Origin of the sequence: Paenibacillus sp. A3 (assembly GCF_001399685.1) — a bacterium.
GTDB lineage: Bacteria > Bacillota > Bacilli > Paenibacillales > NBRC-103111 > Paenibacillus_G.
Window position 1 is genome coordinate 1 of the sequence record NZ_JTHN01000081.1, and the last position, 56,502, is coordinate 56,502.

The window sequence follows — 56,502 nt, forward strand, 5'->3', positions numbered from 1 at the left end:
GAAGCGAGGCGTAGCCGCAATGCTCGAGCCCGGCCAAAGCCAGCGCGAACGGCGGCGAAGCGTCCCGCACGAAAAAGGCTGCGCCGCTCTGAATCGTCTGCTCGACGGCCGCGGCAAGCGAGGCTGGCTGTTCGAGCAGCGGCAGCGTCAGCTCCAGCTTGCACACCGGGAGGTTGCGGATCGGCAGCAGCGTAGGGTCCAAATGGACGGTAGCTCCGCTGATCTCCGTGCTCTGCATGCCCGCTCCGATAACCGTCGCCCGGACGGTCTGATCGGGTACCGCCAGCCGGATCGGATACCGCGCGGCGCACGCTTTGAGCGTATGCGCCAGCAGCGGTCCGATATCGCCGTGCTTGGCGGCTTCGGCCAAGCTCTGCGGCTTCGCTTCCTCCATCAGCCGCCCGATGCCGCCGGATACCGTCCATTCTTCGATCGGCGGCACTTGCGGCAGCGAAGCACCAAGCGTCAGCTTGCGAACCGCATCGCGCTCTTCGGGAGCCATCATGCCCGCCAAATCGTCGAGCATGGCGAGACTCATCGCCCGGCACAGCTCCTCAAGCAGGGCGTAGCTGACGGTATGCCCCGGCTCCAGCCGGTATCCGGCAGCCTCCAGCCACGGGCGGATCGACGGCGAGACGCTCGTCACCGTTCCCCCGGCGTTCAGCTCGATCAGGCGTCCGCCGATATGGTACGTCACCGTGCCGACCGCTTTTCCCCGGTAAAATACGGCCGCATTGGCCGTCCCTCCGCCAATGTCGATATTGGCGACGGCGCCGCGCACCTCCAGCGAGCGGCGGTCCGCTCCGGCGCCTTTGCCGGCAAGCAGCCCTTCGAGATCCGCTCCAGCCGTCGCGACGACGAAGTCCCCGGAACGCTCGGCCAGCAGGTGCACGATCCGGCGCGCGTTCGTTTTCGTCGCGGTCTCGCCGGTGATGATCACCGCGCCAGATTTCAACTCTTCCGGCCGGACGCCGGCCTGCTCGTATTCTTCGGTCAGAATGGTCCAGATCCTATCCGCATCCACTTCGTCTTCGCCGAGCAGTGGCGTGCTGTGGATCGGGCTCGCGTAGATCAATTCCCGCTGCGCGATGTCAAAGCGGGGAAGACTGAGCGCGCCTGACGTCCGCACCAGCTTCAGACGGCTGACGATCATTTTGGTCGTGCTCGTGCCGATATCGATGCCTACGCTGGTAATCCATTGTGGCTCCATGCGTCCGCTCACCGCTCTTTCAAGGACCGAACCAGCGCTTCGGCCCGTCCTTCAATATTCCATCCGCCAGCTTGATCAGCGGCATCCCTTCCGCCATCGAGGCGGCGCGCATTTTCCGGTACGCTTCTTCTTCATCCAGCGCGAAGGTTTTCATGACAATCCCTTTCGCTTTCTCGATCCGTTTCCGCTCTTCGATCGACTGCTTGAGCTGCTCCAGGTCTTTTTTGAGCGAGTCGATTCTTTCCTTCTGACTGAGCGCAATTTCGACCGCCGGAATCAAATCCTCCTCCGACACCGGTTTGACCAAATAGGCGGCAACCCCGGCACTGCGGGCGTCCTGCACCAGTTCTTTCTGGCTATACGCCGTCAGCAGCAGAACCGACGTTTCCGTGTCATGCAGACTGCGAATGATGCGGGACGCTTTGATGCCGTTCATCACCGGCATTTTCACATCCATGATGACCAGGTCGGGCTTGAGCGCGGCGACGAGCTCGATCGCTTCCTCGCCGTTCTTCGCTTCCCCTGCCACCGCATAGCCTTCTTCCTCCAACATTTCACGGATATCCATTCGAATGATCGGGTCGTCATCCACGACGACGATCGAGTTCTTCATCTTGACACCTCCTCATAAGTCCGACAAATATGACGCCCCTTGATCGGCGGCGTTTAGACCGGTTTCGGCTCCGCCGGGAAAAGCGGAAACGTAATCGTGACCTGTGTGCCTTCCCCGGTGGAAGCCATCTGCAGGAGGCCTCCGAGATTTTCGCGCACAAGCGTTTCCGTAATTTTCAACCCGAGATGACCTTTGCGGGCGCTATCGCCTGTGACGGGCAGCCCGATGCCGTTATCCGCTACCACCATGCGGACGATCTGCCCGCTGCAGTACAGCGAGATCCGAATGTCTCCCTGCTCGCGGTCGACGAACGCATGCGTCACGCAATTTTGCACAAGCTCGTTGGAGACGAGTGCCAGCGTGGTGGCGATGTCGGACGGCAGCGTCAAGGTATCTCCCGAAATGGAGACGCGGATCGCTTGGTCCGGCTTAACCGTGGAGGAGACGACGTTCTTCGCGATGCGATCCAGCACATCGTTGAACTGGATCGTTTCCAGCCCGTCGTAGGCCAGCATCTCGTGGATGACCGCGATGCTGTTGATGCGGTTGATGCTGTCGCGGTATATTTTCTCGACCTCCTCCAGCTTCGTGCGGCGCATTTGCAGCCGGAGCAGGCTGGAGACGGTTTGCAGATTGTTTTTGACCCGGTGGTGAATCTCCTTGATGACAGCCGATTTAATGACGAGCTGCTTCTCTTTTTCCTTCAGGTCCGAGATGTCCCGGATCAGCATCAGCCCGAGGGCTCCCTGCTGCTGCCGGTTGATCGAGACGGTTTTCAGCTCCAGCGCGACATGCCCGATCACAAGCTCCTGACGGACGATGCCCGTTGGCGCGAGCAGCGAAGCGCGATCCAGCTTGCCGTAAAACAGCTCGACCAGGCTTGAGCCTTCCGGCGCGCCGCCGTGCCCGATCTCCTGCAGCATTTGCCGGGCCCGCGGGTTCGCATAGGTGATATTCGCCTGTCCGTCGAACAGCACGATGCCCTCGTGCATGAGCGATTGGACGCTGCTTTCCGACAAAGCGACCGCAAGCAGCGTTTCGCTGAGCTGCTCCGTCGTTTCGCGCAGCCGCTCCACGTTTTTTTCCTGCTCGACGATCTCCGAAATGTCCTGCTCCATGATGAGCACGCCGATCACGCGGCCGGTTGTGGCGCGGATCGGGACGACATTTTGCCGCATCGCGATCTGCTCCTGGGATATTCCCCGGGAACCGATGACCGGCTGGCCGGACAGCAGGCAAAACATCACGGCCGGCTCGTTGTGCGCATAAGCGTGCATACCGACCACCGACGAGCGGTAAAGCGACGGAGCCGTCGTCGGCTTGGCCTCGGCAACGACGAGCGCCGTGCCTTGATCCGCAAGCGGACAGTCGATGAACACGTCCGACTGGAACACGTCGGCGAACAATTGCAAATGCCGCGACAAATCTATAATAACTTCCACTTCTTCTGCAGATAACAGGGTGCGCTCCGCGCACAGTTCGGCAATCGATGGCATAAGCAATCCCTCACGACGTCTCGATTTGTACATGCATCGATTTTATTTTCACACAAACCGCGCTGCGAAGAAAGCCCTTACACAAGGTAAATTCTTCCTGTATCCTGCGCTTCCCGGTAGGTTTCCCTTTTGTACCCGTTGCTACACGCTCGAAGCTATCGGTTCACGAAGCCCAGCAGCAGCTCCTTCAGCTCCGCGATGCCATCGCCGCTGGCCGCCGACGTCAAGAGGATTTCCCCTTTAGGCAGCGATGACCGGAGCAGCGAGACTGCCCGGTCCGGATCGGCCTTCGGGTGATCGATTTTCGTAACGGCCCCGATGGCCGGAATCGGAAAGCCCCCGGCAAACCCGGGCGGAAAATAGTTCCGGTCGCGGGTCGCGTCCTGTATGAGCAAAATCGCCGCCGCTTGATGCGATGTCGCCATCAGCGAACGATAGTAGAGCGGATTCTCGCTGTACTCGCCGGGCGTATCGATCAGCCAGTCGCGGAACACGAGGCTTTGCGTTTTGACCGCCGCTTCCTGTTCGCCCATCAGCGCTTTGACCAACGTCGATTTGCCGGCGCCTACGGCGCCGATGATCATGACTTTACGCATGGCCTACGACCTCGTCAAAGGAGCGATTGAAAATTTCAGTTTCTCGTGCAAAAATTCGTTGACCGATTCGATCGCCATTTCGACCGCCGATACGTCGCCCACGATAACCAGAGAACCGGTAAAGCGGTCCAAATAGCCGATATCGACGTTCGCGGCTTTCGTGGCAATATCCGCCGCGATGATCGCCGTTTCCGTCGGCGTCAACGTCAGAATGCCGATCGCGCTCGCCTTCTCGATCCCGAGCTTCGTATACAGTACGGGATCGGGGTTGGCGATCACATGCGCGAGCGTAAGCTGTTTGCCGGGTACATATTCCTGAATGACCCGTTGTTTCTCCTGTTCCATATGCCTCCTCCTAACCGCCGCTGTCGTCGCCGACTTCGAAGCTGTCTACAATGCCGACGATCATGGCGTCGATGGGCACCATTTTACCGCTGAACAGCACGCGGGCCGGACTTCCCCGGGACACGATCACATTCTCGCCGACGCCCGCTCCGATGCGGTCTGCGGCGATGACCGGCTGCCCTGCTTCGCGATCCTTGAAATCGATCGGCTGGACAACCATCAGCTTCAGGTTGTCCATGCCCTCTTCCTTCTGCGTGGCCCACACGCTGCCGATCACTTTCCCCATAAACATAGGACTTCACCCTTTACTCCGCATACTGGACTGCGACGTCTTTCTCCTTCAGCAAATCCGCCGCCAACGGAGAAACGATCGTACCTTTGCCAAGGATCAGCTTTCGCACGCCCGGCGAGGTACCCGTCTGCCGCTTGACCCATTCGGCGGTCAGCAGCTTGCCTTCGAACGCGGCGCTGCCCGCCGCTGCCGTACTGCCGTTCGCGGCGCTGGCTTGAGTGCCTGCCGCTTCCGGCAACGATGTGCCGCGAGTCGGCGTCTCGTTGCCCGGCTGGCGCTGCTCCACGCCGCATTTGCGCACTACTGCTTCCGCCAGCAGCTTCTGCGGCGCGAACTCCGCACCGAGAGCCGCAAGCTCGCGCTTATAACGATCGAACAGCTTGACGTAAGGCTTCGGCAGCGTCAGCGTTTTCAGCGTACGCCGATCCGCCCGTTTCAATCCGGATATATCGTCCCCGATCAGCACGAACTTATTCAAGACGAGCGCGGAAAACAAAATTTCCGCCTTCACCGTCCCTTTCAGCCCCTGCGCAGCCCGCGCGGCATTGTCCACATCGATCTCGGGAATGACGATTCCGTCGTATTCGAGCGGCAGCTCCAGCGGCGCGGGCGCATATTCGTCGGCGGCAATGATTTTGCCCGGACCGGCGCATTCGATTTTATGCAGGCCGAGCCACGAAGATGTTTCTCCGTCGAGAAACAGCATATCGTAGCAGATTCCGCTGTTTTTGAGCAATATAAAATGATCCGTGAACGCCTCGTGCGCGGTGCTGTCGCAAAACAGATACAGCACTTTGGGCTTTTTCGCCTGCTCCGCCTGCATCGCCTGCACGAGCTCACGGACGATCGATTCGATCATCGGTTTGATCTCCATCCTTCGCTACCCCCTTTCCGCACGCGTGAAGACGCCGTTTTTGCCGATCATTTGCACCGTATCTCCGGTATTCAATTGAGCGGCGTTCGCTTCGTCCGTATCGAGATGAACGTCAAGCGCATAGCGCGGGTTCACCCGGACCACAACGTCCGTAAACGCCAGCGGCCGGTCGCCGCGGGTTTGCAAGATGATTCGGTCCCCGTCGGACACCTCAAACCTCTGAGCGTCTTCAGGCGACATATGGACATGGTTTTTGGCGACGATCAAGCCCTGCGCCAGCACGACCGCGCCCTTCGGGCCGGCCACCGTGATGCCGGGCGTGCCTTCCAGATCGCCCGATAGCCGGACAAGGGGCTTCACGCCGAGCGCAAAGCCGTCCGTCCGGGATATCTCCACCTGGGACGCCCCGCGCGAAGGTCCGAGAATACGCACGTTCTGCAGAACGCCCCTCGGACCGATCAGCGTAACCGTTTCCTGTGCGGCAAATTGTCCGGGCTGCGACAGCTCCTTCAGCGGGGTAAGCTGGTAGCCCTCGCCGAACAGCGCCTCGACATGCTCCGGCGACAAATGCACGTGCCGGCCCGAGACGCCGACGGGAAGGAGCGGCGCTTCGGGCGCCGGCTCCGCAGGCAAGGCCGCCGGAGCTTCGGCCTTCAGACGCTGAATGGCGATGCCCCGGCTTTTCAGAAAATCATTGGCCGCCGGCGTCAGCAGGTCCCCGGCCGCGATCGGATACGGATTCGGGAGCCCCTGCGCCAATCGGCTGCGTAGACTCGTTTCCGTAATCAGCGCCATAGGGATTAGCCTTCAAGCTTCGGCAGAATGAATTCAATATCCGTGTGAGGACGAGGAATGACGTGTACGGAGACCAACTCGCCGATTTTTTCCGCAGCTGCCGCGCCGGCATCCGTAGCCGCTTTCACTGCGCCTACATCGCCGCGCACCATGACCGTTACCAAACCGCCGCCGACATGCACTTTTCCGATCAGCTTAACATTTGCCGCTTTGACCATTGCATCTGCTGCTTCAATCGATCCTACGAGTCCTTTCGTTTCTACCATTCCGAGTGCTGCCAATTCTCCTGCCATTGTCTATTCCTCCCTGGAATAAAAGTTTAGTTGATGATTCAAAATTGAACTATCGGATGGAACTTACCGGATTAAACTTACCGAATTAAACTTACTTGGCTTCCAGCTGCAATTCGGATAGGACGCTGCGGACGATCTGCAGAACATCCTCCCGCGAAATCCCCGGATTGCCGGAGACTTCCGGCTGCAGCTTTTCCATCGTCCGCTCGACCGCCTGCGACGCCGCGGGGGCGATATCCATCTCGCGGATGCCGAAGGCGACGCGCTTGATGTTGAGCAGATGCTGCGGACCGATGTTGTCCGACGTAATATTGTTGCCGAACGAGCCGCAGCCCAGCGTAAACGACGGCGTAATGCCGGTCGTGGCGCCGATGCCGCCGAACGTCGTGCCCGAGTTGACGACGATGCGCGAGGCCGGCTTCTCCAGCCCGAACGCTTCGATGACGGATTCGTTCTCGCAGTGGATGCCGAGCGTATGCCCGAGTCCGCCGAGCTCCAGCAGCTCCATACAGCGGCTGCAGCCCTCCAGCCAATCCTTTACGGTGTAAAGCGCCAGCACCGGGCTTAACTTCTCCACGGAGAACGGGTACTCGTGTCCGACGCCCGTTTCTTCCGCAATCAATACCCGCGCCTCCGGCGGAACGGTAAAGCCCGCCATCTCCGCGATCACCTGCGGCGACCGGCCGACGACTTTCGGGTTCAACCCTTTGCCGATCGTCAGAATCGAGCCGACCTTGCGCTTTTGCTCCTCATCGAGAAAATAGGCGCCCTGCCGCTTCAGTTCTTCGACGAGCTGCGGCTTGATCGACGAGTCGGCGACGATCGCCTGCTCCGAAGCGCAAATCGTGCCGTAATCGAACGTCTTGCTTTGCAAAATCAAGCTGACCGCGCGGGACAGGTTCGCGCTGTGGTGCACGTACACCGGGACGTTGCCCGGCCCGACGCCATACGCGGGCTTGCCCGAGCTGTAAGCGGCCTTGACCATCGCCGTGCCGCCGGTCGCCAGAATCACATCCGTCCGCTTGTGCCGCATCAGCTCGTTGCTCGCCTCGACCGAGGGCTTCGACAAGCAGTGGATCAAACCTGCGGGAGCTCCCGCCTTCTCCGCCGCCTGCCGCATCACCCTGGCCGCTTCCAGCGAGCAGCGCAGCGCCGACGGATGCGGGCTGATGACGATCGCATTGCGCGCCTTCAGCGCGATCATGCACTTGAACATGACGGTCGACGTCGGATTGGTCGACGGAATGATCGCGGCGACGACGCCGACCGGCTGCGCCACTTCCCACACCTTGCGCTCGTCGTCCTTGCGGACGATCCCGACCGTCTTCATGTCTTTCATCGACCCGTAAACGTTTCGGGCGACGAAAAGATTTTTAGCCGTTTTATCGGCCACTTTGCCGTACCCGGTCTCTTCCACAGCCATTTCGGCCAGCCGTACGGCTTCCGCCTCGGCCGCCCGGGCCATCGCAGCGACGATGTCGTCAATCTGCGACTGGGTCATTTTTTCCAGCAGCTTCTGGGCTTGACCCGCTTCCTGCAGAAGGCTGCGCACTTCCTGTATCGCCTGCAAATCGGCGTCCAGCTTCATATCGGGTTCTCACTCCCTTCAGTCCTTCTTCTCCGTAAGCAATCGGATCAGCTCGGCCTTCGCCGCCGTGTTGATGCCGGAAGCGTTCAGCGGGAATCCGGGGGTGGTACGGGCCAGCTCGCGCAACTGCTGCAGCGAAAGCTTGGCCAGCGCCTCGGCGGATTCCCCGCCTTCCGTCCCGGAAAGCTCCGCCGGGGCTTCCTTCCGCCATATGCTTTCCAGCATGGCCGAAACGGAAAGATCCGGCCGCGGAATCACATGCGTCCCGACCAGCTTGCCTACCCTGCGGGCTTCCTCTGCACCTGCTTCCACCGCCGCACGGACGGAGGCGACATCGCCTACGATATATACGGTAATGAGTCCGGCGTCCGCTTTTTCATACGTCATGACCCGAACGTCCGCCGTCTTCGCCGCAGCATCGGCCGCAGCGATCAAGGCGGGGACGCCGATCGTCTCGATAAGTCCCAGCGCTGTTATCGATTGTGTCATCTCCATCACCCGCTTTCGTTAACCAGATTATTTCGGATCTCGCGCAACGCTGAGAACCGCATCGGCAAAAGCGCTCGCCGCCGCGCTACAAGCGGACTGGCTGCCTGTCAGCAAGCCGCCGCCGAAGTTCGTCTCCGTCGGCGGGCCGTAAAATTGGCACAGCCTGACGTCCGCCGCCTTCAATGCGGCGTCCAAGCCGTACACCGCTTCGAGCGGCGGCGCGATTAAATACGCGAGCGGCTCGCCTTCGGCGATGCCCGCCACTTGGGACAAATAAGAACCCGTTCTCGAAACGACGTGAGCGTAGTACGCATGCGTGCCCTCGCTGTTCAAGGAATAAAAGCACGCGCCATTCTCCATCAAAGCGATAGCCGCATCAAGCCCGCTCTTCACTTCGGCCGGCGTCCGGCCGCCCAGCATCCCGATAAATTCCCCGGACAGCGGGCCCGAGGCATGTGCCGATCCCGCGTAAAAGGAACGGGCATACACCACTTCCACCGCTGCCTTCTTGGTTGCCTCGTCCATCGCCGTATAGCCGACGTCGTCGATACTCGACGTGAGCATCCCCAGACTCCGGATATCCGGCTTCAGCTCCAGCTTCCGGGCCAGCTCCGGGTCCACATTCGGAATGATACGGACGGCCAGCGGCACGGCTCGAATCGGCTGCTTCACTTGGTTCACCTCCGCTGCATACATCAAAAGACGACAAAAAGGCGCCCCGGACCGAAGAACGTGCGAACACGTTCTCCGATCCAAAGGCACCGTTGCCTTCATGCTATTTTTTTATTGGTGTTCATGATTGAATTGTAAAACAAATCACTCGATATTGCAAGCGCTGTCATCGAAGTAGGCCGTCACAATTTTTACCTCGACCGCTCAAACCGGCTTATTCGCCTATCTTTCTTCTCCCGTTCGGCCGCCTCGTCTTCAAGCTCGGACATCCACAGCAGGCCCATAGAAAGCACGAACGTTATGCCTACCAGCGCGATTCCAAGCATCAGCTCCCCGATGATTTGCAGATACATCAGCACGGCGGCGGACGCCAGCATGCAGCCGAAGATGACCCAACCAATCCGCCGTGCCGTGATTCTCTTCATTTTCGTTCCTCCCCCCCGCTTCCGAATCTCCATACAACAGCTTATTCGGGGAAAAGGGGCTTTAGAAGCATATCAAAGCTTGAAGGTATTCACCTGCCGCTGCAGCAGAACCGACATTTCCTTCAAATGGCCCGAGGCACTGGAAATCTCCTCCATGGCCGCCAGCTGTTCCTCCGAGGATGCCGCCACATTCTGCGTATTGTCCGCGGCCTCCTGGGCGATGCGGGCGAGCTCTTCCAGGGAAGCGGCGACTTCTTCGGTGCCTGCCGACATTTCCTCGGAAGCCGCCGACACCTCCTGCACTTGACCGGCCACCTGCTGAATCGCATGCAGGATGCGTCCGAACACTTCGCCGGCTTGCCCCGCGGCCGCCGTTCCTTTGGACGTTTCGCTCACGCCCGTTTCCATCGAAGCGACCGCCCGCTTCGTGTTGGCTTCGATCTCCCGCAGCAAAGCGGCAATATGCTCGGACGATTCCTTTGACTTCTCCGCAAGCTTCCTCACCTCGACGGCGACCACCGCGAACCCTTTGCCGTGTTCTCCCGCCCGGGCCGCTTCGATGGACGCATTGAGCGCCAGCAGATTCGTCTGATTCGCGATGTCCGCGATCAACGTCATAATCTCGCCGACTTCCTCCGAGCGGGTCCGCAGCTCGTGGATGACGCCGCCGGTCTCGGTCATGACCGACTCGATGCGGTTCATCTGCGCGATCATCTGCTGCACGACCTCGTTGCCCTGCGCCGCGTCTCGCGACGTCTCGGCAGACAGATCGGCGACGACGCCCGTCGATTCGGCGATCCGTTCGATGCCTGTGGCCATCTCCACCATCGCCCGCTTGCATTCCTCGGCGCTCTGCAGCTGATTCTCCGCCCCCGCCGCAACCTCTTCGACCGCACGGGCCGCTTCGCCGGTCGCCTCGGCCGTTTGCTTCGCGCTGACGGTCAGCAGATCGGACGATTCCGCCACTTCGTCGGAGTGGGTCTTTATACTGGCCACCAGCTTGCGGATACTTTCGACCATATGATTGAAATGCTCGGAGACAAGTCCGATCTCGTCGCGTCCGTTCACCGGCACGGAAACGGATAAATCCCCTTCCGCGGCAAGCTTCGACACCTCCGCCATCCGTTTGAGCGGACGGACCGTTCGAATCAGCAGCCAAATCATTAGCCCGATAAACAGACCGCCAATGGCAAGGCCGATCAAAATATTGAGCAGCAGCGCGTGGTTCAAATCCGATTGAATCGACCCATAGTCGAAGTCGAGACCGAACACGGCGACCGTCTCGCCCTTATCCGTCCGAATGGAGCTCAGAATGGATATCCAAGTGCCCGAGGCATCCGTATACACGTCGGTCATGCCCGTCCCCTTCTTCATCGCATCCTCATACGCCCGCTGAAACTGGGCCGACAGCTCGTAATCCTCCAAAACCTTCGCGCCGTGTTCGTTCAAGGCCCGATTGGCCTGCATCATCTTCGCATAGTGCTTGTTATCCTTTGTAGTCATCTCGGTTGACATCAAGTAGCTGTTGGTGACGAGATTGCTTGTGAGCATTTTCTCCAGCTGCGCCTGAATACGGACGTTCGCCGGGTCGGCCATATACTTGTCGTAGCTGAGCGACATCTTTTGTCCGGCCGCTTGGATATCTGCGCTTTGCAGCTCCAGCTGGGCGTCCATCGCCTCTTGAATATACGCTAACGATTCGAAATACATAGCTCTTTCCCGAAGATACGACATCGAGGTAAAAGCGGCCGACATGGCGATCAGCAGGACGACCAGCACCCATCCGGCTTTCACGACTAAACTGCGATTTTTCATAGCATGCACTCCTTAATTGCTCAGATGTATACGCCCGCTGTGAATTGCCCGGGATTTCCCGGCTCGGCTCGCGAACGCGATTTATTACTATATATCGTTGAAAATCGGATGGAATTTTAGATGGAAGTCGATGGAATTTAAAAAAATTTATCCTGATGCCCGGGCAAAACAAAAACAGGCCGCTCCGGCGTCAATGCCTGCGAGCAGCCTGTCTTCATTCAGTTGGGCAAAAAGGACATTCCTTCTTCCACATCAGCTTTGGTTCACGTAATTGTTCAGCACGAGCGATGCCGCTCCGATGACGATAGATTGCTCCTTCAAATCGGAAGCGAGGATCTTGAATCCGCCCCGGAACGGCTCCCAGACGACCTGCGCGCACTGCTCCTCGATCAGAGGGACGATATCGCTGTAATTCTCCACCATGTTGCCGCTCAAAATGACCGCGTCGGGGTTATACATGCACACGATATTGTTGATTGCAATGCCGATATACAGCGAGGTCCGCGAAATAATCTCCTTCGCCCAGCTCTCGTCGCCGCGGGCCGCTTCGAACAGCTGTCCGATATCGCCGATCTCGACGATCCGGTTCGCTTCGTGCAAAATCGCCGATTCGTCGATGTACGTCTGCAGGCAGCCCCGCTTGCCGCATTCGCATAAATTGCCGTTCGGATCGAGCGTCGTATGTCCGAGCTCTCCGGCGCTGTTGGAGCCGCCGCGAAAAATCTCCCCGTCGATGATAAGCGAGGAGCCGACTCCGGTGCCAAGCTCAATCAACGCCGTTTTTTTCGAGCCCCGGGCGGAGCCGCACAAGTACTCGGCCAATATTTTGACCTTCAGGTCGTTGTCGATCACCGTATCGATCCCCGTCCGCTCTTTTATGCGGCGGGCGAGCGGCACGTTTCTCCAGACAAGCGTCGACGAAAACTGCACGACGCCGCGCTCGTGGTCGATAACGCCGGGCACGCCGATGCCGATGCCGATCAATTTCGAGCTTTCCAGCCCCTGCTCCTTCACCAGCCGGTTGATCGTGTCGCCAATGAGATCGATCGTGCGATCGGCTTCCGTTTCGATGGCGGTATGTCCGACCGGAAGCTCGTACAGCAGCTTGCCGCTGAACTCCATCACGCCGAAGCGCACGATCTTCTTGCCGATATCGACGCCGATCGAAAAGACGGCCTGCGGATCGATATCGAGCATAATCGCCTTGCGCCCGACGCCGCCGGACGAAAGCTCCGTTTCCCGGACGAGCCCCTGCTCGCACAGCTCGCCGACAATGCGCCCGACGGAGGTCGGACTGAGCTTGGTGATCTTCGTGATTTCCGCCCGCGAAATGGGCCGCTTTTCCTTAATAATATCAAGGATCATCTGCTTGTTGTGCTGCCGGATGACGTCTTGATCGTGCTTCACAATTTTTTTCATACGCCGAAACCTCTTTATTCCACCCATGTTAATTAGAGTCTTGACAAGCTCAGTTACCAAGTCATTGCAAGACATAAAAATGTGGACCGCCAAACTGAAAGCGGTTAAAATTAATTGGACTTCTATAATTAATCCATTGGTGTTAATAATTGAATCATAGCATGGATTTTTCATTTGTCAATATTTGTTTGTAAATCATGGAAGATGTCAAAATCTCCCAGCCCTAAGCGATGATGCCTAAGGCCGAGACCTCTCATTAGCTTTCGTAGGATTCCGGTCATGCGGGGAGCGGATACTGTCCTTGAAGCAGCTTCAACCGGGCACGGTAAAGCCGGCTCCTTACTTCGCTCTCGTCGACATTCAAAAGCGAGGCGATCTGCGGGATCGAGAGCTGCTGGCAATACCTAAACGCCATGACGATACGGTACGGCAGCTCCAGCGTCATAACGGACCGCAGCAAATCGCTATGCTCCGGAAGAGCGCTGTCGGCGTCAGTCAACGTCTCCTGCCGCAGCCGCTTCCCGGCGGCGTCGAGGACGGAGCAGGCGATCCTGTCGTCCAGCCAAGCGCGGAACGGGCAAATGTCCTTTCGCTTAAGCGTCCGGTATGTCTCGACGAAAACGCGCTGCACCGTTTCCTCGGCCAACGGCTGTGAGCCCAGAATCGCCATCGCCGTACTGAAGGCCCGTTGCTCGTACGGACGAACCAGCTCCCGGAACGCCTCCGTATCTCCTGCTCTAACCTTTTTCATCAAGCTGAATTCATCCGTACGATCCATGGTGTGCCTCCTTTTCATTGCCTTCTCATATTATTAGACAATTAACGGATGCATTTGGCTTTGAAATGACGAAAAATTTTTCGAATTAAAAAAAACCGATCCAGTTCCCCAATAAGGGAAACGGATCGATTGGTTACGGCGTTACGGCTAGTCCTCGCTTAAAGCAAAGTCGACAGCACATTCCGCATGGATTCTGGTTGTATCGTACAGTGGAATACGGCAATCCTCCTGCGATATAAGCATCGTAATTTCGGTACATCCCAGAATGATGGCTTCCGCTCCTTGTTGGCCAAGACTATCCATGATCCTTAAGTAAGATTGCTTGGATGCTTCATTCACCATTCCAAGACAAAGCTCTTGATAGATGATGTCATGTACGATCTTTCTATCCGCTTCATTGGGCACGATAACTTCAAGCCCGAACTTTTCCGTGAGCCTGCCTTTGTAAAAATCTTGTTCCATCGTAAAAGAAGTCCCCAGCAAAGCGACTTTCTTCATGCCATCCTTAACGATTTCTTGTCCCGTTGCATCTGCGATATGAAGCAACGGGATCGAAACCGATTCCGCCACTTCTTGTGCCATCTTGTGCATCGTATTCGTGCATATGACGATGACATCGGCTCCGGCCGCTTCCAGTTTACGCGCCGAATCGATCATCATGTTCGTAGCTTCATCCCATTTCCCTTGATGCTGAAGCGTCTTGATTTCTTGGAAATTTACCGAATACATGAAACTTTTGGCAGAGTGATGCCCGCCCAGCTTTTCTTTCACGCGCTGATTGATGATTTGGTAATAGAGCAAGGACGACTCCCAGCTCATGCCTCCAATAAGACCTATTGTTTTCATCAGATTAAGCACCTCTAACTATGGTTATCGTTTACATGGCCCCTCAACATCTTAAACCTTACTTCGCCAATGAGCAAGTTCGTGCCGTTGATTGCTTGCCGTAACCGCTTTTGTCTTGAAGGCCGAGAATAAATAGCATCCGATGATCACCACACAGCCCCCGATCCCTTGGATCCACGTCATTTGTTCCCCTAAAAATAAAAACGCCAAAATCACCGTGAATACCGGATTGAAATTCAAAAACATCCCCGCTGTGGTCGCGCCCAGCTTTTGGACCCCGATATTCCAAAACACGATACAGACTACGGTAGAGATCACGCCTGTATATAAAATCGATTGGATGAACGAACCGTTGATATTGGACACGGTGAAGTCGGAGAAGTTGAACGGAAGAAGAACGATAAGCCCAAATATCCCGGAGTAAAGCGTACACTTCATGGGTGATGTACTCTTCATGGCCCACCTGCTGCAAACGGAATAAATTCCCCACACGCACACAGAGCCCATCATCCATAAATCGCCCGTATTCAAATGAAAAGCCAGAAGCAGATCGACATTTCCTTTGGAAAGAACTAGAGTAACGCCAATCAGCGAAAAAAGCATAGAAAAGATTTGCAGCATGTTGATTCTTTCTTTTAGAAATAAAAAGGAAAAACCCGAAATCGAAATCGTATTTAATGCGGAAATTAATCCGACATTCGTCGCCGTTGTCCGTTCCAACGCCATAAATTGAAAGAGATTAAATAGAACAACGCCTGTAATGCCCATAAAAAGCAACGGAAGAAGGGCATCCCGTGAGGGGAATATCGTTTTTTCTTTCCACCAGACGATGGGAAAAAGACACAAAATGGCAATGATCCACCGGATGCTCGTCAAAGTCATCGGAGAAGCATGACCCACAAGCGATTTTCCGACGACAAAATTTCCTCCCCACAGCAAGCTTGTTACAAGCAGCAGCAAAACGTACCTATTCGGCATGTCATTAGCTCCTTTAAATTTTTCACCGTAACAGCGAAAAAATGGAAGCCATTGTGCACAATGACATTTACAGCGAACTCACTAATGATCATACCATTTTTGTTGAATGAACAGTTCATCATTTTGTATGATGTAATTAATTCGAAATAATATAAATTAAATACGCCATTTTGTTGAATTATATTCGTTTCTCAACTGGAAACCGTCCTATTTTCTGAATATTGTAAAGGGAGAGAAGAGCACATGGAATCTTTTGTAAGCAAAGTCCTGGATGAGGTGGATATTCAAATTTTGGATTTGATGCAAAAAGAAGCGCAGTTAAGTAATGCCGAGCTGGCAAGGCGGGTGAACTTGTCTCCTCCGGCTACGCATGCAAGGATAAAACGGTTGGAAAGCGAAGGGTTCATCAAGCGCCAAGTCGCGATTTTAAACCAAGAGAAGCTTGGCTTTGATTTACTGTGCTTTATTTTTATGAGCACGAATATCCATCAAGCCGAACAACTGGAAGTTCTGGAGAAGGCATTAAGCTCTATGCCTGAAGTGTTGGAGTGTCATTGTTTAACGGGAGAGTATGACTATCTTTTAAAGGTAGCGAACAAAGACCGCAAGGAATTGGAGGGCTTTATCCGAAAGCTGAATAAGCTCGGCATCGCGCGAATTCAAACGAGCCTGGCGTTAAGAGAAATTAAATATTCTACCGTTCTGCCTATAGGGGACAACTAATATGTCAAAAGGCCCCGGCCCAAGCCATGATAGCCCGAGACCGGAACCTTTCATTTTACACCTTTCAATAAGCCTAATTCTGCTTTCCAAACTCCGTATTCAAAGACAATCTGTACAACTGACCGCCACTCGTAAAGTTAGCTACGATGGTATCCTTGCCCTCGCTGCTGAACTTATAGTCTCCCCAATCGTTATCTACGGTTAGCGTGTAGCCTGCCAGATCGGTTCCGTAAAATTGCTGTACGGCAGCCTGTACGATAGCCGTAGCTTGTTCCTTGGTCAACGATTGTTTCGTTTTGTCGCCCAGTGCCTTCAGAAATTCCACCCGGTACACTTTTCCCGTCTTGGCGCCGATCGTTGCTGACGCTACCAGCTGCTTGCCGTCTTCATCAATGCCTAACGCTTTGTCATTTCCGGTTACAAGCCGCTTCAATTCCCACACTTCTCTTTCATCGTCTCGCTGGAACTCGGCATCGGTGAAAGGATGATCATCCGCCTTCGACAGCAGCCCCACCGCCTGCTCGGCCGTCGAAACGGCCTGCGGATCGACATCCGCCAGCTTATATTGGAGGAAGACGGCTTTCGCTTCATTCTTCACGGCATCCACCCTTACAAATTGGCGGTCGTTCGTGGAAAAATGGAAGTCGCTCGTACCCAGCGTCTCATCCCTGAAGAAGGAAGCCATCTCGAACTTCACCTCCGCGTTCCCGTACAATTGCCGAACGGCCGCTTCCGCCGTCGGCAAATATTTGGCGTACTTCCCTGTCATTTCGGCAAGCTCGAAGTTCACGCTGACCGTCAGCACTTTGTTCGAGTCGGCGTCGACCGTGACAATCGCATCGCGGGTTTTCGACTGAATGATCCAGCGCACTTTTTTCGTAGAATCATCTACAAAATATTCGTCCTTTAACGCCTCTTCCAGTTGGAACGATTTGCCGTTGCCGTATTGCTCTACGGCTTTTTGGGCTATCGTCACATAGCGCTGGTCCACTTTTGCAATCTGGATAAGTCCGGGATCGTGGAAAGGTTTCTCCACATTTGCGGCGATTGCCGGTGTGGCGGAAAGGATGCTTAAAGCAAGCATCGGTGCGAGTAATTTTTTTGTCGTTTTCATTGAAAAATCCTCCTCTTTAATCGCTCTAGCTTTGCTCGGATTCCATTCGGTATTCCCAAAACTCGCCTTTGGCATTGATCTTCGCTTTGACGGTCGCCGCCCCTTGCTTCGTAAACGTGTACTCGTTCCATTGAACGTTCGCCCGATAGCCCTCCAGATCGAGTCCGAACAGCTTCTTCACCTGCGGACCGAAGGCTTCCAGAGCTTTCTCCGCCGTATAGTACGGGGTCGCGAAGAGCGTCCGGGCTTTTGCCTCGTTGCCGTATACATCGTCCTTATAGGTTAGGCTGGCCGACGTCACTTGATGGGTTACCGCTCCGATATCCGCAATGAAACGTCTTCCCGGACCAGCGAGCTCCCAAACGTCTTTGAGCGGCGTTTTTACCCGCTCCACGCTGCTTATCCGCATCTCCTTGCCGTTCGACAGCGCTGCGTACGCTTGCTCGGCGGCTGCTTTAATTTGCGCGTTCACCTCCTTGGGTGAATATTTTAAGGCAGCTTTCGTCACGGCCCCCGTAACCGCATCGATAACGACTTCGGCACGCTCGCCGCGAATGATCCATTCGTTCTGATCCTTCGTCTTGAGCCGTTGTCCTTGTTCGAACCACCCGTTCTGTCCGGGGTCCAGCTCCTGCATCGCCTGCTCCGCTTTATGCCTCAGCGCATCATCCAGCTTATCGTACGCATAATTGCGGCGAAGAATAAACGGCTCGCCTGTTGCTTTATCTACGATGACCATGCCGGCATCCTCCCCCTTCAAATGGAGGAACCACCGGTCGTTCAGCTCGGTTACCCCATACATTTCGATAAGCTCGCCGGTAACCAGTTCGCGCATGACTTTCTCTGCTTTGGCTACGATCTCGGGCTTGTTCAAGTCCTCTACGGTCATATCGAATGCCCTGGGCACTTCCGGCAGCGCCGGAGCAGACGACGGTTCGAGTGGGATGCTCCAGCTTACCGGATTGGCCTTCGTATACCGGTTGTAAGTCATCGTCACGCGATCGGGAACGGCAGCAACGTCCTGGAAGAAAAACAGCGTACGGTTGCGGTAATTGCCCTTCTCGTCCTGCGATAGCAATGCCACCTGTTGCCCGGGAATCATCTCGCGGCCTTGACCGTCTTTCAAGGTCCACTTCAAATCAAGCGTATCCGCGCCAAGCTGCTGGTCGGCTTCAATGACCCAACCTTTCCCTTGGAATACTTCGCGGCCGTCAGACAAGCGTTCCTCGGCTTCCTGCGTTTTCATACGCGCCGAAAAGGCGAGCTTTTTACCTTCGGCTTCCTTTATCAGAGGCTGCTTCATGACTTCCTTCGGATCGAACGAGACGGAGAAATCCTTAGCCATCCGCTCCTCCGTGTACACCGTCGTTAATTCAAGCTTCAAGTCCTTGGCATCGCGGAAAGGCAGGAAAGGATGCCAAAAGCGCATTTTTCCGCTGCTGCCCTGCCCGTTTGCAAATTGCGGAAGGGCGTTTTTGCTCCCAATGGCGAGGTCGTGCCACCGCAAAAAATCCTGCGCTGCAATCACGCGTCCTTGCCCGTCCTTGATCTCGTAACGGAAGGAAGGGTCGACTTGATACGAGCGTTTCCACTCCTGCGTTTCATTGACCTGAATAAGCATCTCCGACTTGCTCGGTCCGTGGCGGAGCTGAAGGAAGTCGAGACTGAATCCGAATGGCGACTCATACCGTTTGTTCAGCGGGATGACCGCGGACGACGCCTTTGCCTTCGCCAGATCGATCGGCACGTTCAGATGCCATTTCCCCGGCGTCTCTCCAATTAGCGTTACATTGAAATCGACGAAGAGCTTGTTCGGAATATCCGCCAAGGACTTCACTTCTTTCCCGGGTGCGACTTCATCCAGCGAAAGGTAAAGCATCAGGTCGTTCCCGACTTTTTTCCACTGCTGAAGTAGATTTAACTCCTTCCCGTTCTCATCCGTAAACGTATATTCGTTCACGTACGGGTCTTGCTCGGGATCGGTCGGCGTAAAGTTCTCGAACAACAGGTCCGTATCCAGCGGCTTCCCGTCCTTTTCCAGTCCGTACACAATCGACAGGCGGAAGACGTCGTTCACCACTTCCTTGACCTTGAGCGTAATGCCCTGATCCGTCACCTCGCGGTTTACCGGCTCGGCGAAGCCTTCGTCCGCCGCTTTCTTCAAGCCCTCGTCCACGTTATAGAAAGTAAACAACGATTTGACATACGAGGCGAAGGTCGGAGACGTGGCTGCCCCCAAAGCGACGACCAGACCGGCGCTTGCCGCAGCGATGGCCGCCGTCTTGGCCAGCTTGCTTTGCCAACTGCGAAGTCCAAGCTCCCGCCGGGCCTGCTCGATCCCCAGCTTGCTCCGCTCGCGCAGCTCCTGGGGAATTTCGATGGATTCGATTTCTTCGGTCACTTTGTTGCTCATGAAATCTCACCTCTCGTTAAACGTTGCCGGAGCTTGTTCAAGCCTCGGTACAGGATCGTCTTGGTCGAGCCCAGCGGCAGATTCAACAGCTCGGCAATCGATTGAATCGTATAATCCTGGTAATATTTCAGCATAATGACGCTTTTCTCGTTCGTATCGAGCTTTTCGATCAAATCGTTCAACGTCAGCGAAAGGGCAATCTCCTCATCGCCACCGTCGTCCCGGCCCCCGCTCAATTGCTCCGCATCCTCCGTTTCGAACGGAATGATCTTGTTCCGCTGGCGCAGCACGTTCATGGAACAGTTCATCGCAATTTTGATCAGCCATGTCTTAAAATATTGCGGCTCTCTCAAGCTTTGGATCGATTTGAACGAAAGATAGGCGGTTTCTTGCACAACGTCCAGCGCGTCCTCCTTATTGCCGACGTGGACATACGCCGTCCGGTAAATCGTCTCTTCAAAGTGCTGGAACAATTGCAAATACGCTTTGTCGTTGCCCTTTTGCGCCTTCTTGACTAGCTTTTCTATATCCATGCGGTCACCCCCGGCTCCTTGCCTTCTCATACTATTAGACCATGGACAGACGCATTTGGCTTTCGATAGGTGAATTTTTTTTAGGAGCGCTGTATTTTATACGGTTCGTTGACTTGTTTCACGGGACATGATAGGTTAAAACCATCCAATTTATGGAGAAAAAGAGGTCGATGAATACGTACACGATCCTGATTGTCGAAGATGACGCCAAGCTGTCCGGGCTGCTTCGCTCTTACATAACGAAATACGGCTTCGAAGCCAAGGAAACCGACAACTTCGACGACGTTCTGGCAAACTTCCGCTCATCCGGCGCCCATCTGGTGCTGCTCGACGTCAACCTTCCCAAATACGACGGGTATTATTGGTGCCGGCTTATTCGCGCGCACTCGCTCTGCCCCATTCTGTTCATCTCCGCACGGGAAAGCCAAATGGATCAGGTCATGGCGCTGGACAACGGGGCGGACGACTATATTACGAAGCCTTTTCACTATGAAGTGGTCATGGCCAAAATCCGCAGCCATTTAAGAAGAGCCTACGGTTCTTATTCCGCGGGACAAGGGGAAAGGAAGATTGAGGCACAAGGGCTCGTATTGTATCCGGAGCGATTCGTCGTGATGCACGGAGAGGCTGCAGCCGAGCTGACGCAGAAAGAAGCGGTTTTGCTGGAAGCGCTCATGAACAAAGCGGGGCGCGTCGTCAGCAGAGACCGGCTGCTCGATCTGATGTGGGAGGAGCACCATTTTATCGATGACAACACGTTGAACGTCTACATCACACGGGTGCGCAAAAAGCTGAAGGAGTTGGGCGCGGGTCAAGCGGTGGAAACGGTCAGAGGGGCGGGATACCGATTAGGCTCCGCAATCGGAGGCTCGGGATGAGGCTGTTTTGGAAGGAACATGTTCCACTGCTGCTGTTTTATTTTGCTCAAATGCTGCTTGTGCCTCTGCTGTATTGGCTTACGGGCGAGGAGCGCCCTTTTGCGATCGTGCTTTACGGGATGCTGCTCAGCGCCTCGGTGCTGACACTCTATTTGGGCTACCGCTATGCTAGCCATCGAGAGCTGTACCGACAGCTCAGTCACCCGTCCGCAAAGGAAAGCGAAGGACTCCGGCCGATGGGAGAATCCCCGCTCCCCGAAGCTGTCGGCGAGCTTCTGGGCCGGTACGACCGATATTACCAGGAGCAACTGCACCACCACCGCAGCGGCTTGGAGCAGCACGTTGTCTTTATCCACCGCTGGGTGCATCAGATGAAGACGCCGTTATCCGTCATCCAGCTTACGGCGCAGGAGCTCGACGACGAGGCAGCGGACAGCATCATGGAAGAACTGGAACGGCTTAGAAAAGGACTGGAAATGGTCATTTATACGTCCAGACTTGAGCGTTTCGAGCAGGATTTCATGGTCGAACGAACGCCGCTGCGGCAAGTCGTCAACCAAGCCCTGGCGGAAAATCGCCGGCTGTTCATACGCAAGGGAATTACGCCTAGCATCCAACTGGATGAAAGCCTGGCAGTATACAGCGACTCCAAATGGTTGCAGTTCATGGTGGGACAGCTTTTCATCAACGCTGCCAATTATACCGAGGGAATCGGCAAAAGTGTCTTCGTGTGCGCTTACGAGCGCGAAGCGACAACGATACTGGAAATTCGCGATGAAGGCATCGGGATTGTCAAAGAAGATTTGAACCGCGTATTCAATCCGTATTTTACGGGCGAACGCGGACGGCGGCATCACGAGTCCACGGGAATGGGCTTGTATCTTGTTCGCGAGGTGTGCCAACGGCTCGGACATCGGGTGGAATTGGAATCGGAGCCGGAGGTGGGGACAGTGGTGCGACTCCGATTCGAGGCGCGTCCAAGTAGCGTGAAAGGTTCGGGGTGAAATTTGAGCTTGATCGTTTCACGTTTTTCCATAAATATGGTATTATATTACAAGTGATTCATGCAAAGTAAGGAGGCGAACATGTGGTGCTCCCAGCAACGGCTATCATGTTATGGCTGCTTGGATGTTCGATTTTAGCTATTCTGGCTCTCAGATGGGTGTGTAAACGATTTTCTTCGAATGTCCCTTACATTGTATTTTGTATCATTCTCATTGGCGCTCTGTTTTTTCAACAAATGGACCAAGGAAGAATTATACCGGCCAGTGTAATTATCATGATTCTAATTGCCACATTTGCGTTAAGAATGATTTTTGAGAACAAGTCTAAAAAAGTAGTCTAAAGGCTCGCCCCCCTGCCGTTCGCGCTCCTTATGCGGATGGCTTCTTTGTGTTGCAACCGAACACAACCTTAAACGAAATGTAAGCTCCGGTTAAGGTAAATCCATAGCAGGGCAACTCCTTCTCCTGTACATTAGGGATTACATAAGAACATGTCAGGAGGAACCGACGATGGGCAGCCCCATTCTTGAAGTGGATCGAATCACCAAAAAAATAGGTCGGCGCAATGTAATCGCAGAGTGCTCCTTCACGCTCGAAAAAGGGAAAATATACGGGTTTATCGGGCCGAACGGAGCCGGGAAAACGACGATGATGCGCATGATGACAGGTCTCATCCGGCCGACAAGCGGTCATATCCGTATCGATTCGTTCGATGTGCAAACCCGGCGCGTGCAGGCCTTGTCCAAAGTCGGCGCGATTATCGAATCCCCGGTCTTTTTCGAATATATGACGGGCAGACAAGTGCTGCGCAATTTATCGCGTCTGCATCCGGACATACCGTCTGCGGAGAGAGAACCGCATATCGAGCGGCTGTTGCATACGGTAGGGCTTTCAGGCCGGGGCGACGATCGGGTAAAAGCCTACTCGCTCGGGATGAAGCAGCGACTCGGAATCGCCCAATCCTTGCTAGGCAGCCCGGAGCTTTTGCTGCTGGACGAGCCCTCGAACGGTCTTGATCCTATGGGCATGCGGGAGCTGCGCGACCTGATCGTCCGCTTGCGCGATTCGGCGAATTATGCATTTTTCATATCGAGTCATCTGCTTGACGAGCTGCAGCAAATGTGTGACGAGCTTATTATCATTCGGGAAGGCTCCGTCCTTTGGAAGGGACCGACCGAGCAATTGGTCGCGAACGGGCAGCGGTTGGAGGACGCTTTTATGGAGCTGATGTATTCATGAGGCGATTGATCCACAGCGAATTTACCCGATTGTGGAGCCAAAGATGGCTCTGGTTAGTCGTCCTCGCCGCTCCCTTCCTTGCGTATTTGCAAGGGAGCTATTTTTTATGGGTAAGCTCGTTAGGCAGCGACATATCTTCCGTTTTATTTCTTTTTCAAGGGCTTCGCGAAATGCTATTTTTGCCGTGCAATATTGCCGTCGCTGCGCTTGCGGCTGCCGTCTATACGGAACCGTTTCGAAGCGGGCAGCTGCGCCTTCTGTTTTTACGCCGGTTTTCCAGAGGGCAAATCTTTTTCAGCAAGCTGTTCGTCATCCAAGCCTCCATTCTGATTCTGCTGATCGTTTTGGGAATCTCCTTGGCGGCGGTCGGCATGCTTCGCTTTCCGCAAGAGGAAGCCGACCGTTTCTGGCCCTTGATCGGCTACGCGTTTGTGTACTATCTGCTCGCTTACGCCACACTGGCCGGAATTAGCTGCCTCTTCTCTTTTATCGCGATGTACAGCAGGAATGTGACGTTTGCCCTGGGCGTATGCATGACGTATATTTTGGTATCGCTCTTGTTTGACGGCCTGTATTTGAGAATCGCTTCGTTGTTTGCGGCATGGCCCTATGTGCGCGATCTGCTCGCTTATGCATGGATTCCCTACATGCAGCACACCGGATTAAACGAAGCATTATCCGGGAACGCGTCCGTAATTTGGGCCATTGCCACCATACTGCTATTGCATGCGGTGGTATGCAGCGGCATCGCTTATCGCCGCTTTGTCGCAGAGGATTATATGCAGTAAACTAAGGAGGATGTCGCATGTTCGGACTGTGGCTAAGCGAAATGGAACGAATCTGGAAACGAAAAATGATGCTCGTTCTGGGCGGTATTTATTGGCTGCTATGGATCTTCAATACGAGCATGCTTCACAGCAGCGGATGGGGCGATTACCGCTTCGGAGGGCGCGAACTGCTGCATGACTTAAATACGCCGTGGTTCGCGATGGAAGGGATCTCGCTGCTGCTCGTTCTGGCGATTTTCCCGATCCTGTTCGTGGACCATTTGGGCGGCGAGATCTTTTCGGGAGCGTACCGGCTCTACATGCTGCGGGCCTACAGCCGTTTTCAGCTCTGGCTTGCAAAGCTGCTGGCGCTTGCTTCGACAGTTCTGATCTTTGTCGGAGTTACCTGCCTCATCTCGATCGTTTGTGCCCGCCTGTTCTTTCCGCATAGCGAAACTTTCATAAAATACGGGGCGACTGAGCCCGTAGGCTCGGCGGAGGCCTTGTGGTACACCGTGGCGTTTTACTTGCTGTTTGCGCTCGTCTGTCTGGCGAAGCTTCTGATGTGCAGCATGGTATGCCAGTTCGTGCCCCGGCCGCTGGTCGCCTTTATCGTTCTCTTCGTCGGTTCGATAGCCATGATCTATGCGGTCAATGAGCTCTCGATTTATTTCGATCCGTTTTACCCAATCGTTAGGGCGCTCAGTCCGGACGGTTCGCCGAAATTTTGGTTTTATTTGCTCGGGTCGATGACTGCTTTTGCGGCAATCAGCCTTCTGCGTTGGCAGAGAAAAATCGTTTAAAGCCAAGGGGATCGTATGAAATGAGCATGGTTTACGTAAACGGACTGAACAAAATATACCCGGGGCATATCGCCACACAGGCCCTCACCGATATTCACCTGACGATTGAAAAAGGAGAATTCGTTGGCATTATGGGGCCATCGGGCAGTGGGAAAACAACGCTGCTCCATATGGTGTCGACCATAGACACGCCAAGCTCGGGAACAGTTCTGATAAACGGCATAGACCCTTATCAAATGAAGAAAGACGATTTGGCGGTATTCCGGCGAAGACAGCTCGGATTCGTCTTTCAAGATTTCAACCTGCTCGATACGCTGACGATTGCGGAAAATATCGTGCTGCCCTTGACGCTCGACAATAAGCCGCTCGCCGAGATGGAAGCCAGGCTGAAGCAGGTCGCCGACCGGCTGAACCTTAGCGAATTTCTGAACAAACGCCCCTATGAAATTTCGGGCGGTCAGCGCCAACGCACCGCCATTGCCCGGGCGATCGTCACGTCTCCGGCGCTGCTGCTGGCCGACGAGCCTACGGGGTCGCTCGACTCCAACGCCTCCCGCATCGTCATGGAATCGTTGGAAAGCATTAACCGGTACGAGCGGACCACCATCATGCTTGTGACGCACGACCCGCTTGCCGCGAGCTATTGCAGCCGGATCGTCTTTATTAAGGACGGACGGCTGGCAGCTGAAATCCACCGGGGCGACAGCCGGCAAACTTTTTTTCAAAAGATCATCGACACGTTGTCCTTCTGGGGAGGTCATACGCATGAGCTTTCCTCAATTCGCGTTTAACAATGTCAAGCGCAACGCACGGGCTTACTTCGCTTATTTTCTAAGCAGCACCTTTATGGTGATGATATTTTTCTCGTTCGCCGTCTTCGTGTACCATCCCGAAATCGGGCAGATTCCGATGGGACCGCTCAAGCGCGCAGTTCTGCAGACTTCCGAGGGTGTCATCTTCGTATTCGCCATCTTCTTCGTGCTGTATTCGATCGGCATGTTTTTGAAATCCCGCCAGCGGGAATTCGGACTGTTGCTTCTGTTGGGCGCTACATCAAGCCAAATTAACCGGCTCGTCTTTATGGAAAACATGCTGATCGGCGCCGGCTCCATCGTCACCGGGATCGCCGGGGGACTACTTCTGTCCAAGCTGTTCCTGCTGTGCGGCACCCGGATGATGGAGATCCGGGAGCTTCCTTTTTATTGGCCGGCAGGTGCGATATGGCTGACCGCCGTTTCCTTTTCGCTGCTGTTCGCGGGCATCTCGCTGTTTACTTTATTTTTCATCCGCAAAAGAAACGTCGCGGAGCTGCTGCAAGGCAGCTATCGGCCGAAAAAAGAGCCGAGAAGCTCGCTCTTCCTCACGGTCATTGGGGGGATGCTGCTTGCCGTCGGCTTCCTGGCGCTTTATGCGGGAAAGCTGTCTCCCAAGCTCGTCCTCCTTGCAGCGGCGACAGGGATCGCAGCCACCTACTTTTTTTATTCCCAGCTTTCGGTGCTCGTCATCCGTCTGTTGAAGCGAAGCCGCAAGGCTTTATGGCGAGGGTCGAACCTGCTCTGGGTATCGGAATTGGCGTATAAAATGAAAGATAACGCGCGGATTTTGTTTCTCGTCACGGTAGTCACCTCCATCGCCAGTATGAGCGCAAGCTTTGTGCTGGCCGTTGACGAAACGAATCGGAAGGAATACGAAAACAATCCTTTTGCCATCGAATACTACAGCTTCGACGAGCGGCATACGGAACAAGAGTTGGCGACAATAAACGAACTGCTGGATGGGGAGGGAGTGTCTTACCGGTCTGTTAAGGTGGAGAACCTTTACCGGCGAACGGTTCACGACGCGGTTCCTTCCGTCGAAATCATCGCCGCAAGCCGCTTCAACCGGTTAGCGGCTGCGATGAATCTCCCGGAAGCGGCACCGGATAACGGCGAAGCCATCCTCATAAGCGGCCCGGCCCAACCGTCGCACGGCCATATGACACCGGGGGACAAAATCACGCTCGATTCCGGTCATACGGTGTCCGTTACGAAAGTTTTCGAACGCGAAGCTTTACCGTTCATGAGCTGGGCAAGTATTGTGGTCGTAAATGACAATTCGTATCGCACGATACAGGGGGATGCCAAGAGCAGCGTCCTTTTTGTGTATCATGTGCCGGAGTGGAATAACGGTCCTCCGCCCGGGCCGGACAGTCCCGAGGCCGTCATCGGAGACAAGCTGAAGAAACGGCTGCAAGAAAACCGTGAGCCGCATGGAAGCTCAAACTCTTTTTCCATCCGGATCTGGAGCTATTTAAACTTAAAGCAGGCGGCAGCCTTATTCAGCTTCATCGGGATTTTCATCGCGTTCCTGTTTTCCGTATCGTCCGCCAGCTTTCTGTATTTCAAGCTGCATACCGAGCTTGCTTCGGACAGCAGAATGTATCATGCGCTCTCCAAGATTGGACTGAGCGCTTCGGAGATGCGAACATCGGCCACGCTGCAGATCGGCTTGCTGTTCTTTATTCCTATCGCGATCTCCACCGTGCAGACGCTGATCGTGATGCGGCCCGTTCTCGGCACAATGTACGTTTATTCCGTATACAAGCCCGTTCTCATCGTCTCGGCAGCGTTTCTGGGCGCCCAGACCGTATATTTTTTCCTGGTCCGCTCCCGCTATTTACACCGCTTGAAAAGAACCATGGTTTGACGAATGCCGGACGAATGAACGAAAAGCCGCCTCCCGGAAAAATGCCGGGGGCGGCAGCCGATTCAATACGCCTTCAAAATTTCCTGAAGCTTCAAAGCCAAGCCGACACGCCCGTCCACTTTGAGCGAGCCGAGCATAAACGCCATCGTCGTGTTCAAATCGTTGCGAAGCAGCTTAACGAAATTGGACGCCGACAGCTTCAGCGTGCAATCGGCCGGATGGGGCGTTCCTTCCAGCACTTCGACGGTGCCGGAATCGAAGCGGACCTGAAACGGCTCGTTTTCGTCCAGATCGAACTGATATACGTAATGAAGCGGCCGGATCGGCTCCGGATTCGCCTGCATCCGCTCAACCATCTCCTGTAAGCTTTCCTTGACCGTCATTTGCCGTCCTTCCCTCCTTCCTCCTAAATGATAACACCCTGCCACTCCGGTTTATTCAGTCCCCCGCCATTCGACGATGCGGAACGTCCCGGTGCCGAAGGCGCAGAGCTGCCCTTCTTCGTTATACACATGCCCTTGCGCGGTGATCATGCGCCCAGAGCTGTGTATGATCTCGGCGGTGACTTTCATCTCCCCCTTGGCGATCGGGGCCATATAATGAAGATTCAGGTTCGTCGTGACGACGTTCTCGTTCGGCTTCGCAGCCATGGCGACAAGCCCCATGACGGAGTCGAGCAGCGTAGCGTGGACGCCGCCGTGCACGATGCCGATCAGATTATGATGATGCGGCTGGATGCTCAGCGATACGGCCGCCCGATCCGAAGCGAACGTATCGATCCGGGCTCCGATATGTTCCCAGAACGATCCGCGTGCCGCTTGTTCCAGGCGTTTGATAAATGCCGATGCTTGATTGTCCATACCAGGCCCTCCCGGAAATAAAATGTAAGCGTCCTAGCCGTTTTTCTTGAGCTTCTCCGCTTCTTCCTCCGCCAGCTTGTGGCGAAGCACTTTCCCGACCATCGTTTTCGGCAAGCTGTCCCGGAACTCGTACTGCTTCGGCACCTTGTATGCCGCGAGCCGTTCCTTGCACCAAGCCTTGAACGCATCGGCATCGCCCTTCGCCTCAGGCTTCAGCACGATATACGCCTTGACCGTTTCTCCGCGGTAGGTGTCGATGATTCCTGCGACGACGGCCTCCTCGACATCGGGATGCTCGTACAATACTTCTTCGACCTCGCGCGGATAAATATTGTAACCGCTCGCAATAATCATGTCCTTGCGCCGGTCCAAAATGTAAAAATACCCTTCCTCGTCCATTCGGGCCAAATCTCCCGTATATAACCAGCCGTCCTTCAATATTTTCGCAGTTTCCTCCGGCTTGTTCCAATAGCCCTTCATGACTTGCGGGCCGCGGACCGTCAGCTCTCCGATTTCGCCGACCCGCATTTCCTCGCCCGTCTCCGGGTTCACGATCCGGGCATCCGTATCGGGGAACGGAACTCCGATGGAGCCCAGCTTGCGCTTCTCCCAAATGTTGTTGGCATGCGTCACGGGAGACGCTTCGGTCAAGCCGTACCCTTCGATCAGCTTGCCGCCCGTAATCGATTCGAACGATTCCTGCACTTCCAACGGCAAAGAAGCCGAGCCGCTAATACAGAACCGGATGGACGACAAGTCGAAGCGCTTGATGTTCTGATGGTGGATGAGCGAAATATACATCGTCGGCGCGCCGGGAAAAACGGTCGGTTTCAGCTTATCGATCGTTTGCAGCACTTGATTCACCTCGTAACGGGGAATCAAAATCAAAGTACCCGCCGTATACACGGCTTGATTCAGCAGTACCGTCATCCCGAACACATGAAAAAAGGGAAGGACCGCCAAATACGTTTCTTTCGCAATTTGCGAGCGGTACGACCAAAGCCTGCTTTGAATTGTATTGGCGATCAGATTCGTGTGCGTCAGCATGACGCCCTTCGGAATGCCGGTCGTGCCGCCTGTATATTGAAGCAGCGCCAGATCGCGGTCGGCATCGACCTTCGCCTCGTGCGGCGTCGCCGTCGCCTGCTCCAACAGCTCCATAAACGCAACGACGCCGTTTCCGTAGACAACGTCGCGTTTCAGGTTGTCTTTTTTGGCCTTTAACGGATAAAGCACGTTCTTGGGAAAAGGAAGATAGTCTTTGATGGAAGTAACGATCACATGCTTGATCCCGGTCAGCGGGACCACCTTCGCGACGCGCTCGTATAGCAGATCGAGCGTGACGATCACATGGGCGCCGGAGTCCTTCATCTGGTACTCCAGCTCCCGCGGCATATACATCGGATTGGTCATGACGACGATGCCGCCCATGAGCATCGTTCCGTAATAGGCGATCACCGCCTGCGGACAATTGGGCAGCATCACCGCGACCCGGTCCCCCCTGCGAACGCCCAGATTCGCAAGGGCGTTCGCAAAGCGGTAAGCGGATTGAAGCAATTGACGATACGTTATTTTTTTGCCTAAAAAGTATAAGGCCGTTTGGTTCGGATAGTCCGAAGCCGTTTGTACCAAAAAATGCGCTAAGTTTTGCTTCGGGTATTCGCAGGTCGATGGCACTTCGACAGGATAATGTCTTAACCATGGCTTGTCGGACAAGTTCGACCACCCCATTTGTCAGGTTTCAAGCTTAAACTACGTATTTTTCGGCTTCGATGACGCGAGAAGCGATTTCACGCTTGATTTCGATCGCATTGATCGGGGTTTTGCGGGTCAGTTTTTTCAGGACGGACAATTGGGTGCGCAGCATGTCGCCGGATTCCATCGCAGCCAGCGCTTCTTTCGCCCATTCCTCAATTCGTGCGAACGATTCGTGCACGAAGACGGTCGTCATGTCGATGGCGTTCAGCGCTTTGCCTTCGCCGCCTGCGGCGATCAGCTTCTTCGTGCGCAGCAGCGCGCTTTCCATCGCGAAGACGGAAATCATGATATCGCCCAGGTGGCTCAAAATTTCCTGCTCCTGGTCCAGCTTCGTCTGATATTTTTGCACCGCTTGCGCACCGACCATAAGAAATATTTTTTTCGCCATGGCCAGCAAATGGTTCTCCTGCTCCAGTGTCCCTTCGAACGTCTGCCCCGGCACCAGCGACAGCAGTTCGGACTGCAGTCCCATCGCTTTTTGCATCAAAGGCAGCTCCCCCTTCATGGCGCGCTTGATCAGCGTTCCGGGGATCAGAAGCCGGTTGATTTCGTTCGTGCCTTCGAAAATGCGGTTAATGCGGGAATCCCGGTAAATGCGCTCAATCCGGTATTCCTGGGTAAACCCGTAGCCGCCGTGAATTTGCACGCCCTCGTCGGCCACGAAGTCCAGCGTCTCGGAGCCGAACACTTTGTTGATCGAGCATTCCAGTGCATACTCGGCGATCGCTTTGGCCGATTGCTGCCCGACGTTTGCGCTGCCATGATCGACTTCGCTCAAGCCTTCGTCGAACAAGCCTGCGTTCCGGTACACCATGCTTTCCAGCACGTACGTGCGGGTGTTCATGTCGGCCAGCTTGGCTCCGATGAGCGGGAAGGACGAAATTTTGCGCCCGAACTGCGTCCGCTCGTTGGCGTATTTGGCCGAAAGCTCAATCGCATCCTTGGCGGCGCCGACGCAGCCTGCGGCAAGCTTGAAGCGGCCGATGTTCAGGATGTTGAAGGCGATCAAGTGGCCCTTGCCAACCTCCCACAGCAGGTTTTCCACCGGCACCTTCACGTCTTCCAGAATGAGCGGGCATGTGGACGAGCCTTTGATGCCCATTTTCTTCTCTTCCGGTCCGATGCTCACGCCTTCCATCGTCCGTTCGACGATGAACGTGCTGAAGTCGGTTCCGTTTACTTTTGCGTACACGATGAACACGTCGGCAAAGCCGGCGTTCGTAATAAACTGCTTCGTACCGTTAAGAATATAATGGCTGCCGTCTTCGGACAAGACCGCCGTCGCTTTCGCGCCCAGCGCGTCGGAGCCGGAGGAAGGCTCCGTCAGGCAGTAGGCGGCGACTTTCTCGCCGGTCGCAAGCTGCGGCAAATATTTTTTCTTCTGCGCTTCGGTGCCGAAATACACGATCGGCAGCGTGCCGATTCCGACGTGCGCGCCCACGGTCAGCGCGAAGGCGGAAGCCTTGGTCAGCCGTTCGTTGATCAGCGTCGAGCTGACCTTGTCAAGGCCGAGCCCGCCGTAAGCTTCCGGCACATCCGCGCCGAGCAGGCCGAGCTCCCCGGCCTTGCGCAGCATTTTCACGGACAGCTCGTAATCGAGCTTCTCGATCTCCTCGTCGTGAGGGGCGATGTCACCGGCGACGAAGTCTTCCGTCGTCTGCGCGATCATGCGATGCTCTTCCGTAAAGTCCTCCGGGGTCACGACCCGGGTAAAATCGATATCTTCGATAATAAAGCTTCCGCCGACCACTTTGCTCATCATTTTGCTCATGTCCGATTCTCTCCTTCGTTTATTTGGATAGGGTGAAAAAGAATGCTGCGCGAGCGGATCATTCTTCCGATCGATGCTCCGCCCCGCAAAGTGGAGTCCATTCGAAGAAGTCCTCCCAAGTACTTTGCGGGGACCTTTTTTCACTTGGTTTTAGCCCGCATGAACCTCAAACACACCGGCCGCGCCCATGCCGCCGCCGATGCACATCGAGACGACACCGATGCCGCCGCCTCTACGGCGCAGCTCGTGAATCAGCGTCGTAGTCAGCTTCGTGCCCGTGCATCCAAGCGGATGACCGAGCGCGATCGCGCCGCCGTTCACATTGACCTTCTCTTCGTCCAAGCCAAGCTCGCGAATGATATGCACGCATTGGGACGCAAAGGCTTCGTTGATTTCAAACAAATCGACATCGCCGATCGAAAGGCCGGCCATACGGAGCGCCTTCGGAATCGCCTCCACCGGCCCGACGCCCATAATTTCCGGGTCCACCCCAGCTAATGCGAACGAACGGAACGTCGCGAGCGGCTTCAAGCCGAGCGCTTCCGCGCGCTCCTTGCTCATCAGCACAGCTGCGGCTGCGCCGTCGCTCATCTGCGACGAGTTGCCCGCCGTCACCGTGCCGTTCAGCTTGAAGGACGGCTTCAGCTTGCCCAGCACCTGGGCCGTCGTATCGGCGCGGACGCCCTCGTCGGTATCGAACGCGAACGATTCGCTCTTGACCTTCCCACTGTCGTCCACCTGCGTCCATTGCGTCTGCAGCGGAACGATTTCGTCGCGGAATTTCCCGTCGCGGATTGCAGCCGCTGCTTTTTCGTGGGAACGCGCGGAGAACCGGTCCTGATCCTCACGGGAAATGCCGAACCGATCAGCGACATTTTCGGCCGTATGGCCCATGCCGATATAGACCTCCGGCATTTGTTCCACGATCTTCGGATTCGGCGAAAGCTTGAATCCGGTCATCGGCACGTGGCTCATGCTCTCGACGCCGCCGGCAACGATCACGTCGGACGAACCGAGCATAATCCGTTCCGCCGCAAAGGCGATCGATTGCAGGCCGGACGAGCAAAAACGGTTGATCGTGAGCGCCGGCACAGTCACCGGAAAACCGGCATAGAGCGACATGATGCGGGCAAAGTTAAGCCCCTGCTCGCCTTCCGGCATCGCGCAGCCGATAATGATATCCTCGACATCCTCTTTCTTCAGACCGGGCGCCCGCTCCACGGCGGCTTCGAGCACGGCCTTGCCCATATCCTCCGCCCGCGTTTGGGCCAAACGGCCTTTTTTCGCTTTGCCGACCGCGGTGCGGGCGACCGATACGATTACAGCTTCTCTCATGGGTTTCACCTCTCCCGGGATTATTAATTGCGCAGCGCTTTGCCTTTGGACAGCATGTGCTGCATGCGCTGCTGCGTTTTCGGCTCGCCGCACAAGCTCAGGAACGCCTCGCGCTCCAGATCGAGCATGTACTGCTCCGTCACCAGCGAGCCTGCGGGCACATCGCCTCCGGCCAGCACGTGCGCCAGCTTATTGGCAATCTTCACATCATGATCGCTGATATAGCCGCTCTGCCGCATCGAATAAGCGCCGAGCTGCATGACCGCTTTGCCTTCGGCTCCGGCGACGCGGATTTTTTCTTCGCGAATCGGCTCGTAGCCACCTTGCACCATGCGCAGAACGGACTGCTTCGCTTCGTGAATCAAGTGGTCCTGATTGATGACGATCCGGTCCGTCGGCTGGAAAAGCCCCAGCTTGAACGCATCGTTGCCGCTGGCCGATACCTTCGCCGTGCCGATCGTCTCGAACGCCTGGTTCAAGTACGGCTGCAGATCGGCGTCCGGATGCGCGGCATGCTGGCTTACGCGAAGCGCCATCTCCTTGCAGCCGCCCCCGGCCGGAATCAAGCCGACACCGACTTCCACCAAGCCGAAGTACGTCTCCGCCGCAGCGACGATCTGATCCGCCGGCATGCACGCTTCCACGCCGCCGCCAAGCGCCATCCGGTGCGGCGCCGCCACGACCGGTTTTTCGAACCGCTTGACTTTGTACATCGTGTTCTGGAACAGGCGGATGATGCTGTCGATTTCGTCCCATTCCTCGTCCTGCGCCTCCATGAGCAAAATCATCAGATTCGCGCCCACGCAGAAGTTCCGCCCCTGGTTGGCGATGACGAGCCCGTCGTAATTGCTTCGCACTTCGTCCAGGCTTTGCTGGATCATCGTCAGGATGTCCGCGCCGATCGCGTTGTTCGGCGAATGGAATTCAAGGCACGCGACCCCGTCGCCGATATCGATAAGGCTGGCGCCGCTGTTGGATTTCACGACGCGGTTTTGCTCCTTCAGGCTGCGCAGCGAGATGACCTCCGGCGCCGCTTCCAGCTCCTTATATTGCCCGCCGTGCACGTAGAACGTGGCGCCGTCCTGCTTCTTGTAGAATGACGTATTGCCCTGCGCGATCCACTCCTTCACCCAGCCGGGAACGGCCGTGCCTTCCGCTTCCATCCGCTCGACCGACCGGACCAGTCCGATCGCATCCCATGTTTCGAACGGACCGAGCTCCCAGCCGAAGCCCCATTTCATCGCTTCGTCGATTTCGCGGATCGAATCGGCAATTTCGCCGAGCTTGGCGGCCGAGTACACGAGCACCTTCTTCAAAATGTTCCACGCCAGCTCGGAGTAACGGTCGCCCGCTCCGAGCAGCGCCTTCGTCTTCTCCCGCGCGCCCTTCGCCAGCTTCGCCGCTTCCAGCGAAGCGGAGGCTGCTTTTTTCTGCGGCACATAGTCCATGGTCGAGAAGTCGAGCGACAAAATCTCGGTGCCGTTCGGCCCTTTTTTCTTCAAATAAAAGCCTTGTCCCGACTTCTCGCCGAGCCAACCTTTGTCCACCATCCCGCGCAGCACGGGCGATTCGACAAACACGGCCTTCTCGGTTTCGTCCGAGACGTTCTCGTATACGTTATTCGCCACATGCACGAACGTGTCGAGTCCGACGAGATCGAGCGTGCGGAACGTCGCGCTTTTCGGGCGGCCAAGCGCCGGACCCGTCACGGCGTCCACCTCTTCGACGCGGTACCCCTTCTCCTGCATCTCCTGCAGGGTGACGAGCAGCCCGTACGTGCCAATGCGGTTGGCGATGAAGTTCGGCGTATCTTTAGCCAGGACAACGCCTTTACCGAGGCGGTTCTCGCAGAACTGCTTCATGCCGCTGACGATGGCCGGGTCGGTATGCTCGCCCGGAATCACCTCGAGCAGCTTCATATAACGCGGAGGATTGAAAAAGTGCGTACCGAGAAAATGGCGCTTGAACGCTTCGCCGCAATCGGCGGACATGGCATTGATCGAAATGCCGGACGTATTCGAGCTGACGACGGTGCCTTCTTTCCAGTGCGCTTCTATCTTGCTAAGAAGCTGTTTTTTGGCGTCCAAATTTTCGACGATAACTTCAATGACCCAGTCGACATCCGCAATTTGCGCCAAATGATCCTCCAGATTGCCCGGCGTGATGCGCCCCGCAAAAGTATCGTCGTACAGCGGCGCAGGCTTCGTCTTTTTCAGCTTGGCTATCGCCTGGACAGCCAGACGGCTGCGCACGGCAGGATGCTCCAAGGTGAGCCCTTTGGCCGCTTCCTCTTCCGTCAGCTGCTTCGGAACGATGTCGAGCAACAGGCAGGGAATTCCAGCGTTCGCCAGATGGGCGGCAATGCCGGAGCCCATGACACCCGACCCGATGACGGCTGCTTTGCGTATCGATCTCATCATGATATTGCTTACCTCCCAATACGTTTTTGATATAAATTGCTTAACCAAACGTGTGAGTAAAGCATTCGGCGGCGTCTTGCAGCCGGGCAGGCGAATCTCATTGCGTAACCTGTCGGCGCCCGCCGTCCCCGCCAAGCATTCGCCTTGCGGAGACGGCGGAGGCCGGTCTTACGATCCGCCCACACCGATTGCATCGTTCGCCGGTTGTATATGGGATTCGCCGAATACGGATTGCTCCAGTATTTCGGCGATATCTCTCGCCTTGACGCGGTCTTCCGCTTCCTCCATCTTCGTGCCGTCCTCCATCATCGTCAGACAGTACGGGCACGCGCTGCTGATGACCGTCGGGTTCGTTTCGAGCGCCTGCTCGGTCCGCGCCAGATTGACGCGCTTGCCCGACGTTTCTTCCATCCACATCATGCCGCCGCCCGCTCCGCAGCACATCCCGTTCTCGCGGGTGCGCTCCATCTCGACGAGCTCGACGCCGGGGATCGCGCGCAGCACGTTGCGGGGCTGCTCGTAAACGTTGTTGTAACGGCCCAGGTAACACGAATCGTGATACGTGATCCGCTCGTTCACCGCATGGCGCGGCTTCAGCTTGCCCGACCGGATGAGCCGGTCCAGCAGCTCCGTATGGTGAAGCACCTCCACGCCCTCCAGCCCGAAGTCCGGGTATTCGTTTTTGAGCGTGTTGTACGTATGCGGACAAGCGGTGACGATTTTTTTGACGCCATATTTCTCGAAAACGGCGATATTTTCCGCGCACAATTGCTGGAACAGCATTTCGTTGCCAAGCCTGCGCGGCGTGTCGCCGGAATTTTTCTCCTCGTTGCCGAGAATCGCGAAGCTGACGCCGGCCTCATGAAGCAGCCGGACAAACGCCCGCGATACTTTGCGGCTGCGCAGATCGTAGGAGCCCATCGAGCCGACGAAGAACAAGTACTCGAAATCCGGATTTTCCTTGACCGTCGGGACCGCAATACCGTCGATTTCCCCGGTCCACTTCACCCGGTCGCTGCGGCTGAGTCCCCACGGATTGCCCTGCCGCTCGATATTTTGCATCGCGCGCTGGCCCTCATGCGGCATGCTGCCCTGCATCAAAACAAGATGCCGGCGCAGATCGATAATTTTGTCCACGTGCTCGTTGCCGACCGGACATTGGTCTTCGCAGTTGCGGCACGTCGTACAGGACCAGATCTCGTCCTCGGTCATCACATCGCCGATCAGCTCGGCTTCCTCCGCGGGCTTCTCCCGCACCTTCCATGCGTTCTGCTGCCATGCCAGCGTTGGACGAATATCGGTGATCCCTTCGGTCTCCCACCGGACGCCCGGCTCGGCCGACGCCTCCATTGAATGGGCGCCCGCAGCGGAGAACGCGTACTCCGGCACCCATGGGGACTTGGACGTCACCGCGGTGCCTTTTTCCGTCAGATGATCGCGCAGCTTGACGATCAGGTGCATCGGCGAAAGCGTCTTGCCGGTGTTCGAGGCCGGGCATACGCTCGTGCAGCGTCCGCACTCGACGCAGGCGTAGAAATCGAGCATCTGCTTTTGCGTAAAATCCTCGATCTTGCCGACGCCGAACGACTCGGCTTCTTCGTCTTCCAGATCCAGCTTTTTCAGTCGTCCTACCGGTTCCTTGCGGCGGAACCATATATTGATAGGCGCGGTCAAAATATGAAAATGCTTCGATTGCGGCACGTACACGAGAAATGCAAGCAGGATCAGCAGGTGAAGCCACCAGCATACATAGAACAGCACCGCTGCCGTCTGGCCGGAGATGCCTTCGAACGCCACCGCAATCGCGGAGGAGATCGGAGCGTAGGCTGCGCTCGTATGCGAGCCAAGCCACAGCCGCTCGAAGGCGAGCGAGAGCAGCACGGACAGCATCAAGCCGAAAATAAAGAAGACGACGATGCTCGGCTTCCAGCCCTTTTTCAGGCGGGGCAGGTTCTCCACATAGCGGCGGTAGACCGCATACCCCATCGCCACGAGGATCGAGAATACCGTAATTTCCTGCAGCAGACCGAAGACGGCGTACCCGGGGAACGATACGCTCTCTCCTCCCCGCAGCCCCTTCACGATCAGATCCAGAGCGCCGAACTGCAGGATGATGAAGCCGTAAAAAATAACGACGTGCATGATTCCGCTTTTTTTGTCCTTCAGCAGCTTCTTCTGGCCGAATATCTCGGCCATAAACTCGCCCAGCCGCTCCTTGCCCTGCTGCCGGAAATCTACGGGCTGTCCGAGCTTCATATACGCGTACCGGTGAGACACGGCTTTCCAAAACAGGCGAATTGCGTATGCTGTTACAGCAAGAAAGGCGAGCAGATTCACGATGAGCCACATCATTTGTTACATCCATCCTTTCCGTCCGATTAGGTCCAAGCTGTGGCATGCTTGTTTGAAAGCGATAACATTAGGCCCCCATAAAAATCTTATGAGCAAAACACATTGACAAGTAGCAGCGTTTCCCATAAGATGAAATTGAAATGAATGAATGCTCATTCAGTTTCTGACTGAATAATAACATGGTGGTGATTGGATGGCAAGCAAAAAAATGGAGAAGTACAATTTGATACTGGATGCGGCGCTGAAAGTCATCGCCGAAAACGGCTATCACAACGCGCAGGTTTCCCGGATTGCCAAGGAAGCCGGTGTAGCAGACGGAACGATTTATTTATATTTTAAAAACAAGGAAGACATTCTTATTTCTCTCTTCCAAAAAAAATTGGGCGACTTGGTCGGTCAATTTCACAGCAGCATCAACGAGACGGACTCCGCGGACGAAGCGCTGCGCAAAATTTGCGAGATCCACTACACGATGCTGGAGCAAAACATCGATCTGGCGTTCGTCACCCAAATCGAGCTGCGTCAAAGCTCGCTGGAGCTGCGCAAGGAAATCGGCCTTGTCGTCAAGACGTATATCGAGCTGATCGAAAAGGTGCTGCGCCAAGGTATTGAAGAAGGCATCTTCCGGCCCAACCTGGACGTCAAGCTGACGCGCCTGCTCGTATTCGGCTCCATGGACGAGGTAGTCACTTCATGGTTGATCGCCGGCCGCAAATATTCGCTCGCGGCGCAGGTCGAAAAAACCGTAGAGTTTTTCATACAAGGGTTGAAGGCTTAATACGTTATATTGTCTTTATTTTGTATGGGAGGAGCATTGGACTTATGAACATTTATGTACTGATGAAGCAAACGTTCGACACGGAGGAGAAAATCGTCATCCGTGACGGCGAAGTATCCGAGGATGGGGCGAAATTCGTCATCAATCCGTACGACGAATATGCCGTAGAGGAAGCGATCCGGCTGAAGGAAGAGCATGGCGGCAATATTGTCGTCGTCTCAATCGGCCCGGAACGCTGCGCCGAAGCGCTGCGGACCGCGCTGGCAATGGGCGCGGACGAAGCCGTGCTGATCTCGGACGAGCGCATCTCCGGCGACGAGTTCGCCGTGTCCAAAGTGCTTGCCGCTTACCTCGGGAAGCAATCGTACGATCTCGTGCTCGGCGGCAATTTCTCCGTCGATCAAGGCGCGGGACAGGTTGCGATCCGCGTCGCCCACCTGCTGAACATCCCGCACGTGTCCTCCATCGTGAAGCTGGAGCTGAGCGGCGGCCGGGCGACGGCGCAGCGCGACGCCGAAGGGGACACCGAGACGCTGGAGGTCGCGCTGCCTGCCCTGTTCACGGCGCAGCAAGGCTTGAACGAGCCCCGCTATCCTTCCTTGCCCGGCATCATGAAAGCGAAGAAAAAGCCGTTCCAGCAGCTGACGCTGGATGACTTGGGCTTAGCCGAAGCGGATATCGCCCCGAAGACGGTGCGCAACACCCTTTCGCTCCCGCCGGAGCGCAAAGCGGGACAAATGCTGAAGGGCGATCCGCAGCAGCAAGTCGCGCAGCTCGTTCATCTGCTTCGTACGGAAGCCAAAGCGCTTTAATGCCAAAGGGAGGAAATCGATATGAGCAAAACCTACGTGATCTTCGCGGAAATCCGGGGCGGCAAGCTCCGTCAAGTTACCTTCGAAACAATTCAAGCGGCACGGCTGGTCAAAGACGACGGCGACCGGATCGTGGCGGCGCTCCTCGGCCACGGACTGTCCGCGTTTGCCCAGGAGCTGTCGAGCTACGGCGTCGACCAAGTCGTGTCCGTCGATCATGCGGAGCTCGTTCACTATAATCCGGAGACGTATTTCTCCGCATTGACGGACATTCTTGACACGGCGAATCCGCACGCCGTTCTGTTCGGCCACACCGCCATCGGCCGCGACCTGGCGCCCAAGATCGCCGCACACTTGCAGGCGGGACAAATTTCCGACGTCATCGCGCTGGAGAAGGCGGGCGACGGCCTTTCCTTTACGCGTCCGCTCTACGCGGGCAAAGCGTTCGAGAAGAAGCGGTTTACTCAAGGCCCGATGGTGATCACGATCCGGCCGAATAACGTGCCCGCCGCCGAGGCCGTCTCCGGCTCGCAAGCGGAAGTGGCAGCCACTCCATTCTCCCCCGCTGCCGACCTGCGTTCCGTCGTGAAGGACGTCGTGCACAAAGCGTCGGGAAAGGTCGATCTGACGGAAGCGAAAATCGTTATATCCGGCGGCCGGGGCGTGAAGAGCGCCGACGGGTTCCGCACGCTCGAGCCGCTGGCCGAAGCGCTGAACGCTGCCATCGGCGCCTCCCGCGGCGCCTGCGACGCAGGCTACTGCGACTACGCGCTGCAGATCGGACAGACCGGCAAAGTCGTGACGCCGGAGGTCTATATCGCCTGCGGCATCAGCGGCGCCATTCAGCACTTGGCCGGGATGAGCCAATCGCGCGTCATTATCGCGATCAATAAAGACCCGGAAGCGCCGATCTTCAAAATCGCCGATTACGGCATCGTCGGCGATCTGTTCGACATCGTCCCGCTGCTCACTCAAGAGTTCAAGAAAGTGCTGGCTTAAAGACCTATACCTCTACAAAAAAATGCAAGCCCCTTAACCTAAAATACGGTCAAGGGGCTTCGGGCTTTGAGGACCTGGAAGTAGAAAATCTCAGACAAATAGAGGTGGGGTATATCCCGTAAGAGTTTACGTCCGCCTTTGAAACCCGTGAAAATACCGCAAATTCTAATCAAATTCACGGGTTTCAAGAGCGGCTGGAGGGATATACCCCACCGGCGTATGCAGAGAATTTCTTCACGAAGCGGTTTCTCAACAAGCGAAGCCCCTTAACCTTTCACATGGTCAAGGGGCTCGCATTTTCAAACCTTCAATCCGTCAAACGGCAAGTAAACGTCGACTTCGCCATTCGTTTCCCGTCGCAGAAAATATCCACTTCGATCTTCCCGTACTTGCGGCTCATCTCCAGCACGTTCGGCACGCATTCGATCACGCTGTCGATCGGGATCGGCAGCAAAAAATAATTCGAGGAGCTGTCCACGATCAAATCGCCTCTTTTTTGTTCCCGGATCGTGCGGATCGCTACCTGGCTCATCAGGGTCGTCAGAATGCCTTCCGACACCGTCCCGATCGGATTGGTCATTTGGGCGGTAACGGTTCCCCGGTAATAAAATTCACCGTCTTTGCCCCGCACTTTTTCCATCCCGGACCATATTTGATCCTCGAGAGTTTCCCCGTGCTGCGGCTGCGTTTGCAAATACTGCATCGCCTTGAGTACATCGTCCCGGCTGATCACGCCGACCATTTTTCCGTCCTTTCCGACTACAGGCAGAAGCTCGATGCCCTCCCACACCATCGTATGGCTAACCGAGGCGACGGGCGCCTGATCGCTCACGGTGAGCGGGTCCAGCGTCATGAGCTGGTGAATCGGCTGTCCGGCTTCGGCGCCGACGACGTCCTTCGCCGTCACCATGCCGATCGGCTTGTTCCGTTCGTCCACGACCGGAAAGCGGGTATGTCCGGTTTCGTCCATCCAATGGCGCATGTCCGAGACAGTATCCTCGGCGCGCAGCGAATAGACCCGGGTATCCGTTCGGATAATGTCGCGGACGAGCATAATTTTTTTCTTGATCAGTTGGTCATAGATCGCGCGGTTGATCATCGTCGCCACAGTAAACGTATCGTAGCTGGTGCTAATAATCGGCAGCTCAAGCTCGTCGGCCAGCTCCTTGGCCTCGTCCAGCGTCTGGAAGCCGCCCGTCACGAGGATGCCGGCGCCCTGCCCCAACGCATAGAGATGCGCCTGGGTGCGGTTGCCGACAATGAGCAGATTGCCCGGCTCGATATAGCGTTTCATCGCTTCGAGCTGCATCGCCCCGATCACGAATTTATTCAAAGACTTATGAAGGCCGCTCGCGCCGCCGAGCACCTCCCCGTCCACAATATTGACCACCTCGGCGAACGTCAGCTTGTCGATCGCCTGCGGTTCTTTTTTCTCCACTCGCACCGTGCCCGTACGGTCCTTCGTGCTGACATAACCCAGACTTTCCGCTTCTTTCATCGCGCGGTAGGCCGTTCCCTCGCTGACTTCGAGGGCCTGGGCAATTTTACGGACAGAGATGTGCGTTCCTACGCTCAATTCCTCGATATATCGAATGATCTGCTCGTGCTTGGTCAGCGTCTCTTCCTGCATCGCTTCACCCGCCTAGTTTACAACTGTAACAATCTTTAACAATTATACTATAAGCGGATACACAAAAACAGAGCCCCGGCCGACGGCAAAAACCGAAAACGAGCTTAAACCTGGAATTCCCCCGCAAATTTGGCATATTTCTTCGTCGAATACATCCATGCTTGAAAATACCTATCATACTAAATTATTATTTTCATTATCATACTAACGCAGAAAGAAGTGGCCGGATTGCATCAGTATATCGCACACCTGGGTTCTTTTCCCATTCGTTCGTACAGCATCTTGTTTGTTTTGGCGATTATTCTTGGCGTTGGATTTACGATTACTTTAGCCAAGCTGCAAAAAAAAGATCATTTGGCAGAACATTTGATGAACCTGATTGTGCCGATGATGATCGGAGCGATTATCGGTTCAAGATTTTGGACGGTATTTTTCTTTGAGTGGGAGTTTTACTCCAAACATCCGGAAGAAATTATCGCGATATGGCATGGCGGTTTGTCGATTCAGGGCGGGGTGGTAGGGGCTATTCTCGTAGGGATCTGGTATGTTCGAAAGCACAAACTATCGTTTTGGGAAATGGCGGACTTATGTGCACCGGGTCTCATTCTTGCCCAAAGCATCGGCCGCGATGCCAACTTGATGAACGGCGATGCTTTTGGAGATCCGACAGGCGGCAATTTTGGCATTCTGTATCCCGAAGGCACCAACGCAAGAGCCACCTATGGCGATCAACCGCTATGGCCCGCCGAAGTATGGGAAGGACAAATGGATATCGTCATTTTTGCCCTGCTCATGATTCTTTTGAGAAAAAAATTAAAACGCGGCTATCTGTTTCTTGCTTACAATATCCTCTACAATATAGGACGATTCCTGTTGGAAATGCTGCGCGGCGATTCGCCAAGGTATTTATTTCATTGGACGGCAGCGCAATGGACATCGGCAACGATCGTTATTCTTTCCTTAGGCATTGGCGTTTACCTTCATTTTCGAGCTCCCCAAACGAAAGAAGGCATGGCCTAGCCATCCATGACTGGCTTCAACATATTTTTCAGGTCGCGAATATCGCGGCTTTTTTTCTTGACCCTCCCCTTGGAGGAGTCTGTACACTAAAATTCGAAAGGAGGAACACGACATACTGTATACGGTCAAAGAAATATCTTCATTGTCCGGCGTAACCGTCAAGACGCTGCATCATTACCATAAAATCGGGCTTCTGGTGCCGTGCGAGGTCAGCGAAGCGGGATACCGGTTATACGGGATGAAAGAGTTGGAACGTCTGCAGCACATTTTGTTTTACCGGGAATTGGATTTTCCTTTGAAGGAAATCGCGCGGCTGCTTGAAGAGGAACCTGAGCGGCACGCGATTCTCGCGCGGCAGGAGGAACTGCTTCTGCTCCGCAAGCAAAGGCTGGAAACGATCATTCAAACCTTACAACAATCCATGGTCAGCATGGAGAAGGGAGAAATCATGAATAGCAAAGACATGTTCAAAGGGTTCGAAAGCGCGCAGGAATGGGAAAAGGCATTGGAGGAACAGAATCGGCATTTGAAGGACGCCTACGGCTACGACATGCTCGATTCCGCAGAAATCGATGCGCAAAGCATGAATGAGCAGGCTCTGGAGGCGGCGGCATTTATGAATCATATCGCAGAAGCTTTGCGAACGGGGATCAAGCACAGCGACGCGGAAATTCAGCGGCTGATCCGGGAGCACCTTGATTTTATGAACAAGCACGGGCATACCGTCACTCCTGCTGATTTTGCAGCCCAAACGCGCTTTTTCCTCGGCGACGACTTTCATCTTCGCATGCTGGAAGACCAGCAAACCGGATTGGCGTATTACCTGTCCGCAGCAGCCGAGTCCTACGCGGCAGCAGAACAACAATAACTGAAATAGTCGATCAAAAATTTACAGCTCCCTTCCGCGCAGGAAAGGAGCTGTTTTTTTTGCGAGTCGACGATACGGCCCGTTACTCTTGAATCGCCGAATTGTACATGCTCAGAAAGATGGGCGACAACGGATAAAATACCGTTTCCGAGCATTTATAGCACTCCGTATGATGGCAGTCCGCCAGCTCCTCTACCGTTTCGCCGCAGCGGCTGCAGCACTTGGCCGGAAGCTGCTCGTAAAATTTCATCGATGATTGAAGCATATTCCTTCTCCTCCATTCATTATAAATGCGCGTAGCTTGGGATGGTCAAAAAGTCCTCGAATGTGGCGGACGTCGTCATATCGCTAAACAGCGTTTTCGCCAGCATGTATTGTCCTTGTTCGAAACGGTCCGCGCCGACGCGCTCCCGAATCGCCTTCAGTTCTTCTTCAAGCAGCTCTCCGAACAGATCGGCCGTGACTTTGCGCCCGTCCTCCAGAATGCCCTTCGGATGATGAATCCACTGCCACAGCTGCGCCCGCGAAATTTCCGCGGTCGCTACATCCTCCATCAGGTTGCGGATCGGCACCGCGCCGTAGCCACGCAGCCACGCTTCCAAATAATGAAGCCCGACATGAATGTTCGTACGCACGCCGGCTTCCGTAATCGGTCCCTGCGGAACTTCGAGCAGGTCGGCGGCCGTCACCTCGATGCCCGTCAGCTGCCGGTCGATCTGATTGGGCGCCGGCATCAGGCGGTCGAACACTTCCCGGGCGACCGGGACAAGGCCCGGATGGGCGACCCAGGTTCCGTCATGCCCTTGCGTCGCTTCGCGCGTCTTATCCGCACGGACCTTCCGCATGGCCTCCTCGTTAGCTTCGGGATCATCCTTGATCGGAATTTGCGCGGCCATGCCGCCGATGCAAGGCGCTCCCCGCTTGTGGCACGTCTGGATCGCCAGCAGCGAATAGGCGCGCATGAACGGCGATTCCATCGTTACCAGGCCGCGGTCCGGCAAAATGACATGCTCCTGGTTTCTGAGCTTTTTGATGTAGCTGAAAATATAGTCCCAGCGCCCGCAGTTGAGACCTGCGCTGTGCTCCCGCAGCTCATACAAAATTTCGTCCATTTCAAAAGCCGCCAGAATCGTCTCGATCAGCACCGTCGCTTTGATCGTGCCCACGGGAATGCCCAGCTTCTCTTCGGCAAAGGTGAAGACATCGTTCCACAATCTCGCTTCCAGATGGCTTTCCAGCTTCGGCAAGTAGAAGTACGGGGCGCTCCCCCGATCCAGCAGCGCTTGCGCGTTGTGGAAGAAGAACAGGCCGAAGTCGAACAATCCCGCCGACATCGGACGCTGATCGATCCATACGTGCTTTTCTTCCAGATGCCAGCCCCGGGGGCGGACCTTCAGCACGGCCGTCTGCTCGTTCAGCGCATACGTCTTGCCTTCCGGGGACTCGAACCGGATCGTTCGCCGCACGGCGTCCCTCATGTTGATTTGTCCTTCGATGCAATTGCTCCACTGCGGCGAGTTCGCGTCTTCAAAATCCGCCATATACAGCTTCGCGCCGGAATTCAGCGCGTTAATGACCATTTTCCGGTCGCCGGCAGGCCCGGTGATCTCGACCCTGCGGTCGGTCAGATCGGGCGGGATCGGCGCAATGCGCCAATCCCCGCTGCGAACGTCCTCCGTCTCCTTCAAAAAATCGGGCAGTTCCCCCGCATCGATTCTCTGCTGCCGCTCTTCCCGCTGTTTCAGCAAGGAGAGACGCCGATGACCGAATTTTTTCTCCAATTCCGCCACAAATTCCAGCGCGGCCGGAGTCAAGATTTCAAAATAAGCCGGGTTATGCATTCGGCCCTTCAGCAGCACGCCTTGTGAAACCGCATGATAAGTCATCGCCTCGGCCTCCTTAGCCCGCAAACTGTTCCGCTTCGGTAGAATCCTTGAGCGCCGTCGTCACGGAATCGCCTCCGGACAAGACAAGCGACACTTCATCGAAGTAGCCGGTTCCGACTTCGCGCTGGTGGCGGGTCGCTTCGTAGCCGTAACGCTCGCTGGCGAACTCCGACTGCTGCAGCTCCGAGTAGGCGGCCATTCCGCGGTCGCGGTACCCTCTGGCCAATTCGAACATGCTGTGGTTCAACGAATGGAACCCGGCCAGCGTCACGAATTGGAATTTGTAGCCCATCTTTCCTAATTCCCGCTGGAACGCCGCGATCGTGGCATCGTCCAGCTTCTTCTTCCAGTTGAACGAAGGCGAGCAGTTGTAGGCGAGCAGCTTGCCGGGGTACTTCGCGTGGATTGCTTCCGCAAACCGCCGCGCTTCCTCCAGGTTCGGCTCGGCCGTTTCGCACCAGACCATATCGGCATAAGGAGCGTATGCGAGACCTCGGGAAATCGCTTGGTCCAGCCCGTCTTTGACATAATAGAAGCCTTCCGGCGAACGCTCGCCTGTCAGGAACGGCTTGTCGTTATCGTCGATATCGCTGGTCAGCAGCTTGGCCGCATTCGCATCCGTTCTGGCGATGATAATCGTATCGACGCCCATGACATCGGCAGCAAGTCTGGCCGCGATCAGATGGCGGACTGCCTGTCGGGTAGGCAGCAGTACCTTGCCGCCCATATGTCCGCATTTCTTCTCCGAGGAGAGCTGATCCTCGAAGTGAACGGCTGCCGCTCCCGCTTCGATCATCGCTTTCATTAATTCGAAGACGTTAAGCGGTCCGCCGAAGCCCGCTTCAGCGTCGGCCACGATCGGCAGGAAAAAGTCAATGTTCTCTTTCCCTTCCGCGTGCTGAATTTGATCCGCTCTTTGCAGCGTCTGATTGATCCGCTTGACCACGGCAGGTACGCTGTTCGCGGGATACAGGCTTTGGTCGGGATACATTTGACCGCTCAGGTTGGCGTCCGCCGCCACCTGCCAGCCGCTGAGATAAATGGCCTTCAGTCCGGCCTTCGCCTGCTGGAGAGCTTGATTGCCTGTCAGGGCACCCAGGGCATGAACGTAATCCTCCGTATGAACCAGCTTCCACAGCTTCTCCGCTCCCCGCTGTGCCAGCGTGTGCTCGATCAGTACCGAGCCCCGCAAGCGAAGTACGTCTTCCGGACCGTACGGGCGCCGTACCCCCTCGTACCGTTTGGAATTCCATTTTTGCTGAAGCTGTTCCGATTGCGCTTTACGATTATTGGTTGTCATCCCTTTTGCCCTCCTGAAATTGGTTATGAGTAATATGAGTAATTACGATGTGATAGCAAGTTGGAAATCGATACGGACTACTCGTGGCTTTCTACGTAGCCGTTGCCGCAGCACCAGAAGCAGATGGTTACCTTCGTGCCGAAAGCGTCCCGGTATTCCGGGGGTTGCTTTTCGTCGTTCTTGGATACGCCGCCGGAATGAAAGTTAGGGGATTCAATTTCGCCGTGACCGTGACATATCGGACAATTCATGTGAACTACCTCCATTTGTTTTTATTATAGTACAGTGTTTTTGTTCGATGAGGTTATTATATAACAACAATTCAAACTGTTCAATACTGTTTTTAAAATTTTTTTACTGTTTTATAACAGTGTATACAAAACAGGCTTTGCTGCATGCTCCAAACCCGCGATACAACGCGAAAAAGCGGCTTCTCCCTTTTCGGGAAAAGCCGCTTGCTCGGACGTATATTAAACCTATGTCACTCTGACGAAGAGCGCGCCCGCTCCGAACCGGAATCGTCCGCTTCCCCGGCGAGGCCGTCCATCATCCGCTCCACGAATTTGCTGATTCCATCGGTCGCTGCCATATCCTCCTGACCCGGAGGCGTTGTAACGCTGTTATTCGTAAAATGTTCGAAATACCCTTCTTGTTGTTCTTCCCGCTCCATCGCCAAACCTCCACCTGTTAAGATGAAGATAGGGTTGACGCCCGGCGCGATAATTATTCACTATAACAAAACAAACTCCCTTATCGCCGGCCGGGCAATAAAGGGAGGTTGTTCATGCTGCAGCGTTATGACGGCGCGGTTATTGTTACTGCACCGCTTTTTCCGCTTCTTTCACCATCTCGGCTACGGAAAGCAAGCCGCCGCCGGACAGGTACCAGTAGTTCGAATCCAGATAAATGATTTTGCCGTTTTTGTAGGCTTTCGTTTTCTTCGTCAGCTCATTTTCCACGATTTGCTTTGCCGGGGTTCCGTTGCCGACAACAGCGTCACGGTCGACGACAAACAGATAGTCCGGGTCTTTCTGAGCCACGTACTCGAACGTTACGCTTTGGCCGTGCGTCTCCACCTTGATATCTTTGTCTGCAGGCGTAAAGCCGAATTCGTCGTGGATAATGCCGAAGCGCGAGCCTTGGCCATAAGCGCTGGTCTTGCCGCCGGTCGTCAGGATGACCAATGCGGTTTTGCCGCCTGTGGACGCTTTTTCCTTCAGCTTCTTGACGGAGTCGCTGATGGCGGCGAACTCCTTCTCCGCTGCCGCTTCCTTGCCGAAAATTTGGCCGAGCAGCTTCACGTTCTCTTCGAACGATTTCATGTAGCTTTTGTCGTCCACGCCCATAAAGATCGTCGGAGCGATAGCTTTAAACTCCTCGTACTTGGCCGATTGCCGTGCGGAGATGATGATCAGATCGGGCTTGAGCTGGTTGATCTTCTCAAAGTCCGGCTCCATCAGGCCGCCTACGTTCGCATACTTGCTGTCCTTGTATTTGGACAAATACGAAGGCAGGTTTTTCGACGGAACGCCGGCCACTTCTACGCCCAATTTATCCAGCGAGTCCAGCGTGCCGAAGTCGAATACAACGACCTTCTTCGGGTTCTTCTTGACTTTCGTTTCCCCAAGCTTATGTTTAATCGTCAGCTCTTCACTATCTTTCGGTGCGGCCGTGTTCGCGTTCTTCGCATCGCCGCCTCCTGTCGCATTATTGGAGCTGCCGGAACCGTTCGTTCCGCACGCCGCGACCGCAACGGCCAGGAGCACCATCATGAGCATCCATGAAATTTTTTTCATCTTGACCACCTCGATAATCGTAATATTTATTGCAAAGGACGGTATGGCGTCCCTTGGACAATCGGCTAAGCAAAATAGACGCAAATCTTGTTCTCGTTGATATCTTCGATATGGATATCCATGTCGTAAATGTCCTTGAGCACGGATTCCTCGATGATCTCGGCCGTCGGGCCTTCGCGGACCAGCTTCCCGTCCTTGAGCGCCACAATGTAATCGGCATGGCAGGAGGCAAAATTAATGTCGTGGATCACGATGACAATCGTCTTGCCCAGCTCGTCGACCAGCCGTCGCAGCACCTTCATAATTTGGACCGAATGTTTCATATCCAGATTGTTCAACGGCTCATCCAGCAAAATGTACTCGGTATTCTGCGCGATGACCATGGCGATGTAAGCCCGCTGCCGTTGGCCGCCGCTCAATTGATCGATATACTTGTGCTGCATGTCTTCGAGCTCCATGTAGCGGATAGCCTCGTCGACGAACGTCCAATCCTCTTTCGTCAGCTTGCCCTGCGAATAAGGGAAGCGGCCGAAGCTGACAAGCTCCCGCACCGTCAAACGGATGCCGATGTGGTTGGACTGCTTCAGAATCGAGATTTTTTTGGCCAGCTCGCCGCTCTTGTACTGCCCGATTTCTTTGCCTTCGATCCACACTTCTCCCTCGTCCCTCGTCAGAAGGCGGCTCATCATGGACAACAGCGTGCTTTTGCCGGCGCCATTCGGCCCGATAAAAGCGGTGATGCTTCCTTTGTTGACCTTGACGGAGACTTGATCGACGACGCGCTTGTTCCCGTAGGCTTTCGTTACGTTGCGTACTTCTACCACGATTTGTTCTCCTTCAACAGAAGATATAGAAAGTAAGACCCGCCGATGAAATTCACGATGACGCTGAGTGTGGTCGTAAAGGTAAACACCCGTTCCACCATCAATTGCCCGCCGACCAAGGCGATCATCCCAATCAGGATCGCGCCGACAATAAGCTGACTGTGCCGGTACGTGCGCAAAAATTGGTGCGTGACGTTGGCGACAAGCAGCCCGAAGAACGTAATCGGTCCGACCAAGGCGGTAGCGATCGACGCCAGAATCGCGACGACGATCAGCAGCCTTTTCACGATGCTGTCGTACGGCACACCCAGATTGATCGCATGCTCTTTGCCTAACGAAATGACATCCAAATAGGTAAGAAGCTTTTTAAAATACAGCGTAATGACCAGCACCGCGACGACCGAGATCGTCAAAAGATCCGAGTCAACGCTGCTGAAGCTGGCAAACAGCTTGCCCTGCAGCACCAGGAACGCGTTCGGGTTGATCAGCATCTGCATGAACGAGGACGAGCTTTGAAACAGCGTTCCAAGAACAAGTCCGACGAGCAGCAAATGATAAATGTTCGTTCCCTCTTTGCGGAACATCAGCTTATGGAGCAGAAGCGCGAACAGCACCATCAATCCGACGGACAGCGCGAAATTCCATTCATTGCTGATCGTCGTCAGGCCGGTTGCGCCGAAAATAAAAACGATGGCGGTTTGGAGCAGCATGTAGAGCCAATCGAGCCCGATCATGCTTGGCGTCAAAATCCGGTTGTTCGTAATCGTCTGAAACACCATCGTCGAGAAGGCGATGCAGAAGCCGGTAAGCAGCAGCGCGAGCACCTTCTTGCCTCGGCGGGGAAGAATATAATCCCAATTGCCGCCCGACTGAATGACCATAAACAGCACAACCAAAGCCACCGCGATCACGGCAAGCAAGGTTAACTTGGCTTTATTGCTCATATTTCTTTCTCCTCATAAGCAGGTAAAGAAAAATCCCGCTTCCGATAACCCCCACGGTCAATCCGATCGAAATTTCATACGGATAAATGATCACCCGCCCGAAAATATCGCAGGCCAGCACGAAGACGGCTCCGAGCAAAGCGGTATGGGGAAGATTTTTTTTCAGGTTGTCCCCTTGATAAATGGTGACGATGTTCGGAATGATCAAGCCGAGAAACGGGATCATGCCGACCGTCAGCACGACGACCGAGGTGACCAGGGCCGCAATCACAAGTCCGATGTTGACCACCTGCCTGTAATTCAATCCGAGGTTGACGGAAAAATCCTCGCCCATCCCGGCGACCGTAAACTTATTGGCGAACAAGTAAGCCAGCACTGTGGCGGGAATGCTGATGTATAGCAGCTCGTAGCGGCCTTTCAGCACACCCGAGAAGTCCCCGTGCAGCCACGAAGACATGCTTTGAATCAGATCGTATTTATAGGAGAAAAAGGTCGTCATCGATTCGATGAGATTGCCGAGCATAAGACCGATGAGCGGGATGAAGATCGCATCCTTAAATTTCACCCGATCGAGAATTTTCATAAACACGTATGTACCGGCCAGCGAAAAGATAAAAGCGACGAACATCTTCTGCAGCGGAGTCGCCTCCGTAAAGACCAGCAGAGCGACCAGAATGCCCAGACTGGCCGAATCCATTGTGCCCGCGGTCGACGGGGAGACGAATTTGTTGCGGCTGAGCTGCTGCATAATCAAACCCACGATGCTCATGCTCATGCCGGCGATCAGAATGCTGATCAAGCGCGGGAACCGGCTGATCATCAGCACCTCGACCTTCTCTTCGTTCCACTGTACGATATCGGTCAGCGTCAAATCTTTCGCGCCAATGAATAGAGAAGCAACGGATAAAACAATCAGGGCAAGGACCAAATAAGTTTTTCTCATAACATTCCCTAACAATAGTTTAATGGTGAATAATGCGATAATGATTTTCATTATCAGTGTAAACGATATTGAGAATCATTCTTAATGAACAATCTTAAACTATATTAGACAACACGGCTGTGTCAGTCAAGGTTTTTTTCAAAATTTACCGGAAATAGCCTATGCAAAAAGGCAACCGCGCGAGCGATTGCCTGAGCTTTGTTGAGAAGCGGTCAATTGAAGTATTCTTCCAGGGTGTATATGACGAGCGCCGTCCAGTTGTCGGATATCAATTCAAGAACTCTGCTGTAACCGCAAGTCGCTGGCGAGTTCCCGAATGGTCTTGTTTTGGGCGAAGATGTCAAATGATCTCCCTCCTATGCACCTGGAAGTACCCAGGACACCAAAAAGTGCCTACTTTTGTAATTTTAGTTTATCTACTATTGTATGTCTATACCGCTCATCAAAGTTGAAATCCGGAGCATGAGCGAGCGTACAAGCGAATATATTCTTTATAATAGGAGGAATGAATATGTCAAATCCGATGAAGGCCCGGCCCAAGCTGTACGTGATGGACAACGGCCGGATGAGCATGGACAAAAACTGGCTGATCGCCATGCACAATCCGGCAACGGTCAGCAATCCCAATGCACAGACGCAGTTCGTGGAATTCCCGATCTACACCGTATTGATCGATCATCCGGAAGGGAAAATTTTGTTCGATACGTCCTGTAACCCGAACTCGATGGGCGCCCAAGGACGCTGGACGCAATGGACCCAGCAGGCGTTCCCTTGGACGGCGAGCGAGGAATGCTACCTGCATAACCGGCTGGAGCAGCTGAAAGTAAGACCCGAGGACATCAAGTACGTGATTGCCTCCCATTTGCATCTGGACCATGCCGGATGCCTGGAGATGTTCACGAAAGCAACGATTATCGTCCACGAGGACGAGCTGAACGGCGCGCTGCAGTCCTACGCCCGCAACCAAAAAGAAGGCGGCTATATTTGGGCGGACATCGATGCGTGGATCAAAAACCATTTGCATTGGAAAACGGTCAAGCGCCATGAAGATAACCTGGATCTGGCCGAAGGCATCAAGATTCTTAATTTTGGAAGCGGCCATGCCTGGGGCATGTTAGGCTTGCACCTCGACATGCCGGAAACGGGCGGAATCATCCTCGCTTCCGATGCCGTGTATACGGCTGAAAGCTTCGGCCCTCCGGTCAAGCCGCCAGGCATTTTGTACGATTCGCTAGGTTACCGGAACGCGGTGGAGCGAATCCGCACGCAGGCTAAGCGAACGAACTCCCAAGTGTGGTTCGGACATGATGCGGAGCAATTCAAAACGTTCCGCAAATCGACTGAAGGATATTACCAGTAAAAATTTTCGGACATTGGAAAGGAAATGTCCTGTCTGTATCGAATAGTTTTGTATCGACATTCTGACGCAAGCCTCAGACAATTGCATACTTGATCGATAAGGTGCCTTTGCGCAGAGCAAAGGGTAACAGGGAATCGGGTGCAAATCCCGAGCGGTCCCGCCACTGTATTCGGGGAGTTTCTTTCCATGACGTCACTCGATCCACCCGTCGGGGAAGGCGAAAGAACACGACGATCCGAGAGCCAGGAGACCTACCTATCGATGCACCCCAAAGCCTTCGCGGAAAGGAGAGGTGTACGAACATAGCCGGACAATGACCTGCGCGCATTGTCGTTTATCGGCGTGCGTACCCAAGACCCATCCTACAGGATCGGTCTTTTTTTTGGTTTACGAGTATCATTCAGGAGGAAGAGTTATGAAAAAGAAAAAGACGATCGGCACCCTGTTTTTGGTAAGCGGTTTAACGCTGTATTTATTGTTGAACGCGCCCGAATCCGCTTACGCCATGCACATTATGGAAGGATTTCTTCCGTTCGGCTGGGCCGTTTTCTGGTGGGCCGCCTTTCTGCCCTTCTTCATTCTCGGGCTGCGGGCGCTCCGGAAAATAACGAAGGAAACGCCGGAGCTGAAAATTATGCTCGGACTGGCCGGCGCCTTCACCTTCGTGCTGTCGGCGCTGAAAATTCCGTCCGTGACGGGAAGCAGCTCCCATCCGACGGGCACGGGGCTCGGAGCGGTCATGTTCGGTCCGCTGCCGATGAGCGTGCTGGGCTCCATCGTGCTGCTGTTTCAAGCTCTACTGCTTGCCCACGGCGGGCTGACGACCCTCGGGGCCAACGCATTCTCCATGGCCGTCGCAGGTCCGTTCGTAGGCTACATGGTGTACAAAGGAATGATGAAGTCGACCGGCAAGCAGAAGCTGTCCATCTTCACGGCGGCGGCGCTCGCCGACTTGTCCACCTACATCATGACGTCGCTTCAGCTGGCGCTCGCTTTTCCCGCCGAGCAAGGCGGCGTAGCGGCCTCGCTTCTCAAATTCGGCGGCATCTTCGCCGTAACACAAATTCCGCTGGCGATCAGCGAAGGGCTGTTGACCGTATTAATCTGGAACTGGCTGCAAGCCTACAGCTCGGAAGAGCTGTCGCTGCTGCAGCGTAAAATGAAAGGAGCGCGCGAGCTGTGAAAATCGCAACCAAAAACATCCTGCTGCTTGTCGCCGTCGTCCTGCTGGCCGTGCTGCCGCTGCTCTTCGTGAATGCGGAGTTCGGCGGTGCCGACGGCGCCGCCGAAGAAATGATCAAGACGATCCAGCCGTCCTACGAGCCCTGGTTCTCGTCGCTGCTGGAGCCGCCAGCCGAAACCGAAAGCATGCTGTTCGCGCTGCAGGCCGCCATCGGAGCCGGATTTATCGGGTACGTGATCGGCCTGTTCCGGGGTAAGGCGTCCAAGTCGAAACCGCAATGATCCGGCTGATCGATTCGCTTTCTTACAGCAATCGGCTTCGTGGCATCTCCCCGATGTGGAAATGCGGCTTTGCAGCCGCGCTGTTCATGCTGTCGTATGGGTCGCATCCTCCCGTTCAGGCGGCGATTTTCGCCTGGATGATCGTGTGGGTCGTCCGGTATGCTCGAATTCCGCTGAAAGCTCATCTGGTTATGCTGGGAACGGCTTGCCTGTTTTTTATCGCCAGCCTGCCGGCCCTGCTCGTCGAGATCCAGCCGGGAAGCGTCGCCGCTCCCGGCTCCTCTGTGTTCGTTCTGTGGTCCCGGCCGTACGGGTCCGTCTATGTCACCGAAACAGGGCTGCATACGGCTGCGGCGTTGTTCATGCGGGCGGCGGCTTGCTTGTCGGCCGTTTCGTTCGTCATGTTCACGACGCCGGTGGCCGAGCTGTTCCAAGTGATGAAACGGCTGCGGGTTCCGGCTTTGGCGCTGGAGCTTATGCTGATCACGTACCGCTTCCTGTTTATTTTGACGGAGACGGCGCACGATCTGTATACCGCGCAGCGGGCTCGCGGTGGACACAACGGCTTTCGCCGCAGGCTGAACGACACGGCGTTGCTGATCGTCCGGCTGTTCGTCAAGACGATGCACCGTTACAAAGGATTGTCGCACGGTCTCGTCTCCAGAGGATTTACCGAGGAAATCCGTCCTGCCCCTTACCGGGCCGGTACGGTTCCCGCCCGATACCGCCTCGAGAGCGGTATCGGCGTCGCGATATTATTGCTGCTGGAGTGTTGGCTCCGCTGGAGGGGATTCGTATGAAACCGATGTTGGAAGCGCTGGACCTCCGGTACAGCTATCCCGGCACCCGGGAGGAAGCGCTGCGCAGCTTGACCTTAACGATACCGCAAGGAAAAAAGACGGCAATCTGCGGTCACAACGGGTCCGGCAAATCGACCTTTTTCCTGCATGCGATCGGCATCCACCGCCCCGCTTCGGGACAGCTGAAGCTGAAGGGCGTGCCCTTATCGTACCGCCGCGACGACCTGCTGCGGCTTCGCCGGCAGGTCGGTCTTGTATTCCAGGACCCGGAGCAGCAGTTGATTTTGAATACGCCATACGAAGACGTCTCCTACGGTCTGCGCAATGCCGGACTCTCGGAGGATGAGATTGCCGTCCGTACGGAGCGGATGCTGCTCTCTATGGGGCTGAAGCCTCTCGCCGACACCCCGCTCCATCAACTGAGTCTGGGGCAAAAGAAGCGCGTCGCGCTGGCGGGCGTGCTCGTGCTGGAGCCCGAGCTTCTGCTGCTGGACGAGCCGACGGCCTACCTCGACCGCTTGTCCGAGCGGCAGCTGCTGGAGGAGCTGGATCTCGCCCAAGAGCAGGGAATCACGGTAGCGATGGCGACCCACGATATGAATCTGGCCTACGCTTGGGCCGATTGGGTGCTGGTCATGGACCAAGGCGCATGCTGCATGGCGGGTCCGCCGCACGAAGTGTTCGCCGATGAAGGGAAGCTGCGCCAGCTTGGATTGGAGCCGCCGATGCTGTTGGAGCTTTGGCAAGCGCTCCCGGCCGCCGTGCGCAAAGGCCATGTCCCGCCCCGAAGCGTCGAAGCGATGAAAGCTTTTTTGCAAAACGGCTATAGGGCCGCAGGCGCTCTTTAGCAGCGAACCAAGCGGCCCCGCCTCCGCCGGTAACTTCGCCGTTTAAAAATA

Annotated in this window: 56 protein-coding genes and 1 riboswitch; of the genes, 18 read left to right on the top strand and 38 right to left on the bottom strand. The window is 55.3% G+C overall.

The window, feature by feature from the left end:
• The 18 genes from QJ48_RS12055 to QJ48_RS12140 all read right to left on the bottom strand — a co-directional run.
• Positions 1-1,210, bottom strand: a 1,210-nt coding sequence (locus tag QJ48_RS12055; protein WP_054973845.1) for an ethanolamine ammonia-lyase reactivating factor EutA, incomplete at its 3' end; no start/stop codon positions are given.
• Positions 1,211-1,229: 19 nt separating this feature from the next.
• Positions 1,230-1,823, bottom strand: coding sequence for an ANTAR domain-containing response regulator (locus QJ48_RS12060; protein WP_054973846.1), 594 nt, complete (start codon positions 1,821-1,823; stop codon positions 1,230-1,232).
• A 53-nt stretch (positions 1,824-1,876) separates the two neighbouring features.
• Positions 1,877-3,319 (bottom strand): sensor histidine kinase, encoded by a 1,443-nt coding sequence (locus QJ48_RS12065; RefSeq protein ID WP_054973847.1) that lies wholly within the window; start codon positions 3,317-3,319, stop codon positions 1,877-1,879.
• 155 nt (positions 3,320-3,474) lie between these two features.
• The gene (locus QJ48_RS12070) at positions 3,475-3,915 is read right to left on the bottom strand and encodes a EutP/PduV family microcompartment system protein (RefSeq protein WP_054973848.1); all 441 of its coding nucleotides are present in this window, start codon (positions 3,913-3,915) and stop codon (positions 3,475-3,477) included.
• A gap of 3 nt (positions 3,916-3,918) precedes the next feature.
• A complete protein-coding gene (gene eutS / locus QJ48_RS12075) occupies positions 3,919-4,260 on the bottom strand; it encodes an ethanolamine utilization microcompartment protein EutS (protein WP_036676849.1) in 342 nt (113 codons plus the stop codon).
• Positions 4,261-4,270: 10 nt separating this feature from the next.
• Positions 4,271-4,552: a EutN/CcmL family microcompartment protein gene (locus QJ48_RS12080; RefSeq protein WP_025848820.1), complete on the bottom strand. Its 282-nt coding sequence runs from the start codon at positions 4,550-4,552 to the stop codon at positions 4,271-4,273.
• Positions 4,553-4,565: 13 nt separating this feature from the next.
• A complete protein-coding gene (locus QJ48_RS12085) occupies positions 4,566-5,426 on the bottom strand; it encodes a hypothetical protein (RefSeq protein WP_054973849.1) in 861 nt (286 codons plus the stop codon).
• A gap of 6 nt (positions 5,427-5,432) precedes the next feature.
• On the bottom strand, positions 5,433-6,221 hold the full coding sequence (pduL, locus tag QJ48_RS12090) for a phosphate propanoyltransferase (RefSeq protein WP_054973850.1): 789 nt from the start codon (positions 6,219-6,221) through the stop codon (positions 5,433-5,435).
• A 5-nt stretch (positions 6,222-6,226) separates the two neighbouring features.
• Positions 6,227-6,514, bottom strand: a complete 288-nt coding sequence (gene eutM, locus QJ48_RS12095) for an ethanolamine utilization microcompartment protein EutM (RefSeq protein WP_010499900.1) — start codon at positions 6,512-6,514, stop codon at positions 6,227-6,229.
• A 91-nt stretch (positions 6,515-6,605) separates the two neighbouring features.
• Entirely contained in the window at positions 6,606-8,102 is a 1,497-nt protein-coding gene (locus QJ48_RS12100; RefSeq protein WP_063858074.1) for an acetaldehyde dehydrogenase (acetylating), read from the bottom strand.
• Between the two features lie 18 nt (positions 8,103-8,120).
• Positions 8,121-8,591 carry a BMC domain-containing protein gene (locus QJ48_RS12105; protein ID WP_054973851.1) on the bottom strand — a complete coding sequence of 157 codons (471 nt, stop codon included), beginning with the start codon at positions 8,589-8,591 and terminating at the stop codon, positions 8,121-8,123.
• 27 nt (positions 8,592-8,618) lie between these two features.
• Positions 8,619-9,263: an ethanolamine utilization microcompartment protein EutL gene (eutL, locus tag QJ48_RS12110; protein WP_054973852.1), complete on the bottom strand. Its 645-nt coding sequence runs from the start codon at positions 9,261-9,263 to the stop codon at positions 8,619-8,621.
• A 191-nt stretch (positions 9,264-9,454) separates the two neighbouring features.
• Positions 9,455-9,688, bottom strand: a complete 234-nt coding sequence (locus tag QJ48_RS12115) for a hypothetical protein (RefSeq protein WP_054973853.1) — start codon at positions 9,686-9,688, stop codon at positions 9,455-9,457.
• A 72-nt stretch (positions 9,689-9,760) separates the two neighbouring features.
• On the bottom strand, positions 9,761-11,503 hold the full coding sequence (locus QJ48_RS12120; RefSeq protein ID WP_054973854.1) for a methyl-accepting chemotaxis protein: 1,743 nt from the start codon (positions 11,501-11,503) through the stop codon (positions 9,761-9,763).
• A 252-nt stretch (positions 11,504-11,755) separates the two neighbouring features.
• Positions 11,756-12,922 (bottom strand): ROK family transcriptional regulator, encoded by a 1,167-nt coding sequence (locus QJ48_RS12125; protein ID WP_054973855.1) that lies wholly within the window; start codon positions 12,920-12,922, stop codon positions 11,756-11,758.
• 277 nt (positions 12,923-13,199) lie between these two features.
• Complete coding sequence (locus QJ48_RS12130; RefSeq protein ID WP_054973856.1) at positions 13,200-13,700, bottom strand: RNA polymerase sigma factor; 501 nt, start codon at positions 13,698-13,700, stop codon at positions 13,200-13,202.
• Between the two features lie 147 nt (positions 13,701-13,847).
• Positions 13,848-14,546 (bottom strand): aspartate/glutamate racemase family protein, encoded by a 699-nt coding sequence (locus tag QJ48_RS12135; RefSeq protein WP_054973857.1) that lies wholly within the window; start codon positions 14,544-14,546, stop codon positions 13,848-13,850.
• Between the two features lie 51 nt (positions 14,547-14,597).
• The gene (locus tag QJ48_RS12140; RefSeq protein WP_054973858.1) at positions 14,598-15,524 is read right to left on the bottom strand and encodes a DMT family transporter; all 927 of its coding nucleotides are present in this window, start codon (positions 15,522-15,524) and stop codon (positions 14,598-14,600) included.
• Between the two features lie 243 nt (positions 15,525-15,767).
• On the opposite strand from QJ48_RS12140, the gene QJ48_RS12145 reads away from it, so the two are divergent.
• Positions 15,768-16,247: an Lrp/AsnC family transcriptional regulator gene (locus tag QJ48_RS12145; RefSeq protein WP_054973859.1), complete on the top strand. Its 480-nt coding sequence runs from the start codon at positions 15,768-15,770 to the stop codon at positions 16,245-16,247.
• A 73-nt stretch (positions 16,248-16,320) separates the two neighbouring features.
• On the opposite strand, the gene QJ48_RS12150 is transcribed toward QJ48_RS12145, so the two are convergent.
• From QJ48_RS12150 to QJ48_RS12160, 3 genes are read right to left on the bottom strand one after another with little or no spacing between them, the layout of a single operon-like run.
• Entirely contained in the window at positions 16,321-17,361 is a 1,041-nt protein-coding gene (locus tag QJ48_RS12150) for a hypothetical protein (RefSeq protein WP_054973860.1), read from the bottom strand.
• 25 nt (positions 17,362-17,386) lie between these two features.
• Positions 17,387-19,774 carry a DUF4179 domain-containing protein gene (locus QJ48_RS12155; protein WP_054973861.1) on the bottom strand — a complete coding sequence of 796 codons (2,388 nt, stop codon included), beginning with the start codon at positions 19,772-19,774 and terminating at the stop codon, positions 17,387-17,389.
• Positions 19,771-20,307: a sigma-70 family RNA polymerase sigma factor gene (locus QJ48_RS12160; RefSeq protein WP_054973862.1), complete on the bottom strand. Its 537-nt coding sequence runs from the start codon at positions 20,305-20,307 to the stop codon at positions 19,771-19,773. Before QJ48_RS12160 ends, QJ48_RS12155 begins: the two co-directional genes overlap by 4 nt.
• Positions 20,308-20,477: 170 nt before the next feature.
• On the opposite strand from QJ48_RS12160, the gene QJ48_RS12165 reads away from it, so the two are divergent.
• The 7 genes from QJ48_RS12165 to QJ48_RS12200 all read left to right on the top strand — a co-directional run bounded on the left by QJ48_RS12165 (position 20,478) and on the right by QJ48_RS12200 (position 27,683).
• The gene (locus QJ48_RS12165; protein WP_054973863.1) at positions 20,478-21,185 is read left to right on the top strand and encodes a response regulator transcription factor; all 708 of its coding nucleotides are present in this window, start codon (positions 20,478-20,480) and stop codon (positions 21,183-21,185) included.
• Positions 21,182-22,189 carry a HAMP domain-containing sensor histidine kinase gene (locus tag QJ48_RS12170; protein ID WP_054973864.1) on the top strand — a complete coding sequence of 336 codons (1,008 nt, stop codon included), beginning with the start codon at positions 21,182-21,184 and terminating at the stop codon, positions 22,187-22,189. The genes QJ48_RS12165 and QJ48_RS12170 overlap by 4 nt, the downstream gene beginning before the upstream one ends.
• 510 nt (positions 22,190-22,699) lie before the next feature.
• Positions 22,700-23,428, top strand: a complete 729-nt coding sequence (locus tag QJ48_RS12180) for an ABC transporter ATP-binding protein (RefSeq protein WP_054973866.1) — start codon at positions 22,700-22,702, stop codon at positions 23,426-23,428.
• On the top strand, positions 23,425-24,216 hold the full coding sequence (locus QJ48_RS12185) for an ABC transporter permease (protein WP_063858075.1): 792 nt from the start codon (positions 23,425-23,427) through the stop codon (positions 24,214-24,216). The genes QJ48_RS12180 and QJ48_RS12185 overlap by 4 nt, the downstream gene beginning before the upstream one ends.
• Before the next feature lie 17 nt (positions 24,217-24,233).
• Positions 24,234-24,998, top strand: a complete 765-nt coding sequence (locus QJ48_RS38070) for a hypothetical protein (protein ID WP_054973867.1) — start codon at positions 24,234-24,236, stop codon at positions 24,996-24,998.
• 20 nt (positions 24,999-25,018) lie between these two features.
• A complete protein-coding gene (locus QJ48_RS12195) occupies positions 25,019-25,789 on the top strand; it encodes an ABC transporter ATP-binding protein (RefSeq protein ID WP_054973868.1) in 771 nt (256 codons plus the stop codon).
• The gene (locus QJ48_RS12200) at positions 25,764-27,683 is read left to right on the top strand and encodes an FtsX-like permease family protein (RefSeq protein ID WP_054973869.1); all 1,920 of its coding nucleotides are present in this window, start codon (positions 25,764-25,766) and stop codon (positions 27,681-27,683) included. Before QJ48_RS12195 ends, QJ48_RS12200 begins: the two co-directional genes overlap by 26 nt.
• Before the next feature lie 62 nt (positions 27,684-27,745).
• Here the strand turns inward: QJ48_RS12200 and QJ48_RS12205 are convergent, their stop codons facing one another.
• From QJ48_RS12205 to QJ48_RS12235, 7 genes are all read right to left on the bottom strand, one after another.
• Positions 27,746-28,066: an SCP2 sterol-binding domain-containing protein gene (locus QJ48_RS12205; protein WP_054973870.1), complete on the bottom strand. Its 321-nt coding sequence runs from the start codon at positions 28,064-28,066 to the stop codon at positions 27,746-27,748.
• A 51-nt stretch (positions 28,067-28,117) separates the two neighbouring features.
• Positions 28,118-28,543 carry a PaaI family thioesterase gene (locus tag QJ48_RS12210; protein WP_054973871.1) on the bottom strand — a complete coding sequence of 142 codons (426 nt, stop codon included), beginning with the start codon at positions 28,541-28,543 and terminating at the stop codon, positions 28,118-28,120.
• Between the two features lie 33 nt (positions 28,544-28,576).
• The gene (locus tag QJ48_RS12215) at positions 28,577-30,274 is read right to left on the bottom strand and encodes an AMP-binding protein (RefSeq protein WP_054973872.1); all 1,698 of its coding nucleotides are present in this window, start codon (positions 30,272-30,274) and stop codon (positions 28,577-28,579) included.
• A gap of 16 nt (positions 30,275-30,290) precedes the next feature.
• Positions 30,291-32,072, bottom strand: coding sequence for an acyl-CoA dehydrogenase family protein (locus tag QJ48_RS12220; RefSeq protein WP_054973873.1), 1,782 nt, complete (start codon positions 32,070-32,072; stop codon positions 30,291-30,293).
• A 150-nt stretch (positions 32,073-32,222) separates the two neighbouring features.
• Positions 32,223-33,407 (bottom strand): acetyl-CoA C-acyltransferase, encoded by a 1,185-nt coding sequence (locus QJ48_RS12225; protein WP_054973874.1) that lies wholly within the window; start codon positions 33,405-33,407, stop codon positions 32,223-32,225.
• A gap of 23 nt (positions 33,408-33,430) precedes the next feature.
• Entirely contained in the window at positions 33,431-35,827 is a 2,397-nt protein-coding gene (locus QJ48_RS12230; protein ID WP_054973875.1) for a 3-hydroxyacyl-CoA dehydrogenase/enoyl-CoA hydratase family protein, read from the bottom strand.
• A gap of 168 nt (positions 35,828-35,995) precedes the next feature.
• Positions 35,996-38,179 carry a (Fe-S)-binding protein gene (locus tag QJ48_RS12235; RefSeq protein ID WP_193394432.1) on the bottom strand — a complete coding sequence of 728 codons (2,184 nt, stop codon included), beginning with the start codon at positions 38,177-38,179 and terminating at the stop codon, positions 35,996-35,998.
• 193 nt (positions 38,180-38,372) lie between these two features.
• Between QJ48_RS12235 and QJ48_RS12240 the strand changes: the two genes are divergently transcribed.
• The 3 genes from QJ48_RS12240 to QJ48_RS12250 are packed head-to-tail and all read left to right on the top strand — an operon-like array spanning position 38,373 to position 40,768.
• Positions 38,373-38,957 carry a TetR/AcrR family transcriptional regulator gene (locus QJ48_RS12240; RefSeq protein ID WP_054973876.1) on the top strand — a complete coding sequence of 195 codons (585 nt, stop codon included), beginning with the start codon at positions 38,373-38,375 and terminating at the stop codon, positions 38,955-38,957.
• A 44-nt stretch (positions 38,958-39,001) separates the two neighbouring features.
• A complete protein-coding gene (locus QJ48_RS12245; protein ID WP_054973877.1) occupies positions 39,002-39,769 on the top strand; it encodes an electron transfer flavoprotein subunit beta/FixA family protein in 768 nt (255 codons plus the stop codon).
• A 21-nt stretch (positions 39,770-39,790) separates the two neighbouring features.
• Positions 39,791-40,768, top strand: a complete 978-nt coding sequence (locus tag QJ48_RS12250; protein ID WP_054973878.1) for an electron transfer flavoprotein subunit alpha/FixB family protein — start codon at positions 39,791-39,793, stop codon at positions 40,766-40,768.
• 307 nt (positions 40,769-41,075) lie between these two features.
• Here the strand turns inward: QJ48_RS12250 and QJ48_RS12255 are convergent, their stop codons facing one another.
• A complete protein-coding gene (locus QJ48_RS12255) occupies positions 41,076-42,398 on the bottom strand; it encodes a DRTGG domain-containing protein (protein ID WP_054973879.1) in 1,323 nt (440 codons plus the stop codon).
• Positions 42,399-42,617: 219 nt separating this feature from the next.
• On the opposite strand from QJ48_RS12255, the gene lgt reads away from it, so the two are divergent.
• Positions 42,618-43,418 (top strand): prolipoprotein diacylglyceryl transferase, encoded by an 801-nt coding sequence (gene lgt / locus QJ48_RS12260; protein WP_337589622.1) that lies wholly within the window; start codon positions 42,618-42,620, stop codon positions 43,416-43,418.
• A 112-nt stretch (positions 43,419-43,530) separates the two neighbouring features.
• Positions 43,531-44,286, top strand: a complete 756-nt coding sequence (locus QJ48_RS12265; RefSeq protein ID WP_054973881.1) for a MerR family transcriptional regulator — start codon at positions 43,531-43,533, stop codon at positions 44,284-44,286.
• Positions 44,287-44,368: 82 nt separating this feature from the next.
• Here QJ48_RS12265 and yhfH read toward each other — a convergent pair whose 3' ends face one another.
• From yhfH to QJ48_RS12305, 9 genes are all read right to left on the bottom strand, one after another.
• On the bottom strand, positions 44,369-44,551 hold the full coding sequence (gene yhfH, locus QJ48_RS12270; RefSeq protein WP_054973882.1) for a protein YhfH: 183 nt from the start codon (positions 44,549-44,551) through the stop codon (positions 44,369-44,371).
• A 19-nt stretch (positions 44,552-44,570) separates the two neighbouring features.
• Complete coding sequence (gene aceB, locus QJ48_RS12275) at positions 44,571-46,172, bottom strand: malate synthase A (RefSeq protein WP_054973883.1); 1,602 nt, start codon at positions 46,170-46,172, stop codon at positions 44,571-44,573.
• A 13-nt stretch (positions 46,173-46,185) separates the two neighbouring features.
• Entirely contained in the window at positions 46,186-47,472 is a 1,287-nt protein-coding gene (gene aceA / locus QJ48_RS12280) for an isocitrate lyase (protein ID WP_054973884.1), read from the bottom strand.
• 77 nt (positions 47,473-47,549) lie between these two features.
• Positions 47,550-47,723 (bottom strand): hypothetical protein, encoded by a 174-nt coding sequence (locus QJ48_RS36840; protein ID WP_157261611.1) that lies wholly within the window; start codon positions 47,721-47,723, stop codon positions 47,550-47,552.
• A gap of 230 nt (positions 47,724-47,953) precedes the next feature.
• The gene (locus QJ48_RS12285; protein ID WP_054973885.1) at positions 47,954-48,142 is read right to left on the bottom strand and encodes a hypothetical protein; all 189 of its coding nucleotides are present in this window, start codon (positions 48,140-48,142) and stop codon (positions 47,954-47,956) included.
• A 145-nt stretch (positions 48,143-48,287) separates the two neighbouring features.
• A complete protein-coding gene (locus tag QJ48_RS12290) occupies positions 48,288-49,268 on the bottom strand; it encodes a siderophore ABC transporter substrate-binding protein (RefSeq protein WP_054973886.1) in 981 nt (326 codons plus the stop codon).
• A 65-nt stretch (positions 49,269-49,333) separates the two neighbouring features.
• Complete coding sequence (locus QJ48_RS12295; RefSeq protein WP_054973887.1) at positions 49,334-50,092, bottom strand: ABC transporter ATP-binding protein; 759 nt, start codon at positions 50,090-50,092, stop codon at positions 49,334-49,336.
• Positions 50,086-51,036 carry an iron chelate uptake ABC transporter family permease subunit gene (locus tag QJ48_RS12300; RefSeq protein ID WP_054973888.1) on the bottom strand — a complete coding sequence of 317 codons (951 nt, stop codon included), beginning with the start codon at positions 51,034-51,036 and terminating at the stop codon, positions 50,086-50,088. Before QJ48_RS12300 ends, QJ48_RS12295 begins: the two co-directional genes overlap by 7 nt.
• A complete protein-coding gene (locus tag QJ48_RS12305; protein WP_054973889.1) occupies positions 51,026-51,979 on the bottom strand; it encodes an ABC transporter permease in 954 nt (317 codons plus the stop codon). The genes QJ48_RS12300 and QJ48_RS12305 overlap by 11 nt, the downstream gene beginning before the upstream one ends.
• Positions 51,980-52,490: 511 nt before the next feature.
• On the opposite strand from QJ48_RS12305, the gene QJ48_RS12310 reads away from it, so the two are divergent.
• The 5 genes from QJ48_RS12310 (at position 52,491) to QJ48_RS12330 (ending at position 56,451) form a co-directional block, all read left to right on the top strand.
• A complete protein-coding gene (locus QJ48_RS12310) occupies positions 52,491-53,339 on the top strand; it encodes an N-acyl homoserine lactonase family protein (protein WP_054973890.1) in 849 nt (282 codons plus the stop codon).
• 82 nt (positions 53,340-53,421) lie between these two features.
• Positions 53,422-53,613, top strand: a riboswitch (cobalamin riboswitch).
• Positions 53,614-53,754: 141 nt separating this feature from the next.
• Complete coding sequence (locus QJ48_RS12315) at positions 53,755-54,522, top strand: energy-coupling factor ABC transporter permease (protein WP_054973891.1); 768 nt, start codon at positions 53,755-53,757, stop codon at positions 54,520-54,522.
• Positions 54,519-54,803 carry an energy-coupling factor ABC transporter substrate-binding protein gene (locus QJ48_RS12320; RefSeq protein ID WP_054973892.1) on the top strand — a complete coding sequence of 95 codons (285 nt, stop codon included), beginning with the start codon at positions 54,519-54,521 and terminating at the stop codon, positions 54,801-54,803. The genes QJ48_RS12315 and QJ48_RS12320 overlap by 4 nt, the downstream gene beginning before the upstream one ends.
• Positions 54,800-55,603: a cobalt ECF transporter T component CbiQ gene (cbiQ, locus tag QJ48_RS12325; RefSeq protein WP_054973893.1), complete on the top strand. Its 804-nt coding sequence runs from the start codon at positions 54,800-54,802 to the stop codon at positions 55,601-55,603. Before QJ48_RS12320 ends, cbiQ begins: the two co-directional genes overlap by 4 nt.
• Positions 55,600-56,451 (top strand): energy-coupling factor ABC transporter ATP-binding protein, encoded by an 852-nt coding sequence (locus tag QJ48_RS12330; RefSeq protein WP_054973894.1) that lies wholly within the window; start codon positions 55,600-55,602, stop codon positions 56,449-56,451. The genes cbiQ and QJ48_RS12330 overlap by 4 nt, the downstream gene beginning before the upstream one ends.
• Positions 56,452-56,502: the final 51 nt, after the last annotated feature.

Excerpts from the sequence above, each read along its gene's own strand:
- QJ48_RS12060 (WP_054973846.1), bottom strand. The coding sequence starts at position 1,823 with ATGAAGAACTCGATCGTCGTCGTGGATGACGACCCGATCATTCGAATG.
- QJ48_RS12065 (WP_054973847.1), bottom strand. The coding sequence starts at position 3,319 with ATGCCATCGATTGCCGAACTGTGCGCGGAGCGCACCCTGTTATCTGCA.
- QJ48_RS12070 (WP_054973848.1), bottom strand. The coding sequence starts at position 3,915 with ATGCGTAAAGTCATGATCATCGGCGCCGTAGGCGCCGGCAAATCGACG.
- eutS (WP_036676849.1), bottom strand. The coding sequence starts at position 4,260 with ATGGAACAGGAGAAACAACGGGTCATTCAGGAATATGTACCCGGCAAA.
- QJ48_RS12080 (WP_025848820.1), bottom strand. The coding sequence starts at position 4,552 with ATGTTTATGGGGAAAGTGATCGGCAGCGTGTGGGCCACGCAGAAGGAA.
- QJ48_RS12085 (WP_054973849.1), bottom strand. The coding sequence starts at position 5,426 with ATGGAGATCAAACCGATGATCGAATCGATCGTCCGTGAGCTCGTGCAG.
- pduL (WP_054973850.1), bottom strand. The coding sequence starts at position 6,221 with ATGGCGCTGATTACGGAAACGAGTCTACGCAGCCGATTGGCGCAGGGG.
- eutM (WP_010499900.1), bottom strand. The coding sequence starts at position 6,514 with ATGGCAGGAGAATTGGCAGCACTCGGAATGGTAGAAACGAAAGGACTC.
- QJ48_RS12100 (WP_063858074.1), bottom strand. The coding sequence starts at position 8,102 with ATGAAGCTGGACGCCGATTTGCAGGCGATACAGGAAGTGCGCAGCCTT.
- QJ48_RS12105 (WP_054973851.1), bottom strand. The coding sequence starts at position 8,591 with ATGACACAATCGATAACAGCGCTGGGACTTATCGAGACGATCGGCGTC.
- QJ48_RS12115 (WP_054973853.1), bottom strand. The coding sequence starts at position 9,688 with ATGAAGAGAATCACGGCACGGCGGATTGGTTGGGTCATCTTCGGCTGC.
- QJ48_RS12120 (WP_054973854.1), bottom strand. The coding sequence starts at position 11,503 with ATGAAAAATCGCAGTTTAGTCGTGAAAGCCGGATGGGTGCTGGTCGTC.
- QJ48_RS12125 (WP_054973855.1), bottom strand. The coding sequence starts at position 12,922 with ATGAAAAAAATTGTGAAGCACGATCAAGACGTCATCCGGCAGCACAAC.
- QJ48_RS12130 (WP_054973856.1), bottom strand. The coding sequence starts at position 13,700 with ATGGATCGTACGGATGAATTCAGCTTGATGAAAAAGGTTAGAGCAGGA.
- QJ48_RS12135 (WP_054973857.1), bottom strand. The coding sequence starts at position 14,546 with ATGAAAACAATAGGTCTTATTGGAGGCATGAGCTGGGAGTCGTCCTTG.
- QJ48_RS12140 (WP_054973858.1), bottom strand. The coding sequence starts at position 15,524 with ATGCCGAATAGGTACGTTTTGCTGCTGCTTGTAACAAGCTTGCTGTGG.
- QJ48_RS12145 (WP_054973859.1), top strand. The coding sequence starts at position 15,768 with ATGGAATCTTTTGTAAGCAAAGTCCTGGATGAGGTGGATATTCAAATT.
- QJ48_RS12150 (WP_054973860.1), bottom strand. The coding sequence starts at position 17,361 with ATGAAAACGACAAAAAAATTACTCGCACCGATGCTTGCTTTAAGCATC.
- QJ48_RS12155 (WP_054973861.1), bottom strand. The coding sequence starts at position 19,774 with ATGAGCAACAAAGTGACCGAAGAAATCGAATCCATCGAAATTCCCCAG.
- QJ48_RS12160 (WP_054973862.1), bottom strand. The coding sequence starts at position 20,307 with ATGGATATAGAAAAGCTAGTCAAGAAGGCGCAAAAGGGCAACGACAAA.
- QJ48_RS12165 (WP_054973863.1), top strand. The coding sequence starts at position 20,478 with ATGAATACGTACACGATCCTGATTGTCGAAGATGACGCCAAGCTGTCC.
- QJ48_RS12170 (WP_054973864.1), top strand. The coding sequence starts at position 21,182 with ATGAGGCTGTTTTGGAAGGAACATGTTCCACTGCTGCTGTTTTATTTT.
- QJ48_RS12180 (WP_054973866.1), top strand. The coding sequence starts at position 22,700 with ATGGGCAGCCCCATTCTTGAAGTGGATCGAATCACCAAAAAAATAGGT.
- QJ48_RS12185 (WP_063858075.1), top strand. The coding sequence starts at position 23,425 with ATGAGGCGATTGATCCACAGCGAATTTACCCGATTGTGGAGCCAAAGA.
- QJ48_RS38070 (WP_054973867.1), top strand. The coding sequence starts at position 24,234 with ATGTTCGGACTGTGGCTAAGCGAAATGGAACGAATCTGGAAACGAAAA.
- QJ48_RS12195 (WP_054973868.1), top strand. The coding sequence starts at position 25,019 with ATGAGCATGGTTTACGTAAACGGACTGAACAAAATATACCCGGGGCAT.
- QJ48_RS12200 (WP_054973869.1), top strand. The coding sequence starts at position 25,764 with ATGAGCTTTCCTCAATTCGCGTTTAACAATGTCAAGCGCAACGCACGG.
- QJ48_RS12205 (WP_054973870.1), bottom strand. The coding sequence starts at position 28,066 with ATGACGGTCAAGGAAAGCTTACAGGAGATGGTTGAGCGGATGCAGGCG.
- QJ48_RS12210 (WP_054973871.1), bottom strand. The coding sequence starts at position 28,543 with ATGGACAATCAAGCATCGGCATTTATCAAACGCCTGGAACAAGCGGCA.
- QJ48_RS12215 (WP_054973872.1), bottom strand. The coding sequence starts at position 30,274 with ATGGGGTGGTCGAACTTGTCCGACAAGCCATGGTTAAGACATTATCCT.
- QJ48_RS12220 (WP_054973873.1), bottom strand. The coding sequence starts at position 32,072 with ATGAGCAAAATGATGAGCAAAGTGGTCGGCGGAAGCTTTATTATCGAA.
- QJ48_RS12225 (WP_054973874.1), bottom strand. The coding sequence starts at position 33,407 with ATGAGAGAAGCTGTAATCGTATCGGTCGCCCGCACCGCGGTCGGCAAA.
- QJ48_RS12230 (WP_054973875.1), bottom strand. The coding sequence starts at position 35,827 with ATGATGAGATCGATACGCAAAGCAGCCGTCATCGGGTCGGGTGTCATG.
- QJ48_RS12235 (WP_193394432.1), bottom strand. The coding sequence starts at position 38,179 with ATGATGTGGCTCATCGTGAATCTGCTCGCCTTTCTTGCTGTAACAGCA.
- QJ48_RS12240 (WP_054973876.1), top strand. The coding sequence starts at position 38,373 with ATGGCAAGCAAAAAAATGGAGAAGTACAATTTGATACTGGATGCGGCG.
- QJ48_RS12245 (WP_054973877.1), top strand. The coding sequence starts at position 39,002 with ATGAACATTTATGTACTGATGAAGCAAACGTTCGACACGGAGGAGAAA.
- QJ48_RS12250 (WP_054973878.1), top strand. The coding sequence starts at position 39,791 with ATGAGCAAAACCTACGTGATCTTCGCGGAAATCCGGGGCGGCAAGCTC.
- QJ48_RS12255 (WP_054973879.1), bottom strand. The coding sequence starts at position 42,398 with ATGCAGGAAGAGACGCTGACCAAGCACGAGCAGATCATTCGATATATC.
- yhfH (WP_054973882.1), bottom strand. The coding sequence starts at position 44,551 with ATGCTTCAATCATCGATGAAATTTTACGAGCAGCTTCCGGCCAAGTGC.
- aceB (WP_054973883.1), bottom strand. The coding sequence starts at position 46,172 with ATGACTTATCATGCGGTTTCACAAGGCGTGCTGCTGAAGGGCCGAATG.
- aceA (WP_054973884.1), bottom strand. The coding sequence starts at position 47,472 with ATGACAACCAATAATCGTAAAGCGCAATCGGAACAGCTTCAGCAAAAA.
- QJ48_RS36840 (WP_157261611.1), bottom strand. The coding sequence starts at position 47,723 with ATGAATTGTCCGATATGTCACGGTCACGGCGAAATTGAATCCCCTAAC.
- QJ48_RS12285 (WP_054973885.1), bottom strand. The coding sequence starts at position 48,142 with ATGGAGCGGGAAGAACAACAAGAAGGGTATTTCGAACATTTTACGAAT.
- QJ48_RS12290 (WP_054973886.1), bottom strand. The coding sequence starts at position 49,268 with ATGAAAAAAATTTCATGGATGCTCATGATGGTGCTCCTGGCCGTTGCG.
- QJ48_RS12300 (WP_054973888.1), bottom strand. The coding sequence starts at position 51,036 with ATGAGCAATAAAGCCAAGTTAACCTTGCTTGCCGTGATCGCGGTGGCT.
- QJ48_RS12305 (WP_054973889.1), bottom strand. The coding sequence starts at position 51,979 with ATGAGAAAAACTTATTTGGTCCTTGCCCTGATTGTTTTATCCGTTGCT.
- QJ48_RS12310 (WP_054973890.1), top strand. The coding sequence starts at position 52,491 with ATGTCAAATCCGATGAAGGCCCGGCCCAAGCTGTACGTGATGGACAAC.
- QJ48_RS12315 (WP_054973891.1), top strand. The coding sequence starts at position 53,755 with ATGAAAAAGAAAAAGACGATCGGCACCCTGTTTTTGGTAAGCGGTTTA.
- cbiQ (WP_054973893.1), top strand. The coding sequence starts at position 54,800 with ATGATCCGGCTGATCGATTCGCTTTCTTACAGCAATCGGCTTCGTGGC.
- QJ48_RS12330 (WP_054973894.1), top strand. The coding sequence starts at position 55,600 with ATGAAACCGATGTTGGAAGCGCTGGACCTCCGGTACAGCTATCCCGGC.